Source organism: Pleurocapsa sp. FMAR1 (assembly GCF_963665995.1).
Classification (GTDB): Bacteria; Cyanobacteriota; Cyanobacteriia; order Cyanobacteriales; family Xenococcaceae; genus Waterburya.
Map to the genome: position 1 here is coordinate 5,361,516 of NZ_OY762512.1, position 57,671 is coordinate 5,419,186.

52 protein-coding genes and 4 pseudogenes (1 of these 56 only partly in view) are annotated in these 57,671 nt (G+C 39.9%); 25 read left to right on the forward strand and 31 right to left on the reverse strand.

The window, feature by feature from the left end:
- From SLP02_RS26000 to SLP02_RS26010, 3 genes are all read left to right on the forward strand, one after another.
- Positions 1–127: the final stretch of a sensor histidine kinase gene (locus SLP02_RS26000; protein ID WP_319423583.1), read on the forward strand. Its footprint begins 1,124 nt before the window's first position; only the last 127 of its 1,251 coding nucleotides appear in the window; its start codon lies off the left edge, out of view; the stop codon is at positions 125–127.
- Between the two features lie 93 nt (positions 128–220).
- Positions 221–988: a COG4705 family protein gene (locus SLP02_RS26005; RefSeq protein ID WP_319423584.1), complete on the forward strand. Its 768-nt coding sequence runs from the start codon at positions 221–223 to the stop codon at positions 986–988.
- Between the two features lie 145 nt (positions 989–1,133).
- The gene (locus SLP02_RS26010; RefSeq protein WP_319423585.1) at positions 1,134–1,814 is read left to right on the forward strand and encodes a class I SAM-dependent methyltransferase; all 681 of its coding nucleotides are present in this window, start codon (positions 1,134–1,136) and stop codon (positions 1,812–1,814) included.
- Positions 1,815–2,097: 283 nt separating this feature from the next.
- On the opposite strand, the gene SLP02_RS26015 is transcribed toward SLP02_RS26010, so the two are convergent.
- The 11 genes from SLP02_RS26015 to SLP02_RS26065 form a co-directional block, all read right to left on the reverse strand.
- Positions 2,098–2,322, reverse strand: coding sequence for a helix-turn-helix domain-containing protein (locus SLP02_RS26015; RefSeq protein ID WP_319423586.1), 225 nt, complete (start codon positions 2,320–2,322; stop codon positions 2,098–2,100).
- A gap of 210 nt (positions 2,323–2,532) precedes the next feature.
- Positions 2,533–2,811, reverse strand: a complete 279-nt coding sequence (locus SLP02_RS26020; protein WP_319423587.1) for a hypothetical protein — start codon at positions 2,809–2,811, stop codon at positions 2,533–2,535.
- Positions 2,812–2,969: 158 nt separating this feature from the next.
- The gene (locus tag SLP02_RS26025; protein WP_319423588.1) at positions 2,970–3,401 is read right to left on the reverse strand and encodes a hypothetical protein; all 432 of its coding nucleotides are present in this window, start codon (positions 3,399–3,401) and stop codon (positions 2,970–2,972) included.
- A 17-nt stretch (positions 3,402–3,418) separates the two neighbouring features.
- The gene (locus SLP02_RS26030; protein ID WP_319423589.1) at positions 3,419–4,060 is read right to left on the reverse strand and encodes a glycosyltransferase; all 642 of its coding nucleotides are present in this window, start codon (positions 4,058–4,060) and stop codon (positions 3,419–3,421) included.
- A 150-nt stretch (positions 4,061–4,210) separates the two neighbouring features.
- Positions 4,211–6,250 carry an ATP-binding protein gene (locus SLP02_RS26035; RefSeq protein WP_319423590.1) on the reverse strand — a complete coding sequence of 680 codons (2,040 nt, stop codon included), beginning with the start codon at positions 6,248–6,250 and terminating at the stop codon, positions 4,211–4,213.
- A 482-nt stretch (positions 6,251–6,732) separates the two neighbouring features.
- Positions 6,733–7,608 (reverse strand): hypothetical protein, encoded by an 876-nt coding sequence (locus SLP02_RS26040; protein WP_319423591.1) that lies wholly within the window; start codon positions 7,606–7,608, stop codon positions 6,733–6,735.
- A gap of 135 nt (positions 7,609–7,743) precedes the next feature.
- Positions 7,744–8,742 (reverse strand): Pvc16 family protein, encoded by a 999-nt coding sequence (locus tag SLP02_RS26045; protein WP_319423592.1) that lies wholly within the window; start codon positions 8,740–8,742, stop codon positions 7,744–7,746.
- Between the two features lie 150 nt (positions 8,743–8,892).
- Complete coding sequence (locus SLP02_RS26050) at positions 8,893–9,372, reverse strand: phage tail protein (RefSeq protein WP_319423593.1); 480 nt, start codon at positions 9,370–9,372, stop codon at positions 8,893–8,895.
- Positions 9,373–9,679: 307 nt separating this feature from the next.
- Positions 9,680–10,138 (reverse strand): phage tail protein, encoded by a 459-nt coding sequence (locus SLP02_RS26055; protein WP_319423594.1) that lies wholly within the window; start codon positions 10,136–10,138, stop codon positions 9,680–9,682.
- 44 nt (positions 10,139–10,182) lie between these two features.
- Entirely contained in the window at positions 10,183–11,919 is a 1,737-nt protein-coding gene (locus SLP02_RS26060; protein ID WP_319423595.1) for a phage tail sheath family protein, read from the reverse strand.
- A gap of 42 nt (positions 11,920–11,961) precedes the next feature.
- Positions 11,962–12,804 (reverse strand): Pvc16 family protein, encoded by an 843-nt coding sequence (locus SLP02_RS26065; RefSeq protein WP_319423596.1) that lies wholly within the window; start codon positions 12,802–12,804, stop codon positions 11,962–11,964.
- A 386-nt stretch (positions 12,805–13,190) separates the two neighbouring features.
- Between SLP02_RS26065 and SLP02_RS26965 the strand changes: the two are divergent.
- From SLP02_RS26965 to SLP02_RS26085, 4 genes and pseudogenes are all read left to right on the forward strand, one after another.
- Positions 13,191–13,514: pseudogene (locus SLP02_RS26965) on the forward strand (hypothetical protein); the annotation flags it as partial.
- 510 nt (positions 13,515–14,024) lie between these two features.
- A complete protein-coding gene (locus SLP02_RS26075; protein WP_319423597.1) occupies positions 14,025–14,879 on the forward strand; it encodes a phosphate/phosphite/phosphonate ABC transporter substrate-binding protein in 855 nt (284 codons plus the stop codon).
- Positions 14,880–14,983: 104 nt separating this feature from the next.
- Entirely contained in the window at positions 14,984–15,148 is a 165-nt protein-coding gene (locus tag SLP02_RS26080; RefSeq protein WP_319423598.1) for a hypothetical protein, read from the forward strand.
- 435 nt (positions 15,149–15,583) lie between these two features.
- Positions 15,584–15,784 (forward strand): hypothetical protein, encoded by a 201-nt coding sequence (locus tag SLP02_RS26085; RefSeq protein WP_319423599.1) that lies wholly within the window; start codon positions 15,584–15,586, stop codon positions 15,782–15,784.
- A 684-nt stretch (positions 15,785–16,468) separates the two neighbouring features.
- Here SLP02_RS26085 and SLP02_RS26090 read toward each other — a convergent pair.
- The 6 genes and pseudogenes from SLP02_RS26090 to SLP02_RS26115 form a co-directional block, all read right to left on the reverse strand.
- Positions 16,469–16,741: pseudogene (locus tag SLP02_RS26090) on the reverse strand (IS1 family transposase); the annotation flags it as partial.
- A 495-nt stretch (positions 16,742–17,236) separates the two neighbouring features.
- A pseudogene (locus tag SLP02_RS26095) lies at positions 17,237–17,380 on the reverse strand (IS1 family transposase); the annotation flags it as partial.
- A gap of 768 nt (positions 17,381–18,148) precedes the next feature.
- Positions 18,149–19,399, reverse strand: a complete 1,251-nt coding sequence (locus SLP02_RS26100) for a competence/damage-inducible protein A (protein WP_319423600.1) — start codon at positions 19,397–19,399, stop codon at positions 18,149–18,151.
- A 135-nt stretch (positions 19,400–19,534) separates the two neighbouring features.
- Positions 19,535–20,593 carry a glycosyltransferase family 4 protein gene (locus SLP02_RS26105; RefSeq protein WP_413467436.1) on the reverse strand — a complete coding sequence of 353 codons (1,059 nt, stop codon included), beginning with the start codon at positions 20,591–20,593 and terminating at the stop codon, positions 19,535–19,537.
- A gap of 114 nt (positions 20,594–20,707) precedes the next feature.
- Positions 20,708–21,997 carry a serine hydroxymethyltransferase gene (glyA, locus tag SLP02_RS26110; protein WP_319423602.1) on the reverse strand — a complete coding sequence of 430 codons (1,290 nt, stop codon included), beginning with the start codon at positions 21,995–21,997 and terminating at the stop codon, positions 20,708–20,710.
- 152 nt (positions 21,998–22,149) lie between these two features.
- Complete coding sequence (locus SLP02_RS26115; RefSeq protein WP_319423603.1) at positions 22,150–23,100, reverse strand: N-acetylmuramoyl-L-alanine amidase; 951 nt, start codon at positions 23,098–23,100, stop codon at positions 22,150–22,152.
- A gap of 358 nt (positions 23,101–23,458) precedes the next feature.
- On the opposite strand from SLP02_RS26115, the pseudogene SLP02_RS26970 reads away from it, so the two are divergent.
- Positions 23,459–23,647 (forward strand): annotated as a pseudogene (locus tag SLP02_RS26970) (hypothetical protein); the annotation flags it as partial.
- Here SLP02_RS26970 and SLP02_RS26125 read toward each other — a convergent pair.
- The 4 genes from SLP02_RS26125 to SLP02_RS26140 all read right to left on the reverse strand — a co-directional run bounded on the left by SLP02_RS26125 (position 23,619) and on the right by SLP02_RS26140 (position 28,650).
- Complete coding sequence (locus SLP02_RS26125) at positions 23,619–25,880, reverse strand: FUSC family protein (RefSeq protein ID WP_319423604.1); 2,262 nt, start codon at positions 25,878–25,880, stop codon at positions 23,619–23,621. The pseudogene SLP02_RS26970 and the gene SLP02_RS26125 sit on opposite strands and share 29 nt — an antisense overlap.
- A gap of 27 nt (positions 25,881–25,907) precedes the next feature.
- Positions 25,908–26,363, reverse strand: coding sequence for a DUF1499 domain-containing protein (locus SLP02_RS26130; RefSeq protein ID WP_319423605.1), 456 nt, complete (start codon positions 26,361–26,363; stop codon positions 25,908–25,910).
- Positions 26,364–26,741: 378 nt separating this feature from the next.
- Complete coding sequence (locus SLP02_RS26135) at positions 26,742–27,551, reverse strand: hypothetical protein (protein WP_319423606.1); 810 nt, start codon at positions 27,549–27,551, stop codon at positions 26,742–26,744.
- Positions 27,552–27,633: 82 nt separating this feature from the next.
- Complete coding sequence (locus tag SLP02_RS26140) at positions 27,634–28,650, reverse strand: alpha/beta fold hydrolase (protein ID WP_319423607.1); 1,017 nt, start codon at positions 28,648–28,650, stop codon at positions 27,634–27,636.
- A 69-nt stretch (positions 28,651–28,719) separates the two neighbouring features.
- Here SLP02_RS26140 and SLP02_RS26145 point away from each other — a divergent pair, with 69 nt between their 5' ends.
- The 3 genes from SLP02_RS26145 to SLP02_RS26155 all read left to right on the forward strand — a co-directional run bounded on the left by SLP02_RS26145 (position 28,720) and on the right by SLP02_RS26155 (position 30,088).
- Positions 28,720–28,980: a type II toxin-antitoxin system Phd/YefM family antitoxin gene (locus SLP02_RS26145; protein WP_319423608.1), complete on the forward strand. Its 261-nt coding sequence runs from the start codon at positions 28,720–28,722 to the stop codon at positions 28,978–28,980.
- Positions 28,964–29,215 carry a Txe/YoeB family addiction module toxin gene (locus tag SLP02_RS26150; protein ID WP_319423609.1) on the forward strand — a complete coding sequence of 84 codons (252 nt, stop codon included), beginning with the start codon at positions 28,964–28,966 and terminating at the stop codon, positions 29,213–29,215. The genes SLP02_RS26145 and SLP02_RS26150 overlap by 17 nt, the downstream gene beginning before the upstream one ends.
- A 129-nt stretch (positions 29,216–29,344) precedes the next feature.
- Positions 29,345–30,088: a hypothetical protein gene (locus tag SLP02_RS26155; RefSeq protein ID WP_319423610.1), complete on the forward strand. Its 744-nt coding sequence runs from the start codon at positions 29,345–29,347 to the stop codon at positions 30,086–30,088.
- Between the two features lie 254 nt (positions 30,089–30,342).
- Here the strand turns inward: SLP02_RS26155 and SLP02_RS26160 are convergent, their stop codons facing one another.
- Complete coding sequence (locus SLP02_RS26160) at positions 30,343–31,263, reverse strand: fatty acid desaturase family protein (protein WP_319423611.1); 921 nt, start codon at positions 31,261–31,263, stop codon at positions 30,343–30,345.
- 102 nt (positions 31,264–31,365) lie between these two features.
- On the opposite strand from SLP02_RS26160, the gene SLP02_RS26165 reads away from it, so the two are divergent.
- From SLP02_RS26165 to sigC, 3 genes are all read left to right on the forward strand, one after another.
- Entirely contained in the window at positions 31,366–32,118 is a 753-nt protein-coding gene (locus SLP02_RS26165; RefSeq protein ID WP_319423612.1) for a GntR family transcriptional regulator, read from the forward strand.
- A gap of 105 nt (positions 32,119–32,223) precedes the next feature.
- Positions 32,224–33,105, forward strand: coding sequence for a lipoyl synthase (gene lipA / locus SLP02_RS26170; protein WP_319423613.1), 882 nt, complete (start codon positions 32,224–32,226; stop codon positions 33,103–33,105).
- A 473-nt stretch (positions 33,106–33,578) separates the two neighbouring features.
- A complete protein-coding gene (gene sigC / locus SLP02_RS26175) occupies positions 33,579–34,832 on the forward strand; it encodes an RNA polymerase sigma factor SigC (RefSeq protein WP_319423614.1) in 1,254 nt (417 codons plus the stop codon).
- 80 nt (positions 34,833–34,912) lie between these two features.
- Here the strand turns inward: sigC and rbsK are convergent, their stop codons facing one another.
- Positions 34,913–35,842 (reverse strand): ribokinase, encoded by a 930-nt coding sequence (rbsK, locus tag SLP02_RS26180; RefSeq protein WP_319423615.1) that lies wholly within the window; start codon positions 35,840–35,842, stop codon positions 34,913–34,915.
- Positions 35,843–36,101: 259 nt separating this feature from the next.
- On the opposite strand from rbsK, the gene argC reads away from it, so the two are divergent.
- The 4 genes from argC (at position 36,102) to SLP02_RS26200 (ending at position 40,995) form a co-directional block, all read left to right on the forward strand.
- The gene (gene argC, locus SLP02_RS26185) at positions 36,102–37,160 is read left to right on the forward strand and encodes an N-acetyl-gamma-glutamyl-phosphate reductase (protein ID WP_319423616.1); all 1,059 of its coding nucleotides are present in this window, start codon (positions 36,102–36,104) and stop codon (positions 37,158–37,160) included.
- A gap of 697 nt (positions 37,161–37,857) precedes the next feature.
- Positions 37,858–39,234: an ABC transporter substrate-binding protein/permease gene (locus SLP02_RS26190; RefSeq protein ID WP_413467437.1), complete on the forward strand. Its 1,377-nt coding sequence runs from the start codon at positions 37,858–37,860 to the stop codon at positions 39,232–39,234.
- The gene (locus tag SLP02_RS26195; RefSeq protein WP_319423618.1) at positions 39,200–39,949 is read left to right on the forward strand and encodes an amino acid ABC transporter ATP-binding protein; all 750 of its coding nucleotides are present in this window, start codon (positions 39,200–39,202) and stop codon (positions 39,947–39,949) included. The genes SLP02_RS26190 and SLP02_RS26195 overlap by 35 nt, the downstream gene beginning before the upstream one ends.
- Before the next feature lie 203 nt (positions 39,950–40,152).
- Positions 40,153–40,995: an amino acid ABC transporter substrate-binding protein gene (locus tag SLP02_RS26200; RefSeq protein WP_319423619.1), complete on the forward strand. Its 843-nt coding sequence runs from the start codon at positions 40,153–40,155 to the stop codon at positions 40,993–40,995.
- A 79-nt stretch (positions 40,996–41,074) separates the two neighbouring features.
- On the opposite strand, the gene SLP02_RS26205 is transcribed toward SLP02_RS26200, so the two are convergent.
- Positions 41,075–42,793 carry a potassium channel family protein gene (locus tag SLP02_RS26205; RefSeq protein WP_319423620.1) on the reverse strand — a complete coding sequence of 573 codons (1,719 nt, stop codon included), beginning with the start codon at positions 42,791–42,793 and terminating at the stop codon, positions 41,075–41,077.
- Positions 42,794–43,058: 265 nt separating this feature from the next.
- Between SLP02_RS26205 and SLP02_RS26210 the strand changes: the two genes are divergently transcribed.
- Positions 43,059–43,505, forward strand: a complete 447-nt coding sequence (locus SLP02_RS26210) for a GNAT family N-acetyltransferase (protein WP_319423621.1) — start codon at positions 43,059–43,061, stop codon at positions 43,503–43,505.
- A gap of 48 nt (positions 43,506–43,553) precedes the next feature.
- Here the strand turns inward: SLP02_RS26210 and SLP02_RS26215 are convergent, their stop codons facing one another.
- A complete protein-coding gene (locus tag SLP02_RS26215; RefSeq protein WP_319423736.1) occupies positions 43,554–44,078 on the reverse strand; it encodes a type 1 glutamine amidotransferase domain-containing protein in 525 nt (174 codons plus the stop codon).
- A gap of 29 nt (positions 44,079–44,107) precedes the next feature.
- Between SLP02_RS26215 and SLP02_RS26220 the strand changes: the two genes are divergently transcribed.
- On the forward strand, positions 44,108–44,860 hold the full coding sequence (locus tag SLP02_RS26220) for a LysR family transcriptional regulator (RefSeq protein WP_319423622.1): 753 nt from the start codon (positions 44,108–44,110) through the stop codon (positions 44,858–44,860).
- Positions 44,861–44,922: 62 nt separating this feature from the next.
- On the opposite strand, the gene SLP02_RS26225 is transcribed toward SLP02_RS26220, so the two are convergent.
- Together SLP02_RS26225 and SLP02_RS26230 are read right to left on the reverse strand one after the other, a co-directional pair.
- Entirely contained in the window at positions 44,923–45,981 is a 1,059-nt protein-coding gene (locus SLP02_RS26225) for an AI-2E family transporter (protein ID WP_319423623.1), read from the reverse strand.
- Between the two features lie 761 nt (positions 45,982–46,742).
- Complete coding sequence (locus SLP02_RS26230) at positions 46,743–47,390, reverse strand: DUF1361 domain-containing protein (protein WP_319423624.1); 648 nt, start codon at positions 47,388–47,390, stop codon at positions 46,743–46,745.
- 176 nt (positions 47,391–47,566) lie between these two features.
- Here SLP02_RS26230 and SLP02_RS26235 point away from each other — a divergent pair, with 176 nt between their 5' ends.
- The 3 genes from SLP02_RS26235 (at position 47,567) to SLP02_RS26245 (ending at position 50,794) form a co-directional block, all read left to right on the forward strand.
- Positions 47,567–48,283, forward strand: a complete 717-nt coding sequence (locus SLP02_RS26235) for a response regulator transcription factor (protein ID WP_319423625.1) — start codon at positions 47,567–47,569, stop codon at positions 48,281–48,283.
- Between the two features lie 195 nt (positions 48,284–48,478).
- Positions 48,479–49,516, forward strand: a complete 1,038-nt coding sequence (locus SLP02_RS26240; protein WP_319423626.1) for a sensor histidine kinase — start codon at positions 48,479–48,481, stop codon at positions 49,514–49,516.
- A 42-nt stretch (positions 49,517–49,558) separates the two neighbouring features.
- Positions 49,559–50,794 carry an MFS transporter gene (locus SLP02_RS26245; RefSeq protein ID WP_319423627.1) on the forward strand — a complete coding sequence of 412 codons (1,236 nt, stop codon included), beginning with the start codon at positions 49,559–49,561 and terminating at the stop codon, positions 50,792–50,794.
- A gap of 48 nt (positions 50,795–50,842) precedes the next feature.
- On the opposite strand, the gene SLP02_RS26250 is transcribed toward SLP02_RS26245, so the two are convergent.
- Positions 50,843–51,220, reverse strand: a complete 378-nt coding sequence (locus SLP02_RS26250; protein WP_319423628.1) for a TSUP family transporter — start codon at positions 51,218–51,220, stop codon at positions 50,843–50,845.
- Positions 51,221–51,404: 184 nt separating this feature from the next.
- Here SLP02_RS26250 and SLP02_RS26255 point away from each other — a divergent pair, with 184 nt between their 5' ends.
- Together SLP02_RS26255 and SLP02_RS26260 are read left to right on the forward strand one after the other, a co-directional pair.
- Positions 51,405–53,060 carry a mechanosensitive ion channel family protein gene (locus tag SLP02_RS26255; RefSeq protein ID WP_319423629.1) on the forward strand — a complete coding sequence of 552 codons (1,656 nt, stop codon included), beginning with the start codon at positions 51,405–51,407 and terminating at the stop codon, positions 53,058–53,060.
- A gap of 7 nt (positions 53,061–53,067) precedes the next feature.
- A complete protein-coding gene (locus tag SLP02_RS26260) occupies positions 53,068–53,487 on the forward strand; it encodes an AAA family ATPase (protein ID WP_319423630.1) in 420 nt (139 codons plus the stop codon).
- A 36-nt stretch (positions 53,488–53,523) separates the two neighbouring features.
- Here SLP02_RS26260 and SLP02_RS26265 read toward each other — a convergent pair whose 3' ends face one another.
- The 3 genes from SLP02_RS26265 to ltrA form a co-directional block, all read right to left on the reverse strand.
- Positions 53,524–53,901 carry a hypothetical protein gene (locus SLP02_RS26265; protein ID WP_319423631.1) on the reverse strand — a complete coding sequence of 126 codons (378 nt, stop codon included), beginning with the start codon at positions 53,899–53,901 and terminating at the stop codon, positions 53,524–53,526.
- A 51-nt stretch (positions 53,902–53,952) separates the two neighbouring features.
- Positions 53,953–54,855 (reverse strand): orotidine-5'-phosphate decarboxylase, encoded by a 903-nt coding sequence (pyrF, locus tag SLP02_RS26270; RefSeq protein ID WP_319423632.1) that lies wholly within the window; start codon positions 54,853–54,855, stop codon positions 53,953–53,955.
- Positions 54,856–55,187: 332 nt separating this feature from the next.
- Positions 55,188–56,930 (reverse strand): group II intron reverse transcriptase/maturase, encoded by a 1,743-nt coding sequence (gene ltrA, locus SLP02_RS26275; RefSeq protein ID WP_319423633.1) that lies wholly within the window; start codon positions 56,928–56,930, stop codon positions 55,188–55,190.
- Positions 56,931–57,671 lie beyond the last annotated feature (741 nt).

The following is a 57,671-nucleotide window of genomic DNA, read 5'->3' on the forward strand; positions in this document are numbered from 1 at the left end:
TTCTGGCTTGGGATTAGCAATTACACAAGCTATTATTTATAGCCATAAAGGGACAATTACCGTTACCAGTCAAGTAGATATCGGCAGTTGTTTTACGGTAAGCCTACCTATGGCTTTTACTAACTAATAAGAACCAAAAAATAGTTGAAGTTAGCCATATTCTTGCAAAGTTCCTGACATTTAATTCTTAAAATAAGTTGTCCATTAGGAATTAAACATCATGAACAAAAAGATGTTGAATAGAGTTCCAGAGGTAACGCTTTATTTCTGGATTATCAAGATATGCGCCACTACCGTTGGCGAGACTGGAGCAGATTTTCTGGCATTTACGATGAATTTTGGTTTAGCAGCTACATCCTATCTGATGAGTGCCTTACTTGCAGTTGTGCTTTGGAATCAGTTTCGGCTTAAACAGTATGTACCCGTTAGTTACTGGGCTGTAGTAGTTTTAGTTAGCATCGTTGGTACATTAATTACCGATCGCCTTGTCGATGAAATGGGAGTGAGTTTAGTAACAATTACAGTTGTTTTTACTCTGGCTTTATTGGGGTTATTTGCATGGTGGTATGTCAGTGAAAGCACATTAGCGATGCACTCGATTAAAACAACCAAAAGAGAACTGTTTTACTGGGTGGCTATTTTACTAACCTTTGCCTTGGGTACAGCAGCAGGAGACTTGTTAGCAGAGGGATTGAAATTGGGGTATGCAGTGTCGGCACTTCTATTTGCCTCGGTAATTGCCATAATTGCGATCGCTTATTATCGTTTCAACATCAATGCAGTCTTAACCTTTTGGCTGGCTTATGTTTTGACTCGCCCGTTAGGCGCATCTATTGGCGATTTATTATCTCAATCAGTAAAAAATGGTGGACTGGGTTTCGGTACGGTGGGAACTACCATCGCTTTTACTACAACGATCGCCATCCTGATTGTTTATATGAGCATCAAGCAAAAAAGAAACGACGGGCAATTATCAAAGCTCCTATAATGAATGATCTAGATTGGCAATTACCCTTAGATAGAGCAATTAATGTATTACTGAGGATAATCTCATCTTAAGTTGCAGGTGAATCAATCAAACTTTGGTATATCGAATCAAATATAAAGTACAAAAAGTAGAAGAGATATAAACTATGAATTCGCCAAACATTGATACGACTACCAAACCAGGAATCGACGAGAAAGCATATCAGTATCTATTGTCTGTCTCATTACGAGAACCACAAGTGTTAGCCGAACTACGTCAGGAAACTGCAAAACTCCCCATGAGTATGATGCAGGTATCTTCCGTTCAGGGGCAGTTTTTGAGTTTGTTAGTACAGTTAATTGGAGCTAAAAAAACCTTAGAGGTTGGCGTATTTACGGGTTATAGTTCCCTAGCGACAGCTTTGGCATTACCAGAGGATGGTAAAATAATTGCTTGCGATGTTAATGAAAAGTTTACGCAAATAGCTCATCGCTATTGGCAGAAAGCTGGAGTCGCCGACAAAATTGATCTAAAGATTGCACCAGCCTTGGATACTCTAAATCGCTTAATTGCCCAGGGTGAGGCTGGTAGTTTTGATTTTGCCTTTATCGATGCGGATAAAATCAATTATCTCAATTATTATGAAAAGACATTAGAGTTGCTTCGCCCTGGAGGTCTAATCGCGATTGATAATGTATTGTGGTGGAAAGGAGATCTTGTCGAGCCAGAATTAGACGAGCAGGCTGTGGCGATCGCCGATTTTAATCGAAAACTACATCAAGATAAACGAGTCACAATTAGTATGTTACCAGTTGCTGATGGTCTGACTTTGGCAGTTAAGAATTAATTATTAATTAGACAAAATAAATAGCCTCTCATATTTTGGGAGACTATTTTTGTAATGTTGGTAGTTTACAATTTACCTAGTTTGAGTCACGCTAAGTTCATAATGGAGTACTTCTTTTTGCATTTGTACTTTTTTGTCTACAGTACGTTCAGTAAAAGTCTTGTTAAATTCTCTTTCTAGGCGATTGCTCATGCCTTTGTGGCTCTTCTAATTTTTTGGGCAAAGCTTTTTGGACCCAAACTGGAATCTTTCTTGGTTTGACTGAACTAGCAGTTTGCCTCTTCTAATTTTTTAGTCCTCCTTGACGATATTTAGCTAACCAATCTTGTAAAGTGACTCGATGTCTTCCTAAAAATTCTGCAGCTTGAGTAATAGTTTTAGCTTTTTGACTTTTAAGCAGATAAAGTAGTTGGATTCTTTCTTTTCCTGAGCCTGTTTTTTCTTTTCTTAATAGTTGCTTGAGTTCTGCTTCGGTTTCTAGAATATTTAAGTGATAGACTCCTGCCATAATTCTTCAAAAAATTCAACTAAAGAAATTATCCTCTATCTGTAGCCTTCTTTTCCAAAATTGGTATAACTTGTCTGCTTCTCTGCAAAACCTCGCATTCTAGTTAAATAAAGAGTTTTCCAATTTCTGTGTATGAACCTCAGCTTGGCTGCTGTTACTGGTTACTTTAGTGAGCCACTTATTAGTTAATCAATTTTTATTGGTGGAAGTTTAATCTATTCCTGGAATTCGAGTTACTCTTTTGTGGTTTTCATTTGCTCGTTCTTGTCCAGGTGCAGCTTGGTTCCATTGCCTGTATGCTTCCCTGCGAACGCGATCCCATTCGCGAGCTTCTTCACCTGCTGCACCTTCTAACTTCAAATCATCTTCCAAAAGTGTTGGATAGCGAGTATCAAGTCTTGATTCTCCTTGCTCATTTCGTCCAACTCCAAAGCCCCACCTCACTGTTCCTAAATCTTTACCTGTTTTCTTGTCCATGGCAATTGTCATAGCATCAAACTGATAACCTGGTTCAACGATCGCCTAGATGAAGTAAAACTCCTCGAACTAGAGCGTGACGTTGTTTTTTTTTGTCTGCTGGGTTCGCCGTACATTGTTTTACTTTTGGTGTTGTGTTGTAAAAACTGTACGAATAGCTCAAGTCAGTGCTATTTATCTCGTTCATCTCGTTCACTTACATCTGTTACCAAGTCTATATTCTTCATCAAATGGTCTTTCAATTTAGGATTCATATATTGCGTTGCCTGCGGAGCCCCTGTGGGCGTTGCTTTTGGTCCTGGTTCTAGTCCCAGCTGTTTTCGCATCATTCTTGTTGCCATATTAGGTCCAGTCTTAAAGGGAGCGTTTTGATCCAATTCCGATTTATTTATGTCGAGAGGATTATTTTCTTTTGGATCGTTGAGTTTAGAAATTTCGTCAATCATTAGATTGATTGTTTGGTTATTTGGTTCTACGGCAATTAAGTTGTTGTTAAACTCTCCATTTGTATATTTTTTGTCTGCTGTTTCTTGCAGTCGTTCCTTGAAAGGAGCTTTTGACTCAGGCGTATTACGCAGTACACTTTGACTATCTCGTACCATTGGACTAATCTCGTTCTTCAAAGTGGTAATCTCCCCGAACTTAGCATCTCCTTTCCCTCCTGGTCTGCATAATTAGGTAGAGATAAGTTGCCTGGTGCTATGTCTAAGTCAGCATAGATTCCGCCATGGTTTTTTAAGACGCTATACCTTGCCACGTCTGATGCCATCGTCCTAGCATTATGGTTCACCGCATAGTCATAAACATGTTTATTTTTTGGGTCTATTTCTTCCTCTACTGGTTTAACGTTAACATTCATTTTCTCTAGTTCTTTCAGCTTGTCTCGATGATTTTCCTGCCATTCATTGATGCTAGGACTATCGGTCCAGAGGGTCTTATTCCATCCAGCTGATTTTTCTCCCATATTTCCCCATTGCTGTAGGTGCGGCCATTCTTGATTCTCCCTTCCAGGTGACTCTCCTTTCCAGAAAAAATGCAGATTTTGAGGTATTGGAGAACCTCCCGCTGGGAGATCGCTTGTGTCTTCCTTGCCCAAAGTAGAGGACTGCATGGCTTGCAGATACTGCGGTGGCTGCTGGGACGGTCCTGCTTGCTGCGGTGGCTGCTGGGATGGTCCTGCTTGTTGCTGCTGCTGACTAGCCTGTCGCGGATGGCGTACTTTATTAATAAACTTTTTCCCTTTTTCTTTCGCTTTTTTCATTGTTAATGCTCCCTATGCTTTAAATATTGTTTAAACGGTTAAAATCTGGTTCAAAATCACCCTAAATTAAAAATTCATGGTTGTAGTAGTGGCAAAAGGCGCGTCTGTTTTAAGGCTAAAAAGTGCCTTTTGCTGGCGTTGAAACTTTGATTAAATCCAGCCAGCGACTTCTACACTCGTCAATGACTTGCCTAATTTCTCATACTCAGTTTGAGTAGCCGTTAAAATATGCTTCATTTGGACAGCTTCTCCAGCATCAGCCGCTACAAAGGCAGCATTAAGGGCAATAATGCGGATATTTCCCCCAGCAGTATTGAGCTGAGCAAGCTTTTCAAAAGCTAATCCTTGAGTGGGGGTATTCGAGGGAAAAATTCGTTGCCAAATTTTTTCTCGATGCGCCGCATCTGGGAAAGAAAATTGAGTCACAAAGCGCAACCGTCGCAGAAAGGCAGAATCCAAATTGCTCTGCAAGTTTGTGGTTAAAATGGCTAGTCCAGAATAAGATTCCATTCGCTGTAGCAAATAACTAACCTCAAGATTGGCGTAGCGATCTTTAGAATCCTTTACTTCACTCCGTTTACCAAAAATTGAATCTGCTTCGTCAAATAATAAAATAACGCCACCACTCTCTGCTCCATCAAAAATACGCTGGAGACTTTTTTCGGTTTCGCCAACATATTTGCCCACAACTGAGGACAATTCAATTTTATAGAGATCTAAGTTTAACTCATTGGCAAGCACTCCAGCAGCAAGTGTTTTTCCCGTTCCGCTAGGACCAGAAAATAAAGCTGTGATACCCAGTCCACGTCTATTCTTGGCTGCAAATCCCCAATTTTCATATACTTTAGCCTTTTGGCGAACGTGGGCTGAAATTTGCTTCAACGTATGCTCTTGTAGGGGCGGTAATACCAAATCTTCCCAAGTCAATTTAGATTCAATCCGCTCTGCAAGTTTATCTAAACCAGGTCGCGCTTGAACGCGACAATTCTCCCATAATGCCTGTTTGAAGGAAAAAGTAGATTGCGTTGTCAATTGTCCAATGGCTGCGGTACAGGCACTACGAATTGTAGAAGTGCTTAGGTAAAACTGAGATGTGAGTGTTTGCAAATCTTGAGACAACTGTTCTGAGTTTGGGATTAACCTGCTTTGTCCGTTGAGTTGGGTTTTGAGTTCGTCTACAGAGACTTGCCAGGTAATTAACTGTTCTTGGGGTTCTGGTTTGGGAATATCAAAGCGAATCATCTTACACTTTAACTCTTGGAGTGGAACGCGCGTTGTGATAATGATAAACCCTGAAAATTCCTCCATGAGTTGATTGAGCGCAGCACGTTGTTCTGGATCGAAAAGATCCGTATCATCGCAATTGAGCAGAAGCGCTTTATGCTCTAAAATACATTCTCTCTTCAATCGGCGAGTGAAAGCAGTTAAGTCGTTAGAGTTTAGAGGAATGCGATCGCAGTTCAGAAGACTGATGCGTCGCCTAAGTTGGTGACAAACGACTTGGGTAATATCTATCTTATCTTCTATTTCTGAACCGCACAGTTGAATTACGGGGGGAATATTTTGAGATGAGCTTGGATGCCATAACGGGGCTATTTTATCGGCTAAGCTCTGGTGAGAGGACATTAGTTGATTGGGACAACGTGAAGGTGGTTCAGTAAGTCCTACTAGTAATGGGTCTATCGTTGGGATACCTTGAAGGTAATGAAGGATTCTTTCATCTATAAACAATTGTTTATTCAGAAGGCTATTCCCCGAACCTAAATCGATGAGCTTCCAGTAACGAAGTACTCCACCAGGAGTTAATGCACTCCAATGAGTATTTGGTAAGGCTCTGAGAGCTAACCCAAATGTTGGATAGTAGTAGTTCTCATCATTATGAGCTTTAGTGCATAACCCTGGAAAACGCGAATCGAGTTCAATGGCAGCGCAAAAAACCAGTATATAAAACTCAAATTCTGAAAGTCTAAATCTTTGACAAATTTGCTCAAAAGCTGGAGGGAATGACATTTCAGAAGCTATATTCAGGAGTTTAGAGCGATCGCAATCGGTGTTTGAAGATCTTGCATCAGGGTCGTTTTTAGATTGATTGATAAAGTTTTGTAAAATATTGTGGACTAGATCGAAGGCGGCAAATGAATAATGTTGGTTGGCTTGGTACCAGACATTAAAATCTGTTGAACTATACATTAATAGGAGATCCTTGAAACTCAAAATTTACGTCTGAAAGTTTTTGTTTCCGTAGGCGGTCAATAAATAATAGTAAGATTTTAGAGGCTATTACCTCAATGCTTATAGATTAAGAGCTAAGCAAGTGAATGCAATTAGACTTTTGTCGAAGTTCCCAACAATTCTTGATTGTCTAAAGGCACAAATTCAGCCAGCGACTTTTACACTCGTCAATGACTTGCCTAATTTCTCACACTTGGTGCGATCGCGATGAAGATAATTATGTAACTACTTACAGCCTTGAAAAAACAGTTGTCTTAAGCTTTCAAATCTCCACACTTGAGCAGTTTTATAGCCGCGATCGCATACTGACTGTTAGGGCTAAGGACAATACTCTTGACTGTTCAATAACACTCGACGAACCGTGCTTTACGACGGTAAGCATCCTTTAGCAAACGCAAATAGCTTAACCAGCAGATCGTGATATACACTCAACCAATCACTTATTGAGTCGTCACTTTCCCAGATCTATCTATCGATACATATCTGCCTGTATGTTCCTCCTTTTTATTAGCACCGCTTAAAAGATCCTTGATGCCTTTTTGTCCTGTGAACATCGACTTCGCTGTATCGCTTGCAGAATCATGTCCATAGATTATCACCGCTGTATATTCTCCTTTTGCTATATTTTGAAGTACTGAGATTGCTCCACTCTCGTTTGCAACGGATTCTTCATGGCTACCTGCAACGTGAAACAAAGCCATATCCCCATACGTCTGACTTTGGCTATCAAAGTTAGAGAGAATAGCAATCGCGCTGCAATCTGTTAATCCCCATGTTTCCAATCCTTCACCAGCACTTGCTGGTACAGCCTTGCCCATAGCAACTTTTTTGTATTTTGAAGTCTCGACTTTCTCTAATACTTTCTGTGTCACTACTATTAGTAGAAAATCTCTTGTTAATGGTTGTTGTTGAGTTGGTCTAATACTTTCTGTGTCACTACTATTAGTAGAAAATCTACTTGTTAATGGTTGTTGTTGAGTTGGTCTAATACTTTCTGTGTCACTACTATTAGTAGAAAATCTACTTGTTAATGGTTGTTGTTGTTGAGTTGGTCTAATACTTTCTGTGTCACCTCCTTGAAATTGTCTATCCCAATCATCTATAAATGGTATATCTCCATTTAGATGATCCAGAGCTAATTGGCGATGTCTTTGGCGACTTTCTTGACTATCGTGACTATTTGTTTGGGACGGTTCTGCTTGCTGCGGTGGCGGTTGGGATGGTCTTGCTTGTTGCTGCTGCCGACTAGCTCTTTGTTCTCTTCGTTCTCTTCTTGCCTGTCGCGGATGGCGTATATCATCAATAAATCTTCGCATTGCTAATATTCCCTATGCTTTAAATAGTGTTTAAACGGTCAAAATCTATCAAAATAACCCTGAATTAAAAATTTATGGTTGTAGTGGTGGCAAAAGGCGCATCTGTTTTAAGGCTAATAAGTGCGATCGCACTTATTAGTCTTGAAGAGCTAGAGTAAGATTATCGTCTATGATTGAATGCAAAACGAAAGTTTGCTCATTCGACACTACCTCTAAATCTTCATCGTTTTTATACTTATACAGTTGTTGATGAACAACTTGAACCTTTTGAACCCCAGCCTGTAAATTTTGAGGCAGTTTAAACAAAATTCTGTTATGTTCAACAATTTGTGGTTCTAATAAATTCTCTTCTTCGTTTATTCGAAGCCGAGTCACATCTCCTTTAAGGTTTTTCCCATAGATAATAAGACTACTGCCCGCGACAATCTCGCCATTTGTCGATGGAGATGCGGTAACTTTATTAATACGCGGTTGATACAACATCTGTGAGTTGTAACTTGACTTAACTAAAGACTTCTGAGATTCATTCAATACCATCGAAACTTCGTAAGCAATTGAGGGTCGATAAGAACTTTGAAAGAGCGACCACAATCTTGACATCTGTTCTGTATTAAACAAGTTTGGTGCGATCCTTACTTGGTCTAATTCCTCGGTCAAAGCTTCAACAGAAGTCGATTCAATCGCTTGTGCCAAAAGACCAGAACGATTGATGGTTGCGACATGATTTAGTGCTGCTCGAATCCTAGCGTTAGATAAAACCGGAGTTTGATGCATGAGCTGCATGACATAACCCAACAGTATTTCCGTCTGAAAGTCTTTGTTTCCGTAAGCGGTCAATACGTAATGGAGATTGATGGCTAAGGGAGGAAGTGCATCTTCTTCTATACTAGTTTGATGACAGACAGGCTGGTTGCGATCGCTTTTGCCTAAGTCTGCATTACGGTTTTGTGCAACTTGGTAAAGAAACAGATTTAGCTGAGGTTGACCATCGACTCCAATAGAGATTTGGTCTGGGGGAAGTGTGGTTACTAGCACATTTCCCATACTAGACAGTGCTGCATTTTGAACTAAGCCGTCTTCTAACAAGTTTTTGAATACAGCCGTTATCGCTGCGATCGCTAATCCATTACTCATACATTTTTACCTAAAAAACTATTTGTATGGTTGGGCGGAATTTAATGCCAAGGTGAACCTCAACTTTTCGCTAAACAGGTTTTCAGAGGTTCTAAATGCTATTAAGATTTTCAAAGAATAATCCCAGATTATTCTTCAATTCAGCAATGGCTAAATTGATATTTGTTCAAACCCTTCATAAGCGATCTCGATCTCCTGAATTTCTACATCACTTGAATCCGTTTTCATCTCTCCAATCCGGTATTTAGTTGGCCAAGCTTCTGTAAACCGAAAGGCGGCTTTAGCCTCTCTCGCTTCATGAAAAGTGATTGATATATTTTTGCGCTGTTTGAACCAATTTCCCTGTTGCACCGACGAAAACCATAGCCAAAAACTTTTGGAAGTAGTCATACCTCTGCGTAAGGTTATATTTCCACCCACTGCGTTACCAGGAAGCTTAGTCAGGCGGGAGCGTCCCTTACTGGCCTTCCCCCAGCGCTCGTTAGTGACTTCTCTAAACTGGATAACCTCTTGGGTAAAGTCAAACCCATCACACCCCTGAAAAACTCCGTCCACAGAATCATTAGAGCCATCAAGTTGCAGGGTTATAGAGAAGCCAGCTGCCATTAATAAAGTTGATTTTTTAGGCATAGATCGATTGAAGTCTTTTTAAGATTACGGTTAGCTATTTCATCCCATTTTTGTTCGGTCGAACTATAGATGGGATTTGGCAACCCCCTATCTAGAGAGTGATATTTTTGGAGTAAGTCTCGAACCTACCACTCTTTAGATTCTCTGTTGTCAAGGTGAGTGGCTGTTGGGGGTGATAGATTTCTAATTGAGCGTTAGAGAGAAAAAGGTTGAGGTAGAATCTCGGTAATAGGGTACGTTTGACAGTATTACTCACCATATAATGGTGTCTACCTCTGGAGTATTTATTCTTCCATCTTCGCGAACATTACACCATCCGCTCAATTTCTGTAACGCACAGTTGAATTGTTTCACAAGCAAGCTCGGAATCGTTAGTTTCTGCATCAGATACCTTGTATTGCATAGGGAAAGTGCCTTTTAGTTGCCATTGAGCATGAACTGCTCCACCATCCCCTTGAAAAGTGAACATCAAATCCTCAGTTTTATATTGACCTAGCTGAGCATTAGGATTTAATTTTTTCCACCAATCCGCTAATTTTTTATCATTTCTAGGTATTGGGCAAACAAACGATGGTTCTCCAGGCGTTGTTGGGCCAGGTCTAGGTTCTAGTTTCTTCTTTCCTCCCGCCTGATTACCGACAGAATTAGAAGATACTTCAACATTCATTTCTAAACCACTAAAGCTTTGTACTATTACTTCTCCGCCTAAAGTGCCTCCACTAAGGCTAAAACCAGAGGCTAAAACAAATCTATCTGATTCTGGCATAACTTTCTCCTATTTTTTACTTAATATAAATGAGCTAAAACAAGTTATTGGTTGTTTTCATTTTCCAGAGCATTCCACTGACTAATGCGGAAGACCACAAATTCAGCTGGGCGTACAGGACATACACCAACATCGACATACAAACGACCCAAGGTCATCGTTTCAGGCGTATTGTTTTCAGCGTCGCATTTTACGTAAAATGCTTGGTCGGGAGTAGCACCAAATAAAGCTCCCTCGCGCCAGATGCGCTCCAAAAAGTTCATCACGCAATATCGCGCTTGCGCCCACAACTGTTCGTCATTTGGCTCAAAGACAGCCCACTGAGTTCCTGTTTCAATCGAGCGTTCGATATAGCTAATGAGCCTTCTGACACTGATATAGCGCCATTCAGTTTTGTCTGGTTCAACCAGAGTTCTGGCACCCCAAATCCGAATTCCTCGGTTAGGAAATTTACGAATGCAGTTGATCCCTAGCGGGTTAAGAAGTTCTTGCTCTCTAAAGTTAACATCATAGGCTAAACCAGTAATTCCCTTGGGTACTTCGTTTGCAGGAGCCTTGTGAACCCCCCGCGTTTCATCTGTTCGGCCCCATACGCCCATCATGTGACCAGAAGGAGGAACTAGAATCGATCGCCCTGCGTTTCCAGGATTGGGTACTCTAACCCACGGATAATAGAGAGCGCCAAACATGGAACGACGACCAAATTCATCTAACCAATTAACAACATCTTGAGGTTTAACGCGATCGGGTGGAGGATCTAACACTACCATTCGATTCGTTGGTCCTGGCATATCGCCACTTGTGGCACCTTCAGACATAGAGATCATGATTTCCATGACGCCATGAACTTGGTCAAGGCTCAAAATTCCAGCTTCATAAACTCGCATTAAATCTGGAAAAGAGATCATTGTAATCTCGTCAATTTCAAAGATTCCCATCACGCCAGTTCGATCGCCGCGATCGCCTTCAATTTCACGAGCGAATTTTCTAGGTGTAGAAATAGGCACTGGAGGCAGTAGCTCGTATTCGCCATTTAAGGGTCGTCTAGTTAAGGGCAGTCCAGGCTGAGCGATATCTGCAATCAAAATATACTCAGAGTCTTTCAGAGCTTCAACAACATATGTAGCAGCCTGGGTTTGAGGATTTTGATCCATACTTAGATGGTTGTATTCCTCAAGCACTTGGTCATCTCGGCACACTTTTAAAGAGAAAAACTCTGCTGGATTGTGGAGTACTTCTAAGTCATCTACTTTCTGAAAATCATTGTTTTCAAAACCATTCTCTTCAAAACCGTTTTCTTCATTGCTCTCACTAGCTGGAGGTAATGCACGAGGCTGTCCATTGAGAATTTCGACGGTAATAGATCCGTTGTCAAACTGTTCGGGTCGGATGGATAAATTTAAGCTGGGACGATTACCACGCCTTTGGATCTCTAAAAGCGGTGCTTGCCGATTTGCCTGATTTTGATTGATACCTGGTAGCTGCGTTCCGATACTGGTCACATAGCAACGTCCACCGCCGTTTAGGAAATATCCTCTTACTGCGAAAGGTAAATAGGCATCGAAATCCGTGAATCCATTTGAACTGCGTCGGGCAAAATAGTCAAGATACTGAGTCCAGCTTGTGACTAGCATTGGTTTGAAGATCTCGGCACCACCGCGTATATCTTCAGTAAAGCCAATAAAGCCTGCGACCGATGTACTAACGCCCTCAATCGGACGACTTCCGCGATCGACTTCTTCAACATAAACACCTGGGGCAAAGTAGTCTAACCTAGCCATGTTAATTGCTCCTTAACTTAGATAATTGGATGTGTAAATTTACTAGGAGGGCATAAGTAATATCTCTTTGGGAACATATGATTCTTCGCCTACAAAAACATCGCAACTCTTAGACTGATAGCCGAATCGTTTAAGATGTAAAGTGTAGTTTCCAAAAGTCAGGTTCTCAAAGAAGAAATACCCTTCTCTGTTGCTGATTGCTAGTTTTTCGGTTCCTTCAAGTACGATCTCAACTCGTCTTAATGGCTCTGAATTTAGAATGTTTTTAATAATCCCAGCAACAGCAACTCGCTGAACTTTAGCTTTGCTTCTGCTAATATCTGAAATTGAATTATCAACACCAAAGCTTCGTTCAGTGACCAAAGGTACGATTGTTTTTCTCCATACATTAAAGGGAACAGTTACTGTTAAATAAATAGCAGGTCGTATAGGAACAGAAAGAGAACTCCATAAACTTCCTACATCAATAGGCGGATCGTTAGTAACTGATAACGATAAGTTACCGTGACCGCGAAGGTCAGGAGTTAGAAACTCTTCCTGCAATAGGGGACTGCGCATTAACAGTAGTAAAGTTTCAGACAAAAGTTGATGCTCTCCTAATACAGTGCGATCGCGAGCTGTAATAACAATGGAGATATCAAACCAACTGGGTGATTTAGAAACTTGTGCAATTGGCCGTAAGTTATCAAAATGGCGTTCAACCTGCCTGCCATTACTTGGCATTTTTTTATTGATTCGAACATCATAGAGATAGAGATTAAGCGATCCGTCTCTATCTCTATTTTCTAAACTTGCAGGATGACTAAAGTCTATTTGCTCAGTGCTAGTGAGAACAGCTCCGTTAGCCAACATTTCAGCAAGGGTTTGAAGAATCGAATTCAACATAAGCAGATATCTAATTCATTTCGATATATTCAATTTAAGCAATTTTCTAGCTAATGCAATTAGACTTACGTATTAATTAAAATTAAAAAGTTATCGCTTAAATTTTTAGAGAGCGAAAGAAAAGCCCATATATACATATAGGCTTTTCTCTCAGGAACAATTGACTATATGGCGATCCCATAGCAACGGAACAAAAAATAAAGCTGCGCGTATAATTAACTTCGGGGGTTTGGGGGAAGATAAGTCCTACACTATAAACGAGGCGGATATATCTGAGCGTAGCTCAGTACCGCCAATGTCTTAACGTTGCTGAATAGAGAGTGGATTTGTTAAAAAGAAAGAGTTGAACAAACTCTTTTGATTAATCTGAAATGTCCTCGATGCCAGTCTGGCAAGGAATTAAAATTTGGGAGCGTCGAAAATATTTTACAGATGGGTACTGTATTTATGCTATTTATATTCCCGCAAAAAAACATCAAGTTTTGCCCAAAACTCAGTAAACCAGAGTATTAAGGCTCATAGTTAGCCGTATGTAGGTGAAAATACGAGATTTAGCGTCGGGGATGCTGATGTTTTGGCGACTCTTATCCAACCACGTTGTTGAGACATAAAGTTAAGCTCGGCTGCATCGCTCAACTTTATGTTACTTAAAATCAAGTTAAATGCTCAAGTATTCTATTAGATTATTAATGCATTATTTAAGATTTTGAAGAGTACCTATTCCTACTTAATCCACTGCTTATTGAGCAACGCCGAACTCTTGGGCGAGGATTACAAAGATTACATCATATCGCTTCTACTTGGAAATTGCTACATTCTTCTGACCATAATAGTGTAAACTTATAGGTAAAGGACAGAGCAGAAAATAGGTTATGATCAGCAGAGCAATATTGATCGATTACGGAAACTGTCGTTTTGGGCGATCGCTTTAAATGTTTTGAATCTGTAATTCTACATCCATTACCCTGTCTACCTCACAACTAACAGCAACTTTTTTTATTATAGTTTGATTCTCAAAAGGTGACACAATAGGGGTAATTTGAGGGTTGTCTCTTCTTTCCCACTCTTATCTTGCCTTTTTGCAACACTACTCCGATTACTGACGAGGAAAAGGAATTACTTAATCGCCTCACTAAAAAGCCAATATAATGTGCGATAATTGAAAAAAAAGTAAAGTAAATCGAAACAACTCGAACTAAAACACTTGTCTTCTCAAATCGATGCCTTTACATCTCTCACGTCGCTCGTTCTTTCTTCAATCTATAATTTTATCTTTGGCGGTTGGTGCCTGCAAATCGGCACAAAAAAACACCGTTCCTTTGGTTATTGGTGTCATTGATTATGACCAAGACGAACAACTTATCAACCGCTATACAAGTTTTAATCGCTACTTAAGTTCGATATTAAAAGCACATATTGAAATCGAGCCAACTTTCAATGAGCGCAAAGCGTTGGATCGCATTCAGAGCCAAGCTTGGTCTTTGGTCTTTGCACCTCCTGGAGTAGCAGCAATAGCCATTGCCGATTTTCAGTACCTTCCTCTTTTTCCCATGCAGGAGGACGTAACTAATCTCCGCTCTATTTTTGTCGTTCGTAATGATAGCTCAATTCGGGAATTGAGGCAATTGGAGGAAAAAACTATTGCCTTGGGTCAAGTTGGCTCGATTACGGGGTATTATTTCCCAATTTATAATCTTTACGGTTTAACCCTTGCCGAAGTCTTACTCGCACCAACACCCAAAACCATTCTTGAATGGGTTGCTCGAAAAAAGGTAACTGCGGGGGCACTTTCTACCAAAGAATTCAATCTTTACAGCTCACAATTTAGCCAGACAAAGTTTAGAGTCTTTTATACTGACTCTCACACAGTTCCTCCCAGTTCCATTTTGCTCGCACCGACTGTAGATCGGACTTACCAAGATCGAATCATCGAAGTTATGAGGAATGCACCTCCCGATGTGGTTCAGAAAGCAAGCTATGTTCCAAACGCGCCAGTACCGAATTATGAATACACAATATCAGTGGTTCAGCGAGTTAGAGCGATTGCCTCGGATTTAAATATCGCGCACAAATAAGTTACTAAAGGTACAGCCGACATACGGATACCGTTAGCAAAAGTAATTAACTAGTAACTAAACGTAATGCAAAAAAAATGTAGAATACGATCATTCCTCGCACCATGGGTAGTGTTGTAATTTTGTGGTTAAAAGGGCGATATCTTAAAAGAAGAAATCAACTAAAACCATTTGGAATTACTAAATTTTATACAGATGGATTAAAAACTTATGAACGCCATATTGCAGAAGAAGCAGAAGCTCATAATACGAAATACAAAAAAGAATGATAAAAATATAAGCAGAGAGAAAGTAAGATTAGCAAAAGATGAGCCGAGTACTGAAGATAAAAATCTCAGAAACAGTTAACGAGTTGAAAAATCTCCTAAACTCAACTGAGAACCAAAAGCTAAAAGAAAGAATCCAGACTTTGTACTGGCTTAAAAGTGAGCTGAGCAAGTACAAAGCGAAAATGCGTTCGCGAAGCTAATAGGAAAACACAGAACAACGGTATCAAAATGGTTAAGAAGCACATGCGGCTAAAGCCTTTGTCGGACGTGAGGGATTAATGCTTTACTAGTAAAGGGAAAAAGTAGTGGTAGAAGCAGAAAAATAGATTCCGAGGTTGAAGAAAGCTAGAAACAGGAATTGGAAGATGAACAGGGATTCTCTAGTTACAAAGAAATTCAAAGCTGTCCGCGCTTCGGATAGTGCATGATGTAGAAATGAGCTACATAGGAGTACATCAGTTAGTACGCTATCGATTAAATGCTAAATTAAAAGTTCCCCGCCCAGTTCACATCCAACAAAAAGAAGCAGCAGTCGAAGGCTTTCAAAAAACTAGGACAACGTCTACAGCAGATTCTAAATCAGAATTGAGACAAAGTGGAACGATATCAACGAGTTCGATACTAGTGTCAGGATAAGACTCGAATCGGATTAATTACACTTTGGGCAAAAAAACTGACCGCTAAAGGAATCCAGCCAGTTGGTATAGAGTAATGGTGCTTTGATTACCTTTGGTTGTATGGTCTAGTTGAACCACGTAGAGACAGCTGCTTGGTGCGCGTATATGCGGAAGTGCGCCTTTGTCTTGCTAAGTCAGCATTCCCTTGCGTCTTACGCCAACGCGGTGAAACAGTTACGTTGCGGAGGTTCCCTCCGTTGCGAGACACCCTCGACAGTACGTGCGTACAAGTCCTTCGTCTGCGGAGGGAAAGCCAAGGCGCGTTTTGAGTGGGAAGCTTCTCACTCAAAAGCCGCCGTTCCTGCAAGGCTTTCTCGCAAAAGCGTTGCGGGGGTTTCCCCCGTTGCGACCAAGGACGCTTCGTCCGCAGGTGAGTCCGTTGCGGGGGTTCCCCGCGTCTTCTGGAACTGTCGAGGGCGAGGTACCTGCGGGGGGTACCCCTTGGTTGTCGAGGGCGAGTAAACTGAGTCAAGACCCCGCGTCGCCGACAGGCGCAAGGGAATGCTAACGGGTGTTGAACCATGCGCGGGGGTCTGACTTCTGTCGGCGACGCGGTGAGTCCAGTTCTGCGGACGGGTCAGTTGCGGAAGTGCGCCTTACTCTCTGCAGGGAACTGGCAAACCCTTTAGGGGGTCGCATCCGCTTTTCCTACGGCTTTATGACGTTTTGAAGGAATTACTTGCTCATATGCTGACCAAAAATCAGTGTAACTAACTGTACACTGTCGATATACAGGAGTTAATGAGAGCCAAAGTTTTCTGGCACTAACTCGAATGCGATCGCCAACATAAACTCCCACTATTTCCTTGGTTTCTAAATCTAAAAATAACCAAACCCATTGTTGATTACCTTTATTGCTTACAAACGACCACATTTTCTTACATTGAATAGTCAATTTCTCTGTCTTGGTGCGCGTTCGCGATTCGTCTTAAAAAGACGCGGTGAGACAGTTGCGTTGCGGAGGTTTCCTCCGTTGCGTGACACCCTCGACAGTACGTGCGTACAAGTCCTTCGTCTGCGGAGGGAAAGCCAAGGCGCGTTTTGAGTGGGAAGCTTCTCACCCAAAAGCCGCCGTTCCTGCAAGGCTGTCTCGCAAAACCGTTGCGGGGGTTCCCCCCGTTGCGACCAAGGACGCTTCGTCCGCAGGTGAGTCCGTTGCGCGGGTTCCCCGCGTCTTCTGGAACTGTCGAGGGCGAGGTACCTGCGGGGGGTACCCCTTGGTTGTCGAGGGCGAGCAAACTGAGTCAAGACCCCGCGTCGCCGACAGGCGCAAGGGAATGCTAACGGGTGTTGAACCATGCGCGGGGGTCGCACCGCTTTTTTTTAGCTCGAATCTTTACTTGTTTAAGAACTGACTCGTATTTTTTAGGCGCGTTTTGAGTAAGAATCTTCTTACTCAAAAGCCGCCGCGATTGATATAGTTTTGTAGCCAAGGTTCAGAGATTTCCAATGCGCCAGCAATTCCTGCTAATGAAATCTTTTCTAAGAGCAGTCGATCTATTAGCTGCTTAATATCTTCTGAAATTTTTCTTTATCTAGGCTTTTCAACAAATTGATCAGAAAATTGGGATACAAGCCCCGTCGTAGAACGACGGCTTTGTATGGTATTATAAGTGTGGTTAAAATTTTCACTCCTTGTTTGCAGTCGATATACCAACATTGAGTTGTGAAACCGAGCCTGAACCAGTAATAGGAAAATAGTTGATGGGCAATGAATAAGTCATCCTAAAGACATCTAAAAAATAATATTTTCGGTATCCTTAAGTTGCGAGAGGACATTCCGAGACTCTAAACGAATGTGGGAGTAGGCATAAGACCTGGTTTCAGGCAATCTATGTTGAACCTTAACCCCATTCAGCGACCTTCTTTTTAGGTGGGCGTGGTGAGGAATCTCTGCACTTTGAAGGCCCAGAGGATGTCAAGACCACAATCATTGCATTTGTAATTTTGCGAGACACTCCGTTGGAAAAGCTGCCGTGTGTGAATATTCATACAAAAAACGCGCCATCGGTTTCACCGACTTAAAGGAAGTGTCGAGGGTGTTGATTATGACGAATTTTACCGTTTTTGACGATCACATGATAAACAAAAGTTGGACACGATAAAGTTAATTCTGACATATACAAAATTCCAGTAAAGAATTACTCTCCTATTTTCCTTTATGGGATTACCAACGTTAGTTAAGATGGCATCCTTGGTAAACTTCATCTCTTCAATCGACCGTTCTCCCGCCTCATCATCACCCGCGCCGCAAGCATCGGTGACAACCTGGCTTAGTCTAACGCCTTGTTGCTCGATCTGCTTAATTTTAGCGTTTAATCTTTTAATTTTTTATCATAGTTCTACGCAATAAATCGAGGGCAGAACAAGAACTCAAATAACGAGTTAGTTCGCGTCCTCTTTGATGACCAAACTTATACTCTTGAATAATAGTCTTATTTTCTGGAGTGGCAAGACCGATATAAACTAAACCCACGGGTTTGTTGGTTGTATCGCCTCCAGGTCCAGCTATACCAGTGATACTAATTCCCCAATCGGTATGTAGCTGTTGCTTGACTCCTAAAGCCATTTGCTCGGCAACAGTTTCACTCACTGCCCCGTACTTAGCTAAATCCTGAGAATTAACGTTTAACAAACCTTCTTTGATCTGGTTAGCATAGGCAATTATTCCTCCCCAAAAATAGCTGGAGCTACCAGGAATATCCGTCAGCATAGATCCTAAGCCTCCTCCTGTACAAGATTCGGCAACGCTTAAAGTCTGCTGGGCAGCTTGCAATAGTTTCCCGACTACAGAAGCTAAAGTTTCTTCATTACTACCAAAATAATTGAGTCCCGCAATATTTTTTATTTCTGTGGCTAAAGGCTCAATTAAGGCTAAAGCTTCTGCTTGAGAAGCAGCTTTAGCTGCAACCCGTAGGCGAACTTCTCCCTTACCAGCATAAGGAGCAACTGTAGGGTTATTAGATTCAAACAGATGGTTTACCTGTTCTGCTAGAGCAGACTCGCCAATACCGCGAAACCGCATCATTTCGCTGTAGATGATGTCTTTGCCCCAACCTTGACTTTTCAGAAAGGGAACGGCGGTTTCGTGCCACATTCGGTGCATTTCTGAAGGAACTCCAGGAAAAGTCATAATGGTAATGCCATCTTTGGGCTGCCAGATAATACCTGGGGCTGTTCCTGTAGGGTTAGGCAAAGTTTTGGCACCTTGAGGTACCATCGCCTGTTTGCGGTTGCTGGGGGTCATCTCTCGCCCCAGCAAAGCAAATTTGCTGCTAATGTCTTGAATTATTGCCCGATCTTCGACGAGATGAGTATTAAAAAAACTAGCAATTGTCTCTGTTGTCAAGTCATCTGGCGTTGGTCCTAAACCACCAGTAAAAATTAAAATAGATGAGCGATCGCAGGTAATATCTAATACTTGGTGAATCCGAGCTACGTTATCACCAACCACTGTTTGATAGTAATGGGGAATACCTAAACTGGCTAGCTCCTGAGCTAAATACTGACAGTTGGTATTCAGGATATCGCCTAAAAGTAATTCTGTACCAATACAAATAATTTCCGCGCTCATTGATTTTATTTATTAAAAAACTAGGCTATATGCTTGTAACTAAAAAAGCAGATGTAAGGTGGGCAAAAGCATTTTTTAAGTGTGTTCTTAAATTGCAATTAAATATTTGCCCACCCTAGATTTAATATTTATCTATTATTTATGGCTGTGGCGCGATCGCCAAACTTGCCGAACTTGCCAAACCTGCCAAATTAATAACATTGTTGCACCAATAGCATAGCCCCAGCCACTAGGGATATTAGAAAAACCTAAAGCCAAACTACCAACCCAAAAAGTCAGTGTATAAATTAACAATACAGTTTGACGTTGGGAAATGCCTGATTTGAGCAACCAGTGATGGAAATGGCTTTTATCGGCAACAAAAGGAGACTTCCCTTTGCTGATTCGCGAAAGAATTACCGCCGACGCATCTAAAATAGGCACTGCCAAAATTAGATAAGGTAAAACAACAGCGGTGATAAAAGTGGTCTTAACCAGACCAATTATACCCACTGCTGCCAGGGTAAAGCCCATAAAATATGCTCCCCCATCCCCCATAAAAATTTGAGCAGGATTGAAGTTATAGCGCAAAAAACCCAAAGCCCCTCCCGCCAAAGCAGCAGCAATCAAGGCAGCAGCAGGCTGATTCATAAATAGGGTTACTACCAGCATCACAAAGGCAGCAATCCCAGAAACTCCTGCTGCTAGACCGTCAACGCCATCAATCCAGTTGATCGCATTAGCCATGCCTACTAACCAAATTACGGTAATGGGCAGACTAAGCCAGTAAATCTTGATTAAAGAGTATACGGGAAAAGACAGAAATTCGATGCGAACTCCCAGATACCAACAGCCAGTTGCCACAGCAATTTGCATCAAGAGCCGCGAAATAGGAGTGAGATTGAATAGGTCATCGGCAAAACCAATCCCAAAGAAAAGAATGCTACCAATAATAACGACCTTAATTTCATTTAACTTGTGGGGAGCTAAGGCAGAAAATCCGCCTAAAAGCCCAACAATTAGTAAGGCAGTCATTGTTCCAGCAAAAATTGAAACCCCTCCAACACGTACAACGGGGTCTTTATGAATTTTTCTAGCGTTTGGTCGATCTACTATACCCAACTTCAAACCCAAGGTTTTAACGTCGGGTATAGTCCATAACACAAAAGTTACAGAAATCAGAAAAGCAATCAGATGATATAGTTCCATAGGCATCTGATAGGAGTTCTCGAACACCTAATAATAAAAGCACAAAGTAGATCAACCGTCAAATATTACTCGATTTTATGTAGACCGAGTAATCTTTAACAAGATAACGCTTCCGTTTTCTTAACCTTTAATTTTGGTAGGTACAGGAATCTCCAAATAAGGATAAAGAGGAAAGCGATCGCATAATGCTGCTACTCGATTTAGACAATCACTTTGAGTAGCCTCGTCTTCGGGGCTAAGTAATTTGTCTGCGACAATATTAGCAATCTCTTGGAATTCTGTCTCCCCCATTCCTCTTGTTGTCATAGCAGGAGAACCTAAACGTAGCCCACTAGTTACAAAAGGAGACTCAGGATCGAAGGGAACAGTGTTTTTGTTGGCAGTGATATTAATTTGACTAACTAAAGCATCTGCTTTTTTGCCTGTCATGCCGATACTACGTAGGTCAAGTAAAAGTAAATGATTGTCTGTACCGTCAGACACTAGCTTGATGTTTCTGGCTCTAAAAGCTTCTCCCATTGCTTGCGCATTGGCAATTACCTGGGCGGAATACTCTTTAAATTCTGGCTTGAGTGCCTCGCCAAACGCCACTGCTTTAGCAGCAATTGCGTGTTCAAGGGGACCACCTTGAGTACCAGGGAATACTGATTTATTTAATTTTTTACCTAGTTCAGGATCGCGAGTCAAAATCAGACCGCCTCTAGGTCCTCGAAGAGTTTTATGGGTGGTAGTGGTAACTACGTCACAATGGGGAACAGGATTGGGGTGATGACCTGTAGCCACTAAACCAGCAATATGAGCAATATCAGCTAGTAAGTATGCGCCAATTTCGTCAGCGATCGCTCTAAATTTAGCAAAATCTATAGTACGAGAATAGGCAGAATAACCACAAATAATCAGTTTAGGACGTTCAGCCAGAGCTAATTCTCTTATTTGCTCAAAATCTAGCTGTTCTGTGTCTTTATTTACGCCATACTGAACGACGTTAAACCATTTTCCTGAAAAGTTGACAGGCGAGCCATGGGTTAGATGTCCACCGTGGGACAAGTCCATACCCATGATAGTGTCTCCAGGCTCTAGTAAAGTCAGAAACACGGCAAAATTCGCCTGTGCGCCAGAGTGGGGTTGAACGTTTGCCATAGCTGCACCAAAAAGCTGCTTGGCACGGTCTATGGCTAACTGTTCGGCACGGTCGATAAATTCACAACCGCCATAGTAGCGTTTACCTGGTAAGCCTTCGGCATACTTATTAGTTAAGACCGAACCCTGGGCTGCCAAAACTGCGGGAGAGGTGAAGTTTTCGCTGGCAATTAGCTCCAGGTGCGATCGCTGACGCTTTAATTCTAAATCGATAATTTCCGCAATATCTGGGTCGGTTTGAGCCAGAAAATCTAAATTTGTTTTAGTCACTATTTTAATTCTGTATTTGTTCTGATAAGTTTTAATCTATGCTAGCCAATTTATTGTTTTCCTAACAGCATCCTCTCTAGGATAGCTAAACGATGAGCGATCGCTTACTACCAAAGCTGGTCGCTTTTTGGTTTCATTACTTTACTATGGTATCAATTAATTTGGGTAGATACCTTGCTTTCATTTGGTTGACGATAAGTATGTAAAATCTGAAAAAATTCATCAAAATCAAAGCTTCTAGGATCGAATCTCTGACCAGATCGATCTACATTTTTATGGGTAGTAATGCGGTTATCGGGAATGTTGCTCAGGGATAACAGCCAAGCCAAAGCCTTATATTGAGCATCTGTATAACCACTATGGCTAGGCTGATTTTTGCGTCCATCTGGTGGTGTTTCCAAAGATATATGATAGGCAAAATTATTTACTGATGGCGGTAAATCAATATTAGTCTTAACTGTTTCAATTCCTTGACTACTCTCAAATACCGAGTTTCCTGCCCCAAAAGCCCGTTTATCAGATGGGACAAGATAAATAATCATACCATCGAGGGTAATTAAAGCATGGTAACTAACTTGCTGACTAATATCATTATGAGGTGTTCTAAAAGTATTAATAGCACTCATAGCCGAACCAACGGTTTCATGCAGCACAGCGAGCGCTGAATTATGCAGAGGATGATCATAAACGTCAGCGCTAAAGCGATCGCCGTAGTTGCTAGAATCGGCAATGGCGATTGTATATTCAGGTTTATATTCTTCAAAAGCTTTAGTAGTCTTGAACGTAGCTGGGACTAAAGACACATTGGGGTTTGCTTTGGGGGGAGGCTGAACCTTCTTGGCTGGGGAAATTGGCTTGGCTATTTCTGGGGCTTGAAGAGGATGTTGGTTTTCTGGGGCTATGTTTTTGGGGGCTATGTTTATATTCTGGCTCAGACATTGACTTGAGCCTTGGTGAGCGTATTTGGCATCACAAAAAGCATTAGCAATTCTATCTTGGTGTTGTAACCATTGATTTAATCCCACTATAAAAAGAGCGATCGCAGTTGAAATAACAATTATTGGCTTATGACGCAGATAAAAGAAAAATGAGTTTGCTTTCATAGATTGTAAGACGATGATTATTGCTAGTGTTCCCTTAAAGCAGCAAATAAGAAAAGTCCTGGCTAAAATTGAGCAGAACTTTTTCTAAAGCCGAAATCATTTTTGGCAGTTAATTTTGCGGCTATTCTGAGCGATCGTGCTGATTAAGTCAATAAATTAGTCCAAAACAGCCAATCCCATAATCTGTTTCTAAATAAGATAAAAAGCTTTTGAATATACCCCTCAAGTTTTGGCTGTCTTAGTCCTTGGGTGTGCTGCGATAAAATTTGATGAGATAGCTTATTTCCCTGATAAATCTTGAGGGCGATCGCTCCTATTTTTTTTTAGTAGACCTCTTGCATGAATAAAGAGAAAAGTCGAACACGTTATTCGGTGTCTGAAGATTTTTCGGATTCTGGCACAGCCAGATCGTAATCGTCGTCGTCGATTCGGATTACGTTTTAATTTGATTGCTGGTTTGTATAATTATAGGCTGAATTTAGCGATCGCGCCCTTTATGCAGGGGGTCTATTTGATTATTAAATTCTATCAATGGTGCAATGCATAATCGTCACGGCTCTAACAATTTGGTTTAGCTCAGTAGCGACTGGCGTATGTGTTCGGACTGCTTGCAAAGTAGTTGTTGCCGTGAGATGTGTGGCAATTTCTGAAATTCGTGCGGTGTGTAGCTGCTTGATGCGATCGCTAATAGCCAAAAGATATTCATCTAAGGGTGGTAGGGGCAGAAGCTTTTGTCCTCCATTGAGCGTATCGGCTAGATTATCTAATACCTGCTCGATTGCTTCGGTAAGCTGTTCGACCTCGGCAAGCCGATCGACACCGTTAACTTTTCTGCTATGTTCGGTTAAAGTAGTCACTGAGATAAACAAGCTACGAATATAGAGCATCAGGGTTATCACAGGTTCAATCTCTCCTCGAACATGACGAGGTTCACTAAATAATCTTTGGGCAGCAGCTTCGGCATTAGCATTTTCTAAGGCTGCCTGATGACGCAACCGAGGGAGCGAACTTTCAGAAGTCCGATCTTCTCTGTGTAAGTATTCATCGATTGCAACTTGAAAATAAGCTAGATTAGCTCGAATGGTTTGTTCTAACTGAGCGGGAAGCCGTTGTCGTTCCCAGCTAGGAAAAAGTAGATAGCTGCCCAAAAGTGCTAATAATCCTCCAATTAGGCTATCAGCAATTCTGGCAATTCCCAGTTGCCAGTTGCCGACTCCAAAAGTGTTTAGTAGCAGGATAATTATAGGTGTCAGCAGCGTAATAAAAAGGCTGTAGCTAAGAGAACGTAAAGATACAGCGGTAAACATCAGTAGCAAAATTGTTAGGGCAATCTCTAGAGGATTGTGGATCGCCAACGCTAAACTAATGCCGATCATACCGCCGACAACAGTGCCTAAAACTCTTTGTACTGTCCTTTGAAACGTTCCTCCAAAGTTAGGCTTTAGGGCAATCATGGCTGTCAGGGTAATCCAATAGCCTTTAGGTATGGGTGATACATTGGCAATTAACTGGGCAATGGTTACCACTACTGCTAGGCGCAAAGCATGACGTAGAGTAACCGAGCGAAAAGTGAAGTTGCTTTTAATTGTATCTAACCAAGAGATAGGTTCTGGTGTTGAGAAGAATCTCTTTGACCTGCCGTAGCTTAAGGTCAAATCTGTGGCAATTTTGGCATCAGCCTGAATTTGCTGGGCTAATTCGACTAGGCTTGTTACTATTTTGCGCAGATTGACTAAACTTGCATATTCATCAGCTTGAATTTCAATCGTTTGCTCGTAAACCCGATTGCGTAATCTTTGCCATTGATACTCTAAGGCTTTTATGCTTCGTTGCAAATCTTCTAAAGGTATAAAGTTTCGGTTTTTCTTGAGGGCAGTCGAAAATCTTTGTAAACTGATGGCAACTTGCTCTATTACCTGCTCTGTTTCTGGCTGTAAATGATTGAATAAGGGATTTTGTAAGGCGATCGCCTTGAGTTCTACTACAGCAACTAAAGAATTGATAGTTTGGTTAGCGCCTTCAATTGATGCTAGTAGTTGATTTCCTCTAGGGCTTTCTGCTTTTTCCCTAGTCCAAATCGATGTCCAAATACTACGGGCAGAAGCTAAGTTTTGAGTTACTGCATCTTGGGCTTGCCAGAATTGTTCAATCCAGTCTTCTTGCTTTGGTGAACGGGATGTTTTTTCACCTACCAAATGAGCCAGCTTGCTTAAAGTCAGGTAGCAATCGGCGACAGCCTGCACCACAGGTGTGTGTGGACGCACTATCCATAAAGCTGAAGATAATGCCATTGCCCACAGTCCACCAGTAAAGCAAAACAAGCATTGTTCGAGTACCGCAGTTAGATTGGGAAATGAAGAGAATCTAGCCAAGGCAATAACAAACATTATCGAAGTAGCAAAGCTAGCGCTTGTCATTGCCGATCCAAACAGACTAGCTAAAGCAAGCAAAAAAATAACCACGAATGTGGTTATGATAGCTAGCCAAAAGCTACCGCTCACCAAATTGGCGATTAGCAAGGCAAGGGTGATACCGACTGTTGCAATCCCTCTTGCTGTAACTTGATGCCGATAAGCTCCGCTTACAGGGACTATCTCAACCAAGAAAGCGGCGATTGTTGGGATGGCACTGATCTTTGGCTGACCTAGAAAAAAACCGACTGCAAGCGGACCACTCAATACTAAAAGCATCCAAGCTCCACGAATGAAATCGGGCTTGCCTAGACTGATTTGAAACTGCTGCTGCAACCAGTTAAGAAGATATTGATTTTGATAAGGCATAGCTAGGCAGAAATTTCCATAGTCATATTAAACGCCTAGATCTTGCATTGCTAAGCGAATTTGCTCGATACGTCGGCGGTTAACTCCTAAATCTGATTCTCCTACCCGTGAAGCAGATCTTACTTGAATTATATTTTCGTCTTCAGGAAAATAAAATTCGGCATCATCGACAAATTTAAAAATACGGCTGGTAGATTCAGCATAAATATAGTTATCTGTATCTTCAATAACTTCAGTGCGGGGTACAACTGACAAGACTTTTAATAAAGTTTCTTTAGCCGTAGCGCGATCGCTTTTATAAGTAATAGGCTCAACTGCGTGTTTTTCATCCCCATCTTGACTAACAACACAATTAGGCGAACTAGGACAAGCAGCTAAATGACCATTATCTAAGCCAATAGCTGCAACAGCCGAGGCAGTAAATATTAGACTGCTAGATAGGGTAATAATAATACCAATGATAATTGAGATAAAACGAGACACAATCAATTTACTCTTTAAAGAATTACTCTTTCACTATAGATTGATTCTTAATTTTTATTAGTAGGATTTACACAAAAGAAATAATTTGATTAGGTGAAGGAAAACAGGTTACTGTCAAATTATGGCTAGTAAAATGACCCATATAGACTAGACTTCTTGATCGAGAGGTAAAAGGGTAAGGGTTAAAGCCGTGCGACCCTGCTGCTGAAACAGCAGCCAAGGAACGCGCACCAAGACAGGGCAAAATAATTAATCTTTTATTCATGCAAGAGGTCTAGTATAAAAATTACCGTTAATACTCTTCTTAAGTAAAATTAAATTCAAAATCCCAAACAATAAAAAACGGCGTTCTCAATTTCATTATTGATTTCCAATGATTTAGAATGGTGATTCGTACCAATGACCTTGCAGTAAATCATAGTGATCGTCTGGCTCGTCATTATAGCGAGGAAGAGTACGAAGATAATCATCTGGAGGAAGAAAATATAAAAGTTTGATATTCATTGCTTTTAGTCGTTTAGCATTTTGATAGACCATATAATATAGATCGTCTCCATCCCATCGATCTTGGTAGGAATTTATTAATTCCGCCAATTTAATAGTAATTAATTCTCCGCTACATTCGTCTCTATAAAAATATCCACCATTAGGTTTTTCTTTAGCTATTTCCATTGTTTTAAAAAATGATTCTGGCACGTCGATCAAAGAAAATTGAGGAAACCTATTGAAATTGAATTTAAAATCACCTTTTGAATTGACTTCCATCAATAAATTATCAGCATCATGTATTACTCTATAATAAAAGGCATTGCATTTTAACTTTATTGATATATCTGAGAGTCTTGGACGAATGCTATTAGCTCGTAAAAACAACCATTCATTAGGGTAAGTCCGAACTACTGCCCAACCATTTCTTCCAGAAGCTAAAGCTACTATTAACAAAGGTGGTCGAGCGCTCCAATAACGTCTATCCAGCTTTTCAATGTTGATTGCTAAGTATGGAAGTCTAGGCAGTAAATAATAACCTCTTTCTTGTGTTAATAGATTGGTAATTGTTTGTGCGATGTGTAATGAGTTATCAGAATTAATATATGAGGTAAAACTTGTATATGTGGGGTATTTTTGAGGATATCCATAGTGCATTAGATTATAAGCAGCAAAATAATAATAAATATATACAGCAAACAATAATTGCTTTTCTAGGTCAATACTTTATACAAATATAATTATTGAACTTTCTAAAGATTATTAGATCGAATTATTAAATTGTCTATTTCTCAAGCAAAAATTCCCGTACAGCTTTTTTAATAAACATTTCATCTTCAGGATTCTGATAGGGATTTCCCGCCCGATGTCCCCAAATAGAAGGAATTGGCAGATATTTAGCATTAGGAATTAAATCAGCTTCCGCTTTACAGTCTTCAGGAGTAAAGTATAAATCTGTTGCACCGGGCATGACTAAAGTTTTAGCCGTAATAGCCTTTAGTGCCTGTTGATAATCTCCTTGATAAGTTGGATTATTACTAACATCGCAATGCAACCAAGTATCAATCATTGCTAATAAATCGTGAGGATCGCGTTGACGATAATTGGCTTCCCAACCTCTGACTAAATAATCTTCTAGAGACTCATAACCAAACTGATAATAAAGTCCCTGGCGATAGTAAGCTTGAGATGCTGCCCAACTTGCGTAGATGCGGGAAAAAGCTTTGAACCCGCGATCTGGGATATCTTCAAATAAAGTACCATTCCAAGCAGGATCTGCGGTTAGTGCCGTGCGTAAACTTTGCAAAAAAATCTTGTTGTGATCTGTTGTCCGTGCTGTAGCGCATAAAGCAGCAATTCGTTCGACGTATTCAGGATATAGCGCACCCCAATGATAAGCCTGTTGCGCCCCCATCGACCAACCATAGACTAAAGCTAGTTTCTCAATTCCCAAACTGTCTAGTAGCTGTTTTTGAGCGCGAACATTATCAAGATGAGTAAACCAAAATCCTAATTCTGCTAAACCACAGGCTTGATCGTTGCTAGGAGAACTAGATAAGCCATTGCCAAACATATTAGCAATGATAATAAAATACTGACTTGGATCGAGAATACTGTCAGAACTAATTAACCATTCGATATCTTTATGGTTTGCCCCATAAGATGTGGGATATAGAATAACGTTAGTGCGATCGCTATTTAATTCCCCATAAGTTTTGTATACTATTGTTGCTTCGGATAGTACTTTTTCGCATTGCAGGGAAAAATCTGCGATCGCGAAATAATTTGTATTTTGATTCATGTTGCTTTGAGGCGGTGAGTAATTTTAAATTTAAAGACGTACAATAATTAGTACGAGTAGAAATTGATTATGGATATTCATAGTGCGAGTCAGGCTAGAGCAAATCTATTTAAGTTATTAGAACAAGTTAATCGAGAAAGCAAACCTTGTATTATTACCTCTCGTAAAGGTGATGGAATATTAATCTCTAAAGATGATTGGGAAAGCATACAAGAAACATTATATTTGCAATCTATACCAGGAATGGTCGAGTCCATAAAGCAAGCTGAAAATGATGAATGGGCATCAGAAGCAGAATTTATGGATAAGTTAAATGGCTTGGACGATTAAGTTTTCTCGTAAGGCTTTAAAAGATGGTAAAAAATTACGAGCTGCCAATTTAGCTACTAATGTTAATCAATTAATTGAAGTTCTTAAGCAAAATCCGTATCTACCACCATGCAAAAAACTTTCTGGTGATTTGCATGGTTATTATTCTCGACGTATTAACATTCAGCATCGTCTAGTTTATTCGATAGATGAAGAAAATAAAATAGTAAAAGTGGTTTCTGTTTGGTCGCATTAGGTCGAATAAAATAATATGCGATCGCTATTTAATGCCCTATAGGTTTTATATATTATTATTGCTTCTGTTAATATTGTTCTGCATTACCAAGAAAAATCTTTGATGACAAATTTATATGGTTCATTTCTTATGCTTAACTCATCTATATTTTTAACTATTTTGTCCTCAGCTATTTTAGCTGGAGTTAATCCAGCCCAGGCTCAAACACAGATTAACATTGACTATGAAACTCCTGCTTTTGAAGACAGAGAACTTACTATGGGTGCAGTTAAAGTTTTAGTCAATTATAAACCTTTTAATTTAGAGCAAGGAGATTCTTTTGAGGATAAAAACCTCTATTATCGTATTTTTTATAATGACGTAGAAAAGAGGGAGCAAAAAGCTTTTACTTTTAATAACAGTAATATTTTATTAAAAGATTTGGATGGAAACAATATTCATGAAGTAATTATTTCTACTAACAGTGGAGGAGCGCATTGCTGCACTAGTTTTAGGATTTATACTTGGCAAAAACATCAGTTTTTTGAGATAAAAACAGGCGATTTAAATTCTGGGGGTGGAGAATTCAAAGATTTAAACGGAGATGAAAAAATTGAATTTTTAACGGCAGATAACGCTTTTCTCTATACGTTTAGTAGTTATGCAGGTTCTTTTCCTCCATCTCTAATTTTAAGTTTCAATAACGGTGAATTTAAAAATGTTACCCGTCAATATTCTCAAGAACTCAAATCAACTGCTTGGCAAATGTATCAAGCATTTCTAGAATCTAAAAAAGAAGGTTATCAAGTAAATGGCATTTTAGCTGGATATGTAGCCGAAAAAATCCTGTTAGGAGAATATGAAGAAGGTTGGAAATTTATGCTAGCTAATTAAGATCGCACTTCTGACTGGGGATTAGAAATTTATCAAGGAGAAGAAGAAGTAGGCAAATATCCTGATTTCCCTACAGCTTTAAGAGCTTTTCTAATAAAAGAAGGTTATTTGAATAAAAAATAATAGACCTTGAATGGATTAGAAAACTTTAAAACAGTCTTTTAAATAATAATTAAATAGCGATCGCTTTTCCATTTATCGATCTAGATAATTACTCGATCGCTATTTATTTGTTCATTTATATACTAAGCCGATTAAAAAGAGGTCATGATGTCCCGATGCACTTTTGCATAACCATTCTCGACTACTTCAAAATGATCTTTTAACTGTTGATGCGCTTGGGGTAAAGCATGAAAGGGAATCGAAGGATAAAGGTGGTGTTCAGCATGGAAGGGAATGTTCCACGCCATCAAGGGAAGCCAAGTTAAAGTAGTGCGAGTGTTAGTTAAAGGATTTGCATCATTAGTGCATCCTGTATGTTCGGCTAACAAGATAGAGCGTACAATTGGTTGTCCTACAGCTAAGGGAAATAACCAAAGGGTAAAAAACCAAGGTTGATGGAATATTATCGAGATAGCGATCGCAATTCCATAAACCGCTAGTTGTAAACGTGTAGATCTGATCACCTCATCTCGCGCATCTTCAGCGATGTAGAAATAATCTTCTAGCTGACCTGTGGCTAGTTTATAATGGCTTTTAAACTTTCCAACCCACCAGTTAAAACCACTTAGTTCGATTAAATACTCTTTAAAGTTACTAGGTTTGGGATCGTCTAATTCGGGGTCTTTTCCATTAACTTGAGCATAGCGATGATGCCATTTATGATAGCGACGATAAAAATCACTGTTATAAAAAGATAAGAGTCCCGCTATCCAAGCAACACTATCGTTGAGGCGATTGTTAGCGAAAGCTGTGCGATGAGAACTTTCATGTAAAGGTGCAAACATGACAGCAAAAGTAAAGCCGTAGATAATTAAAGCTGGTACTTTAATTAACAAATTATCTGCCGTTGTCCACAAATACCCACTACCAAACATCACGCAGATATGTCCTGCAAATTGAATTAATCCTCGCCAATTAGAACGAGTATTTAAGGTCTTTAATTCTGAAGGGTCTAAGATTTGTTTTGGCTTACGGGCGGGTGATACTGATTTGATTGTGGCTTGACTGTTCATGTTTTAACTCGGTCGCTCACTTATTATAACAAGTTTTAGATTAACACAAATATAGCAACTTGTTATAATAATTTGGTAACTAATGTGACCAAATAAATAAGTTTGTCAAGATCGCCAAAGCAGATACCACTTCATTTAAATATTTCCGAACAAATACACCAGCAGATTATCGATGGTAGTTATTTACCAGGGAATAAATTACCTAGTGAAAGAAAGTTAATCGAAGAATGGGAAGTCAGCCGAATTACAATTAGAAGAGCGATCGCTAATTTAGTTCAACAAGGTTTAGTGACCACTTATCAAGGAAAAGGAGTATTTGTTAATGAGCAACGCAAAGTAGCTTATACTCTCTCTAATCCGCTAACGTTTCTGCAAAATGACCTAACAGACAAAGGAATTGAACTATCCTTGCAAAACATAACCTTTGAGCTTGTTACCACCTCAACAAAAGTTCAAAAAATACTGCAATTACCTCGAAACAATCCCACTGCTTACCTCCAAAAAAAACTGCTGCTAACGGATAAAGTGCCTGGAGGCGTTGATATTACCTACATTTTGCCAGAAATAGGTCACAAGTTCGCCACAGAGTTAAAACAAAACATGACCTTTCCGATTTTAGAACGCCATGATTATCCCATCGAGCGTGTTGCTGCAATTATCGAATGTACCAATGCTAATCTCGAACTGAGTGAATATTTAGATGTACCTTTAGGTCATCCTTTGCTAGTTTATCGCCACACTGCTTATACAACCCAGAATCGCCCGATAGTTCATGGAGAAACAATTTCTAGAGGCGATCGCTTTTGCTATGCAGTTAATCAACTCAACCTCACCAAGGGTTTGAATCGTAAGTGACTGCAAGATTCTTAAGCTATATCAGTAGAAATCTATTACAAGCACCAAGAGACAAGATAAAATAAACAACAATAGTCATTAGTTAATAAGCTGGAGCAATAAGGAGTGACGTTAAAACCAGATTGGTTAAGAGTTAAAGCCCCACAGTTGGAACGAGTAGGCAGCGTTAAAGAGATTTTGCGCGATTTGTCGCTAAATACTGTTTGTGAAGAGGCATCTTGCCCTAATATTGGGGAATGTTTTGCCGTTGGCACAGCGACCTTTCTGATTATGGGTCCTGCCTGTACCCGTGCCTGTCCTTATTGCGATATTGATTTTGAGAAAAAACCCCAGGCTTTAGATCCAAATGAGCCAGTCCAGCTAGCAGAGGCAGTACGTCGCCTTAAGCTAAATCATGTGGTGATCACTTCCGTAAACCGCGATGATTTACCAGATGAGGGTGCATCCCAATTTGTCCGCTGTATCGAAGAGGTACGTAAAGTTTCTCCTCAAACCACAATTGAGCTACTCATACCCGATTTATGTGGCAACTGGGAAGCTTTAGAAACTATCATTGCTGCTCAACCCGATGTCTTAAATCACAATACCGAAACTATTCCCCGCCTATATAAAAGAGTACGTCCTCAAGGAGAATATTTGCGATCGCTCGAACTCTTAACCCAAACTCGTAAAATTGCTCCCTGGGTATACACCAAGTCTGGCATCATGGTTGGCCTGGGGGAAACCGACGCAGAAGTTAGAGAGGTAATTCAGGGCTTGCGAGATGTGGACTGCGATATTTTAACTATTGGGCAGTATCTCCAGCCTTCTCAGAATCATTTGGGGGTTAAAGATTTTGTTACCCCTGAGCAGTTTAAAGCCTGGCAAGAGTTTGGAGAATCAATTGGTTTTCTACAGGTTGTTTCTAGCCCTCTAACCCGTAGCTCTTATCATGCAGAACAGGTTAGGGCTTTGATGCAGCTTTATCCTCGACAGAAGCCTAACTGACTTGCTTCAAAGCCTAATACATTTCCCGTGTAATTACTTACTCAATCATAACTTTACTCCACTTAGATAACCGTTAATCAAAGACGGTTCTTTTTTTGCGTATTTTTGGCTAATTTTGCTCAGAAAATACTGTATTCCATAAATAACAAGGGTCGCAAGTTTAATTAAGCAGCCTTAATTGAGGAATAGCTTAACTTTTTTTGTAAAGAAATATAAACCTTGTTTTCTTTAGGGAACTTTTAATGACGCAAATTCTTCCACTCACCAGAAAGCAATATTTGTCGGCTTTTCCTGAATCACTGTAATTTTAATAACCATCAGCCAACCGCGTTATTACTGAGAATAGACCCGAAAACTGATAAATAACGAAAAGAATTTCAATTATGTTGCTTTTTGTTATGAATTGGGCAATCTATTCACAGAGGAGGAGTCACATCCAAAACCTTCACTGGAGTCGTCATTAAGAAATCGCCATGCTTGCTAGTTCTTCACACCTTAAAACCGAAAAAGATAATCCTGCCACTAATCCTGACATCGATCTAGATTTGGAACTCAAAGATAGTTCTAATAAGTTGCCCGATGAACTTGTAGAACTTGATTTAGAAAGTTCAGATCCAGAACATATTGCTCGAAGAGGCACTCGTACTACTACTGATTTAGTCCGACTATACCTACAAGAAATTGGTAGAGTTCCTTTATTAGAAAGAGATGAAGAGGTTTCAGAGGCGCAAAAAGTTCAGCGTCATATTAATATCTTAGAGCAACGCGCTCAAGCTGCTGAAGCAGAGAATACCATTCTGCAAGAATTTGTTCAACTGGTTGATGTATACGATCGCCTTGTAACTCAACTTAGTCATCGTCCCTCCCTAAAACGATGGTCTATAGCTTTGGGTATGGAAATCTCTTTATTAAAAGAAAAAATAGCCGTAGGCAAACAAGCCTGGGCAGAAGTTGTGGGCTGCGATACTAAAGAGCTAGATAGAATTCAAAAAAATGGCATCCGCGCCAAGGAACACATGATCAAGGCGAATTTGCGCCTTGTGGTTTCTGTTGCCAAAAAATATCAAAATCGTGGTTTAGAACTGCTTGATTTAATCCAAGAAGGAACTTTGGGTTTAGAAAGAGCCGTAGAAAAGTTTGACCCCACCAAAGGTTATCGCTTTAGTACCTATGCTTACTGGTGGATTCGTCAGGGCATCACCAGAGCGATCGCCACTCAAAGCCGAACTATCCGCCTTCCCGTTCATATTACTGAAAAGCTGAATAAAATTAAAAAAGCCCAGCGCAAAATTTCTCAAGAAATGGGACGCACGCCCAAAATTGAGGATATTGCCCAAGAGCTAGATATGACAGCAGCGCAAATTCGCGAAGTTTTATTGCGCGTACCTCGTTCTGTATCCTTGGAAATCAAGGTAGGAAAAGAAAAAGATACAGAATTAGGTGATTTGTTAGAAACCGAAAGTGCTTCTCCTGAAGAAACTTTAATGCGGGAGTCTTTACAGAAGGATTTACACTATCTTCTTTCTGAATTAACTACTCGCGAAAGAGAAGTTATCCAGATGCGCTTTGGTTTTGGCGGTGAGAAACCTTTTTCTCTAGCGGAAATTGGTCGTTGTTTGGAACTATCTCGCGAACGAGTACGCCAAATAGAAGCTAAAGCCCTGCAAAAGCTACGTCAACCCCGAAGAAGAAATTTAATTAGGGATTATTTAGAGTCTCTAAGCTAAATAATCTTGTTTGTTAAAAGCTTTTAAAGGAGAAAGATTGAGTTCTTTCTTTTTTTTTGAGAGTATGCTGGCATAATTTTTTATTCCAACAATATTTGTTGATTAAGTAATTGCCCGAAAGTATCTTTGCTTGGCAGAGAAGATTGCGCACCGTTTCTAGTAACGGCTAAAGCACCTCCTACTGTTCCCCACTGCACTGCATCTTTCAAAGACTTGCCCAAAGCCAAAGCAGCAGCTAACGCGCCATTAAAAGCGTCTCCTGCTGCCACTGTATCTACTACAGATACGGGGATAGACTTAATCCAAAAACTCTCTGACTCGTTGCTGTATAAACAGCCTTGGCTACCTAAAGTTATAATGACGTTTTTTACTCCCATTTGATGCAGGAAAGATGCTGCTTGTTTGGCGGTAGTTACTCCATCTACAGTAAAACCAACTAACTGACTTGCCTCTACCTCATTAGGAGTAATAATATCGATCAGGCTATACAGTTCTTCTGGTAATTCATATCTTATGGGAGCAGGATCGAGAATTAGGCAGCAATCGTTAGCTTTTGCCTCCCTGGCCGCTATTAAAACTGTAGCAAGGGGAATTGCTAGCTCTAAAAGCACTATTTTTGCTTGAGGAAGTAAAAGTTTGAATTGCTCTAACTCCTTTTCTCTAACTAGGTTATTTGCTCCCCCGGCACAGGCAATGGTGTTCGCTCCCGTAGAATCGACTACGATTGAGGCAATTCCAGAATAGGTATGGGGATTGATCGTAATACCGCTGGTGTCTACTCCTTCGGCTTGCAAACCTGAAATGAGGGTTTGACCAAAGCTATCTTCACCGACTTGACCAACAAGGCTTACAGGTATGCCTAATTTAGCTATAGCTACTGCTTGATTAGCCCCTTTACCTCCCGCAACGGCAAAAAAGCGATCGCCTATAACTGTCTCTCCCTTCACGGGTAAACGAGGAACTTCTATAACTAGATCTAAATTGATACTGCCAAAGACAACTACGGTCATTCTATTTAATATTTTGAATCTTTCACTGATTATTGATTATAGAGCTTCCCTTACTTACTCATATTCTAAACATATTTTGAGTCGTTGTTTATGTGGTTTTACCAGATGTCATAGCTAACTCAAGATCTTAATTATTAGAAAAAACACAGTCGCTCAGATATAATTTCTCTGGTTTGCGTTTAAAATTCCTGATAGTGCTTAAACTATAGATCATTAATAAAAAGCAGCTTAAATCAAGATTCACTAGAGGCGCATCATTATGAGTAATTCAGCTAAAAAACCCGTCGGCATTATCGGCGCTTCTGGATATGGGGGGGTTCAATTAGTTAGGCTTCTCTTAGAACATCCTGAAGCAGAAATTGTTTATTTAGGCGGTGATAGCAGCGCAGGTAAACAGTATGGCTCTATTTATCCTCATCTGGCTCATTGTGTAGACCTTAATGTCGAAAAAATCGATCTAGATCTAGTTGCTTCTCGCTGCGAAGCTGTGTTTTTAGGTTTGCCAAACGGTTTAGCCTGCGATATTGCTCCAGTTTTAATCGAGAAAGGATGCAAAGTATTAGATCTTTCTGCGGACTATCGCTTTAGTAATTTAGACACTTATACAGATTGGTATAAAAAAGTACGCAATGACCAAGCGATCGCTAGCAAGGCCGTTTATGGTTTACCTGAGTTACATCGTGAACAAATAAAACAAGCTGCTTTAATCGGCTGTCCTGGCTGCTATCCTACCGCTAGTTTGTTGGCTCTAGCACCATTACTCAAAAATGGCTTAGTTGACCCGTCAACCGCTATTATAGATGCCAAATCGGGTACGTCTGGAGGAGGTCGTCAGGCAAAAACCAGTATGCTATTGGCAGAAGTAGATAATTCTTTGGCAGCCTATGGAGTTGCTAATCACCGTCATACCCCTGAAATTGAGCAGATTTGTAGCTCCTTAGCTCATCAAGAGATTACGGTACAGTTTACTCCTCATTTGATTCCTATGGTTCGGGGAATACTCTCAACGGTTTATGCAACCTTGAGAGATCCTGGTCTAGTTAGAGAAGATTTGTTGACTATTTATTCTGCTTTCTATCGCTCATCAAGCTTTGTCAAAATTCTACCTAGTGGTGTTTATCCTCAAACTAAGTGGGCGTGTGGAACTAATTTGGCATATATAGGCATTCAGGTAGACTCCCGTACAGGAAGAGTGATAGTGATATCTGCTATTGATAATCTGATTAAAGGTCAAGCAGGTCAAGCAGTGCAGTGCCTTAATCTGATGATGGGTTGGGACGAAGCCCTAGGTTTGCCCAAGCTGTGTTTTTACCCTTGATATTTCTGGCGTTGCTGATTTGTAATGTTTTAAGTAAGTCAATTGGCAACAAACCCATTTTGCGTATTTTTAATATTTGGGTTTCGAGGCGTAAAATATAAAGTTAGTGTTGATACAATTTTGGCAAGTAGACTATTGATATAATCCCGTTACCAAAAGTAGCTAGCGTCAATATTTTTAATTCGTCACTAGTTACTTAAAGAATAAAAAAGCGATGGGATACTCTAGCGAGTTCAACAGTAAATGTGGGGGAGTTTTTCTGTTTCAAGGGGGCAACACAGCCAACGGATCTTGCAGGAAAGAACTTGTACTAAAGTATAAGAAACTGTTTGTAAAGTAAATGTTAAGGATGGAGAAGTGGTGAAGATGGAGAGGTAGAGAGGATGGAGAAGTAATGAGGATAAAGTAGAAACTTCACTGCCCCAAATACCTCATTACCTCAAACACTACACTACCCAACAGCAGAAGAATTTTATTTTCTTTTTGCAAACAGTCACTAAGCCTCGTGTTGTCTACAACTGTGCGCATCAAGAAAGCGATCGCGCTTTAGCCCCCTAATAAAAACTTGAGTAACGCTGTGGTGAAAATACTGCTGAGGAAAAAAAGTAGAGTAATACTAGCAACTGCATCATTAATAATAGTGCTAGCGATCGCCTTCATTCAAGGAGCAACAAGGATTGCAGCGCAGTCGGGGAAAATGCCGACACAGATGCAGATGGTTACTTCGGCAGACTATCCTCCCTATGAGTTTAGAGATACCGCCTCTGGTAATAAAATTATCGGCTTTGACGTAGATATTGCCAACTACATTGCTAAGGAATTAGGGTTTGAGTTAAAGATAAGCGATACCGACTTTAACGGGATTATTCCTGCTTTGCAATCGGGTCGGGCTGATTTTGCCATGGCTGGCATGACCCCAACCGCAGAGCGCAAAAAAAACGTAGACTTTTCAGGAATTTACTACGAAGCTAAAAACACAATTGTTGCAAAAAAGGGAAGCAACTTAATTAAACCCCAAGATTTGGCAGGTAAGACTGTTGGCGTGCAGCTTGGTTCGACTCAAGAAGAAGCGGCTAAAACCCTAACCAAAGAAGTAAAGGGGATGCCAACTAAGTCTCTTAACAAAACCAGTGAAATCATTCAAGAGGTAAAAGCAGGTCGAGTTGATGCCGCAATTATTGAAGATACCATCGCCAAAGGCTTTGTTGCTGCTAACCCCGATTTAGAATTTAAGACAATTCCCAATACCGAAGAGGCTGGTTCGGCGATCGCCTTTCCTAAAGATTTTCCCTTTGTTAATGATTTTAACCGCGTTCTCGAAGAGATGAAGGAAAGCGGGAAACTAGAAGGTTTAGTTAATAAGTGGTTTGGCGACGGCAAGGAAACGGCGACACCAGCAGGAGAAGCAAATAATAGTGCCTTATCGTTTGCCCGAATCGCACCGAGTATTCCCTTTATCTTAAGAGGTCTGGGAACAACACTGTTATTTACGGCTCTTTCGGCTCTATTTGGCTTTATCTGGGGAACAATTCTTTCTCTATTCAAAATTTCTAATATTAAGCCTCTAACTTGGTTAGCTAACGCCTATACGTCTGTGTTTCGCGGTACGCCACTGCTGTTGCAAATTGCGCTCGTTTACTACGCCACCCCACAGCTAACTGGCTATGATATTCCTGCTCTGGTAGCAGGGGTGATTACATTTACCCTTAATTCAGGGGCTTATATTTCTGAGACAATTCGCGGTGGTATTTTGGCTGTAGATAAAGGACAAAGAGAAGCCGCGTTATCGTTGGGAATTCCCTATAAACCAATGATGCTGGATATTATTCTGCCCCAGGCAGTCAAAAACATATTACCCGCGCTGGTCAACGAAAGTATTGCTTTACTTAAAGACTCGGCTTTAGTATCTACTATTGGTGTTGCCGATCTATTGCGTCGCGCTCAGATTGTCGGAGCAGAAAAGTATATATATTTTGAACCGCTACTATTTGCTGGTGCGGTTTACTACGTGATGGTTATGTTCTTAACTTGGGGAGGCTATGCACTCGAACAAAGATTACAAAGAAGCAGTTAGAGTCGAAGATTTATCTAAATCCTTTGGCAAACTGCAAGTTCTTAAAGGGATATCCACTAGGGTTGGCAAAGGAGAAGTGGTGGCGATCATCGGTCCGTCTGGTTCGGGGAAATCAACCTTCTTGCGCTGCCTAAATTTACTAGAAACTCCGACATCTGGGAAGGTTTATATTGAGGGAGCAGATATTACTAACCCTAAAACCGACATACTAAAGTTGCGACAAAAGGTGGGCATGGTATTTCAACATTTCAACCTTTTTCCCCACATGACGGTGTTAGAGAATGTAACTTACGCACCAATTAAAGTTAAAAATGTCACTACAGCTAAGGCGCGTGGCAAGGCAATGGAATTGCTGACACAGGTTGGGCTTCCAGAGAAGGCAGACACTTATCCAGTCAGGCTATCAGGGGGACAAAAACAGCGAGTAGCGATCGCCCGTGCCTTGGCGATGGAACCAGAAGTAATGTTATTTGACGAACCTACTTCCGCCCTCGATCCAGAAACGGTTAAAGAAGTGCTTGAGGCAATGCAGAATTTAGCCAAAACTGGAATCACAATGGCAGTTGTCACCCACGAAATGGGCTTTGCGCGGGAAGTAGCCAATCGCATTTTATTTCTCGACCAGGGGCGACTGGCGGAAGATTCACCACCCAGCAAGTTTTTTACTAATCCAGAATGCGATCGCGCTCGTCAGTTTCTCGAAAAAATGCTTTAACTTTTGGCTTCAATTACCAGATTTGATTTAAATTTAGACGTTGCCGAAAAATGATGATATATATTTCAATTATGAAATATGAAATGTCCAAAGCGTGGTTAGATAAAAAGAATAAGGTTTGGCTTTAGACAGTAGTTAACTATTAGAAACCAGGAATTCTTCTTTGAACTTTAGGCGATCGCAGCAACTCTAGTTTTCATAACATGAATCTAAATCTCGTATCTTTTCTCAGCATCAGCATATTTTTCTTGACGATGGCTACATCGGCTACATCTGAGCCTGTTCTTAACAAAATTCAACGGACAGGGGTATTAAACGTTGCCATTAGAGAAGATGCACCGCCTTTTGGCTATTTAGATGCCAATAACAATCAACAAGGATATTGTCTTGATTTTTTTGCTCTTTTAAAACAACAGCTAACCGAAAAATTAGAGCGCAATACTTTGAGTACTAAATTATTTAAGTCCACCCCCGCAAACCGCTTTACTCTGGTAAGTAATACAGTCGATTTAGAATGTGGTCCTAATACTATTCGCTCTGACATACCAAAAAATATTAGTTTTTCTACCGGCTTTTTTGTTACGGGAACACAATTTCTGATTAAGCGAGAAAATAAAAATCGCCTCGATCTTAAAACTGATTTAGACGGTGCAAAACTAGGAGTAATTAGTAATACGACAACGGCAGATTTTATTGCTAAAAAATATCCAGGTGCTACTATTCAAAAGTACGCTGGCTTAACTGCAAGAACTAGAGGAATACAGGCAGTTGAGCAAAACAAGATCGACGCGATGATTAGCGACGGTATTTTGCTGCGTGCTGTGGCACAACAGCAGGAACTATCTTCAAAGCAATATCCCCTCGTACCAAAAATTCCCTTAACCTGCGATCGCTATGGCATGATTATTAAAGGGAATGATCCTCAATGGCGAGATTTTGTTGATTCTGTAATCAATAGTCCTGAAGCAGCAAGTTTATCTAATGCCTGGTTTGGTCAACTGTATAACTACACTTTAAATGTCAAAGATTTTTGTCAGCAAAGTTAATAGTCTTACTTTACTTTTTTATCTCAAATTGCTTTAAGCTTCCCAATTATTTAATTTAATTGCGTTGATTAATGGATAATTAATAATTGAAACTATCCTCTAAGCGATCGAGCATTAAATCATCAGAACTAGGATTACGCCATAGCTGATTTAAGCCACTAGCGGGCATTGTTAAATATAAAATGTCTTGAGGCTGCAAGGATGTTTCTAATAATTGCCAATTATGTAAGGTTTTATTTTTTCTTTCTAAGTATAAAGGCACAAAATCTCCTTTAACTGCTGCAGTTTCCACATTCTGACCGAAGAATGGATGTCTTGGCGTAATCATGGTTGCCAAAGCTACCCAGAGCAAATCTTGAGTCATACCATTACCTAAAATTCTGCCTCCTAAAGCTGCTGCTGCAAAGGAATAGGTTGCAAGCTCTACAGGAGACAAAACATGGTCAAATTCAAATACTTCCTGCATTGATTGAGCAAACTGAGGATCGCCACTACGCACTACGGTTTTGATGTATGGTGACAATGCTTTGGCAGTAAGACTTATTTCTAGGTTGGTTGTGTCATGACTAGTAATAGCAATCAAACTAGTAGCGCGTTTGATGTTAACTGCCTTGAGAGTCGAGGGTGTACTAGCATCTTCAATAATTACGGGAATGCGTTTAGAACGAGCAGAACGTAAAAAACGGTTATTGGGGTCGGATTCGATTACTACGACTTCGTGTCCTTGAGCATGGAGTTGACTAGCAACTTTGATTCCTAATCCGCCTAAACCACAAACGATATGGTGATTTTGTCGAGGAATTCTGGCTGCATCTAATGTTTGCCGAAAACGACTACCCAAAACAAAATCATTGATCAAGGCGTAACAGATACCAATCACTCCCGCACCAACAATCATCATGATTGCCGTAAAAACCTTGATGTAATCAGAACCTCCTTCAGCAACTTCTTCTTTTCCTCCTGCGCCAGTAATCATACCTACAGAGAAATAAAGGGCATCAGGGATGGAAATCTGTTGATTAACGCTGACGTAGATTAAAGTGGCAATAAAAATTACAGTTAGTAGAGCAAGACTAACTAAAGTTACAGGACGAGCATAATGCTGATAACGAGGAAGATTTAAAATTGCTTTTAAGATTTTTTTCTGCCAAGATCGACGTTTGGTAACAACATTAGGTTTTGTGCCGACGATTAAGCGATCGCCCAATTGTAGGCGACTACCCTGTTTGACTGCCGAAACTAGATCTGTTTCTCCTTTAACGGGTAGGTAGTAAATCAGCATACGGTTAGGATTATCCCAGAGTTCATTTAGTTTTATACCTAACCAGGGATGATCGCGATCGATAATTTCTTCTTGTATGGGCCAAGTACGATTAAATAACTGTAGTTGACCAATAGCTTTATTACCTAGGGCTGCAAAAGTGAATAGTGGGGCAGAAAGAGCAGCCACGCTCATTGTAAAGTGATCGGGTAAGGTCAAATCCAGGCGATCGCCTAAAGTATGATTTAAGAGACGATTGATAATTCTAATCTGGGGATTTAAAACTTTCGCCTGAGTCAAAATAGCTAGGTTTAAAGCATCATCATCATTAACTAAAACTAAAGTCGTGGCGTGTCTAATTCCTGCTTGAATTAGGGTGGTGTTGTTGCGTGGGTCGCCAACAATAATTTGTTTACTGGGAAATCTATCTACTGGACGTTCACTAACTGCTACGACTTCTGCACCTTGTTGTTTTAACAAACTGTATATTTTAGAACCAGTACGCCCTAAGCCACAAACAATAATCTTGGGTTGCATAAGCTTTTTCGTAGAGCATGGGAATATATTTGCTCTTACTAACTATAGTTAATTGTCTTTAACTATGAACGTGCTTGCTGTATACCTGCACACTTTCTTAAGGGATGATAAATAACAGATAAAGCATAAAAATTTTGGGAAAATTAAATCTTGCATAGCAAAATGCTTTAGTAGATCTAGTAAAGCGGGCAAATCTTAGTTTTGCTTTTGTTTCTTTTGGCAAGCGATCGCTCTTAATTAAATCAAATATATTTAGACTCAGCAGATGAGCGTAAACAATCAGTGTGACAATTCTAGACCGTATATAATTCGTCAAGCTAGAGCAGATGATATCGAGATATTAGATAAAATTCACGCTGAAAATATGCAAAATTATGTTGAAAAAGTTTATCTCTGGAATCCTAAACTTTTTCGAGCTTGTTTCATTCGACAAGATTACCAAGTAATTGAAAAGAAAAGACAAATCTTAGGCTTTATCAAGATCGTTACTTCAAAAACAGATATTTATTTAGCAGAGATTCAGATTGATAGGCAATATCAAAAACAAGGAATAGGAACGAATCTAATTCAATCAATCATTAAGCAAGCACAATTACAAGACAAAGAATTGTGGTTAAAAATCGTTAAAGGTAATCCTGCGGAAAATTTATATGCAAGATTAGGATTTACTGTATTTGCAGAATCTTCAACCCATAAGAAGATGAGAAAATAGCGATCGCTTTGAGTCAGAAATTAGCTTATGTTGCGAGCACTGACATTTTTATTTCTGTATTGGAACTTTAGCTTGTAGAGTTTCTAAAAGCTTATTTGCTACTAGTTCAGAAGAGGCTGGATTTTGACCAGTAATTAAATTACCGCTTTTTATAGCAAAGGGTTCAAAATTATCAGCACTCTGGAAATTTCCCCCTAATTCTCTTAGCTTAGTTTCCAGCATGAAGGGTACAGCGTCAGAAAGTCCTACTGCATCTTCTTCGGCATTGGTAAAAGAATTAATTTGTAGCCCGTTAACTAAAGGACTACCATCAGGTTTTGTTGCCCCAACTAAACCCGCAACACCATGACACACCGCAGCGACTACTTTATCTTGGGCATAAGCTTGGGAGATAATATTCGCTAAAGGTTTACTCTTTGGCAAGTCCCACATCGTACCGTGTCCCCCTGGTAAAAAGACAGCATCGTATTGATTAAAATCGATGTCTTCGATCGCCTGAGTATTATCAGTTGCAGCTACAGCAGATTTGTCTTGTAAGAAGCGATCAACTGCACTTAACCCAGCCAGCAGCATCAGCACATATTAAATCTTTAGAGGCGTTAATGGAGAAGAAACTATTTATCCGCCATGCTAGAGGAATAAAGCCTACTGCGATCGCCAATGATTTAGCCAGATCTATTGCCCCTCATTTAGAACAGATCGAAACTAAGTTTAATGCGGTGCGATCGCGTATTGCGACCGTTGCAGGTATAATCCATATAGCAACCCCAGCCGAATTTTTAGATGCCAAAGTATTACCCGCGATCGCATCTTTGCTTGCGCACGATCTTAAAGTCAGGATTCATTTAGGTGGAAAAGAACGCATTTATCAACTGTTAGATGATGGCACAGTAGATCTAGCAATTACCGCATTTCAACCTCAAAGTAAAGCTTTAGATTATGCTGAAATTGAGCAGGAGACTTTAATTTTAGTTGCTGCTACTGATTGGGAAAGACAGCATTTAATTCAACCATTCGATCCACAGCAGTTATTGAGTTTACCTTTGATCGCCTACGATGAGGATTTACCATTAATTCGTCAATATTTTGCCGAGGTGTTTCAAATTCAACTAAATATTCAGGCGACGGTGACTGTTGCCGATTTAAGAATAGTGCGATCGCTTGTCTCTTTTGGTCAAGGTTATACTGTCTTGCCTAAATATTTGTGTGAACAAAAGCTACAGACTGGCAATCTTTGTCTTTTACATCAGAAAGAATTTTATCCTCGTAACAATCTTTATCTAGTTTGGAATAAAGGCAACTTGAGACATCCTAGAGTGGTATACACACGAGATCATTTGTTAGAAATTCTCTAATTAATGATTACCGTTTAAAAACTGTTCGCGTTCTTAACTGTTGATTTATATCAAAGATATTATTATAATTCTGAAGACTCAACTAAAGCAGATTCTGAAAGACTTGGCTTGGCAGTAAATTCAGCAAACAGAGTTGTAATTACTACCGCAGCAGGAATAGCAAAGATCAAGCCGATAATTCCTAGCAGTTCGCTCATGACTAAAACGGCAATAATAACGGTAATTGGATGTAAGTTAACCTGTTGTCCAACCACAATAGGTTGAAAAATATGCGTGTCGATCTGGTTGAGAAGTAAAAATAGAACCAACACGAATATAAGCTTTAGCGGTGAGATAGTCAAAGCTACTAAGGCAGGTAAAAAACCGCCGACAAAACTGCCAAGAATGGGAATTACCTCAAATAAAGCGGCAATTATGGCAAAAGGAAAAGATAAAGGAATACCCAGCAGCCAAAGTCCGATGCCTACTCCCACACCCAGAAACAGCATTGCTAGAAAAGTACCGCTCATCCAACCTTGAAGTCGCAATCTCATAGTTTCGAGAATATGTCTTAGTTGTTGATGATGACGACGAGGAGTCAAGCGTAATAAGCCTTCAGTAAAGAAGCCAGAGTCATAGGTGATATAAAGAGCCAAAATAACGATCGCAAAAGCTTCTACAGTAACTCCAAAAGCTGTTTCTAATAGAACAGGAAACGATTTTAAAAGTCCATAGAGAAAATTATTTAGTTTGGCAATCTCCTGGGAGATATCAGGAATAAAACTATATCTAGCATGAAGATCCTGAGACTCTTTGGTTAAACTGCTTAAATATTCTGGTAGCTTAGAGCTAAATTTCTGAAACTCATTTAAAATATCGGGCAGGATAACAATAGGCAAGAGTATAGTTAAGCCTAGAATAGCAATAACTAAAACTAAAACCGCTAACCAACGCAGCTTAATCAGTTTTTCTAGCTGATGCAACAGTGTTTGCAAAATCAGCGAAAGTAAAATGGCGATCGCAATTAACTCTAAAACCGATCGTAGTTGATACAAAATCAAAAGAGACAGAACCAGTAAGACTGCCAACGGCGCACCTTGAGTTAGCTTATCTACCAGTGAAGGCGGTCTTTTTTGATTCATAAACCTATTTTTGGCTGTAGATATCCGTTGATAATAACAAAGATCGGGCAATCACTTTCAAATCCTTTCATTGTTTTGCTATTCTACTGACACATCAACGACACATCAACTTTTTATTGTATTTAAATCCGAAACAAAATAAGCCGCTCGTCAGTATAGACAGCATCAGCATAGTTTTTTATTTAACTTAAGACAAATTTATAAATCAGCATAGTTTTTAAATTTTATAAATTCAACTTTTATTTAAACCAATCAATAATGTGAGTCACAAGCTATGTTATTACCTTTCTTTTTCTTAATCTTTTTACCTTTACCTATTTTATTGGCTTTATTAATCATCACCTTTCTGTTTCCTGATAGTGACCAAGATTTGCGATAAACGGCTGCGCCGTAGTCCCTGCGAGAAAGGTGTAATCACCGCATCTATTACCACGCTTGCTAGTTACTAGTGCAGGGCATTCGCTTGGCGCGTTTTGGGTGGGAAGATTCCTACCCAAAAGCCGCCAACCAGATCGTCCCCCAAAGGGAGACTTCGCTGCCTTGCAGCGTGCATCAAATAGAGTCTTAAACTCTACACGGACGGCTGAAATGTCGAAGGAACACTTGCGGCTAAAGCCTTCGTCCGACATCGCTTCCTCCTGATTGTAGACACCTCAAGGTAGTGAGATCTTAGACCTAATTGTTTTTAGTAGTCAGATTGAACTAAAAACTAACGACTATAAACTTAAAACTTTTTGATAATAAATTTACTTAATTTTCTTTTATCTTGGCTTATTTTGAGAATCTATAATATATAAAAACTGCTTTATTCTTAATAAAGTTCCTAAAGTAACTTGTTTAGTTAACCAATAGAGAATAGTCAAAACAATAAAGGTGATCGCTATGACTAACAAAGGCTTTTTGGTAGTCAAATCATCTACTGTTGAAGCCAGCAAAATGTGTGGTTTAGTTAATAAATCCCAGCTATTAAAACGGAGAAACCTACCCATGAAAATGCCGACCGCACTCAAAGCATGAGTTATTAATTCGCTGCTGAAAATAAATCTACCAGCACCCTGTTTTTTTAGATAAAAACCTTGATTAATTAGAGAAACTACATAAGCTTCCCAACCAAGGGCGATCGCTAATAAATGTAAAGGAATAAAAATTAAAGTGGTAATCCAAATAGAATAGCCTGCTCGGATTGCGGCAATTAAATGAATAATATCAGTTAACAAATATGAGGCATTTGGTAAGAAACAAATAAAAGCAACAAAACCAATCCACCAAAGTAAAGATCGCTTTTTAGTACGCCTAAGAAATAACCAGAAGCTGAGAAATAAAGGAATAAACGCTAAAAATAAATTCCAGACAATCCAACCACTATATTCATTAAATGTTTCCAAAGCATTAGTTAGTATTGATTCCATTATCTAGGGTGTTTGAGCAAAAGTTGATGTATTTTTCTATACAAATTAATATCTAAAATTTAGCATAGTAGTATGGCGCAAATGTGTCGGCGGTGTAATCCCTTGACAAAACAATTATTTTGATACAATAATCCTGCTTGTCGTAGTATTCGATCATAAAGCAAGAGCGATCGCCAATGACTCATAAAGTATTAATTGTCGAAGATGAGGTAGAAATTGCTCGTTTAATTACTATCAATCTAGAAAAAGAGGGATTTGATTGCTTCCACTGTCGCGATGGTATAGCAGCCTTAGAAGCATTTAAACAGCAGCAACCAGACGTAATTGTTCTAGATTTGATGATGCCAGGCTTGAATGGATTGGAAGTATGTACCCGTATTCGCCGTCAAACCGTTGGCAAAGATCCTTTTATCCTTATGTTAACGGCAAAGGGAGAAGAAATAGATCGGGTAGTAGGCTTATCTACAGGGGCGGACGATTATCTAGTTAAACCCTTTAGTGCGCCAGAGTTAATAGCGAGGATTCGTGCCTTACTCAGACGCAGCCTCCGAAAAATCGATACAGAAGATCTGCAACACTGCACCCAACATTTTATAGTTAATGAAACCCAACGCACCGCATTTAAAATTGATGACGGTAAAGAGCAACAGCTAAATTTAACCACAATTGAATTTGATTTACTCAATACTTTTGCCAGTCAACCTAACCGCGTTTGGAATCGCACTCAGCTAATTGATCGTCTGTGGGGAGATGACTTTTATGGAGACGATCGCGTTGTCGATACTCATGTAGCACGATTACGGAAGAAAATTGAGCCAGATACGGCTCATCCTCAATTTGTTAAGACAGTATTGGGAGTGGGGTACAAATTTGAAGACGAAAAAGCTAAATAGTCTTGCACAAATTATTCTTAACTATCTTTGTAAAAGGTAAGAGTGAATTATAGCTGTTCTAGTAATTAATATTTAAAATACATATTCATACAAGAAGTTTATTTTGTCTGAAAATAAAAACGAATTTAAAATAGTTAATTCTCTGAAGCGCCAACCCTTATCTTTAGCGACGCGTTTTTTTCTCATCTAATAGTAATGATTGTGGCAGTAAGTTTTCTGGTGATTGTCGGCAAAACTGCCTCGCCAATTTTGTTTGCACGACACATAGAAAAAATTGAGAATGAGGGATTCGATTTTCAAGACTCTCGTGCTGATGTTATTGAAGGCTTTAACAGTGCTTGGCACAGTAGTACTCTATGGTCAGTAATCATCGGTGCGACAACGGCGGGAGGGTTAAGTATTTGGGTTACTCGCCGTATCACCAAACCGATGCTGAGAATTGAACGAGTAACGCAGCAGTTTGCTAGAGGTAAGCTAAGTGAAAGATTGCCTCCTAGCGATATACCAGAGCTAAATCGACTCAGTGCTAGCTTTAACAATATGGCTAGCAGCATAGAGGGAATAGAACAACGTCGTCGAGAATTGGTCAGCGATCTCACTCACGAATTGCGAACTCCACTAACTATAATTTATGGCTATTTAGAAGGAATTACCGCCAGTAATATTGAAGCCACTCCAGAAGTTTACGAGCGACTAATGAAGGAAACTAGACGGTTGCAGCGATTGGTTAATGATTTACAGGAACTATCTAAAGCCGAGGCAGGATATTTGTCTATTCATTTGGCACCTGTTAAGCTGTATCCCTTGTTATCTACCTTAGTGAAAAAATTTGAGGCTCAGTTATTGGATGAATTAACGATTCATTTAAAATATCCAACTAATCTACCCTTAGTTTTAGCGGATTTAGACCGTTTGGAACAGGTTTTAATCAATTTACTAGGTAATGCCGTATCCTATACAGAAAAAGGCACAATTACACTGCGGGTTTGGCAAAGGTCAAACCGAGTATGGATAGCTGTAAGTGATACAGGACAAGGAATTGCCTCTGAAGATTTACCCCATGTATTTGAGCGTTTTTGGCGTTCTGGTCTAGCAAGCGATCGCAATAGCCGAGGTAGCGGTATTGGTTTGGCTATTTCTCGTCGCTTAGTAGAACTACAGGGTGGTCAAATAGAAGTTGAGAGCCAATTGGGTCAAGGAAGTACTTTTCGATTTTCTCTTGCCGTTGCTTAATTGATAATCTAACAACCGCATAGTAACACTGCCGAGCAATTAATGAAATTCTCTCAGCTTAAATCAAAATTACGCGCTCTTAATTCTAAAAATTATCGCCTTTTCTTTTTCGGACAGGGAACGTCTTTAATTGGAACTTGGATGAATAATGTGGCTGCTATTTGGGAAGTCTACCATCTGACTAATTCTCCACTGCTGTTAGGGGTATTCGGCTTTCTCAGTCAAAGCCCTCTGATATTAGCACCGTTAGCTGGTTCTTTTATAGAACGCCAGAATAACCGCCAGGTTTTATTAATTACCCAGACGATTTCAATGGTGCAGTCTTTTGCCTTAGCGGTTTTGGCTTTGACTCAGTCTCTTAATCTTGGCTATCTGATTATTCTCAGCTTTATCCAAGGTATGGCTAACGCTCTAGATGTGCCGACTCGTCAGGCTTTTTTACCAGAAATGATAGACGACAAGGCAGATTTAGATAATGCGATCGCTCTTAATGCTTCGTTTTCAGGTTTTGCGCGCTTGATTGGTCCGGCGATCGCGGGTGTATTAATATCTAAGTTTGGTACAGGAAGCTGTTTTTTAGTTGACGGAATTAGCTATTTTGCTATCTTGGCTTCTCTAATGGCGATGAAGATTTTGCATCAGCCGTCTGATTCCACCACAGCTAAATTTAATCGACAAGAATTAGCATCAGGTTTTCGCTATGTTTTTAACTCAAAACCAATTCGCTCTATTTTATTCTTGCTGGCTTTAGTTAATTTTATGGGTACGCCTTTAATTGCTTTAGTTCCCATCTTTTCCAAAGAAATTCTCGGTGGTGATTCTAGTACTTTTGGTTCTATGATGACGGTTTCAGCAGTTGGAGCATTAACTGGTGCTATTTATTTGAGCCTGCGTTCTGGTTTGGTTGGTTTGGAAAGGCTGTTTGGCATCTCAGCAGCAATGTTAGGAGTGGTACTGGTTATCTTTTCCCAATCAAAGGTAATGTGGTTATCGTTTGTTGCGGTTGGTTTTATTGGCTTGTTTTTAATTATTGAGAATGCTGCCAGTAATACGATGATTTTGAGCATGACCGACGAAGACAAACGAGGTAGAGTTATGGGAATATATACCATTGCCTCCGATACGATTATGCTGCCCTGCGGTAATCTGTTTGCAGGTGTTTTAGCCTATTTAATCGGTGCGCCCTCAACAATGCTAGTTGAAGGAATATTTTGTGCCATTGGTGCTGTAGTCTTTTGGCAGTATTTACCGATAATCAGGCGATCGCTTCCTCGGTAGTCAAAGAATCTAAAAATATAAATTGTCAATCTAATTGAAATAGCCTTTCTACAATCGACTACTACCACTAGGATTGCTAAAAATCATTTTTAAAGCAATTAGTAGCAATAAAATACCAAAGATTTTTTCTAAAATGTTGCTAGGTAAATTAATTGCCAATTTTGCTCCCAACAAGCCTCCTAAAACAAAACCAAGACAAATCAAAGCTGCCACTTTGAAATTTACATATCCTTGTTGATAGTAAGTCCACGCTGCCAAAATTCCAATTGGCGGAACCAACAGCCCCAAAGTTGTTCCTTGTGCCTCTTGCTGGGAAAATCCAAATAAAAAAATTAAAGAAGGAACGATAATCACGCCACCGCCAATGCCAATCAGCCCGCTCAAAGCTCCAGCGAAAGCCCCTAAAAGTATATAAAGCAAACTCATTCCTAGTATTTTGTTTATATCGATACTCTACGTTAGATCCTAAACTAGTTTTATAGAGTAATACTAAATCCGATGTCTTTAAACCTACTTTTAAATTAGTTTTGGCAGGGGATAGAGGATAGGGTGTAGGAAAAAGATCAGCTTTTTGGGTTTTATAAATTATTCTGCCTATCTACTTATATTCATGTTGTTCTCACTAGCTCGCCTCAAATTTTTGCTGACGATCGCATTGGCTGTGGGATTAATCTGTATTACTTTGCCAACAATAGCTCAAACCTCTAATTCTCCGACTAATACGCCATCGACACCGAAATCAAGTGGAGTCAATTTATTTTCTTCCCTGTCTAGCTTATCTAACTCTACGGCAACGCCAACTACAGAATGGATTTGGTTAGATGGTCGTAAAGTATTTCAAGTCACTGCTTTAGATAGCAACCTACCAGAAAGAATCCGAATAATCAAGCGTAATCTAAAACAAATTAGTAATGCTTATTTTCAAAGTAGAAGTGACGATCTACAGGCAACAGTAACAAATATTGACGGTTTACCAACCATTAATATAAATGGTCGATATCTTTTAACTGTAACTGACCTAGATGCCAAGCTGCGAAACGTAAGCAGTTTTACCTGGGCTCAACAGTTAAGCCAAATTCTGCGACAGGCTTTAATAAAAGCTAAACAAGAGCGACAACCAAAATTTTTGATTCGTCAAGGGAAGATCGCTGGTGGAATTTTTGGACTTGTGGCGATCGCTAATCTGATATTATTAAAATTACGTCGGCGCATTCAGTTAACTAGAACCAAGACCCAAGCTGCTGTCGGCACTGAAAATATTGCCTCCAAGCTACAGATTAAAAGCAGCCTACAGGCTATTGAGAATAGATTATTATTAGACGTTCAAATTTTGCTTTGGCTGGGCGGAATATTAGCATCTTTATATTTATTTCCCTACACTAGAGCTTTACAGGTATGGCTGCTTAATGGCTTAGGAATTCCTTTTAAAATTGGACTGGTTGTATTAGGAATATATACTGCTATTCGCTTAAGTCATGTTTTTATCGATCGCTTTGTTTCTTCAATCAACACTAATCCTTTTATTTCGCCTATAGCAACTGAGCGATCGCAACTGAGGGTTTCCACTATTTTTAGTGCAATTAAGTGGGTCGCAATTATTTGCTGGTTGGTAGTTGGGGCGATTGTTGGTTTAATTCTTTTTGGCATTGATCTTGCTCCTTTGTTAGCTGGAGCAGGGCTATTAGGAGTAGCACTTTCTCTGGCTTCTCAAAATTTGATTAAAGACACTATCAACGGATTTTTAATCGTTCTTGAAGACCAATATGGCATCGGCGACATTATCGACACTGGAACTTGGTCAGGTACTGTAGAAGAGCTTAACTTACGAATTACCCAACTACGAAACTCAGAAGGGAAATTAATTACTATTCCTAATAGTCAAATGGGAGCGGTAGCTAACCTGACTAAAAGTTGGTCGCGGGTCGATCTTAACATTCCCGTTGCCTATGAGACCGACACTTTGGCAGCGATTAAGATTATTGAAGCAACTGCTATTGAAATGAGTCGAGATCCTCAATGGCAATGGCAAATAGTCGAGACACCTCAAGTGATGGGTATTGATGACTTTAGCGATCGCGGATTGATGGTGAAAATATGGATTAAAACCCGACCTCTCAAACAGTTTGATGTAGCCAGAGAATATCGACTGCGCCTAAAATTAGCTTTTGATAAGGCAGGAATATTAATTCCCGTACCGCAGCAAAATATTTCAGTTCATCCTAACTCAGTCTCCAACTCTAGTTTTTTCAAGGCTGACCATTCTTAATCTAAATTTGACAAGATTAAAAATAGGTAAATTACTAGAAAAGGCGAAATTACTTAACAATCAGGTAATTTTAGTAGGAGATACCAAGCAGTTATCAGCAGCAGAAGCTGGCGCACTTTTTAAACTACTACTAGAAGCTGGTTTATCCACTGCTATTATCGACCAGAATCTGAGACAGCGATCGCTCATTCTCAAACAGGTAGTAGATAAGATCGCCCAAAGCAATCTAGATTCTAATAGTATTAATACCGCCTGTCAAAAACTCAACGAACCAGGAAAAATTAAGCAAATTGTCAGTGATGAGGCACGTATAGAGGCGATCGCAGCAGATTATCGATCTCGTCCGCTTGAAGTTCGTCATCAAACCTTGATTGTAGCTGGTACGAATGCCGACAAACAGGCGATCGTCTGTTTGCTTTTTGAATGAGAATTACCTAGTTGTTTCATAAAAGCGATCGCTAAATTAAGATCTTCTAAAAAAGTATGATGTTCGACAAAGATTGTTTCTTTTAGCTCTAGTATCGGTTAAAGGCACAATTCGACTGGCACGTTTGGCAAACACTTTCAATCCTGTTTTCTTACCTTGGCGCACGATTAAATTCACCCTAAGCTGATGTAGTTCGACAGTACGAGTTACCTCCAGGCTCATAATGCCAACTAAAACGCGCTCGCGAAGAATAGATAATCGCTGTTTGTTGGTTTTTGTCTGACTTAATTGGAATTCAATCTCACCTAACAACAGTTCTAGTTCATCTAGTTCTAAATAGGAAATATTACTGGCTGGATCGACTCCTTCGTTAGGAGCTTGGATACCAGCAGCAGGATTATTAGTTATGAACAATACTATTTAAATTAATAATTTAGTATTCCCCAGACACCAAAAATATTGTTGTTACTTTAAAATTTCGTTCACCTGACCAACCAAATTGATCGCAGCTTGTCTAATAGTTTTTTGATTTGAATCTGCAGCATCGTATTGATGAGGATACATAATTGCCCTAGAACTACTAACTACTGCACCCAAACCGTCGGCATTAAAACAGGCTTTGATGCCCTCTTTTCCTCCTCCCTGTGCGCCTACACCTGGAACAAGAAATAAACTATTAGGTAATTGTTTACGTAGACGAATAGCTGCTTCAGGATAGGTTGCGCCGACGACTGCACCAATACCGCTATAGCCAGATTCGCCGATACTTTTATCTGAAGCAGGTTTAATTAAATCGGCAATAATTTCATAAAGATATCTGCCATCTATTTGCTGTTCTTGAATTATCGCAGCACCAGGGTTAGAAGTTTTTACACAGACAAATATACCTTTCCCCCATTTTGTTGCTTCTTCAAAAAATGGTTCGAGACAGTCTTCACCCAAATAAGGAACAATGGTAATGGCATCAGCTTCTAAAGGGTGTGCTGGTTTACTTGGTAAATAGCTTTGGGCGTAAGCTGTGGCTGTAGAGGCTATATCTCCCCGTTTTACATCTAACACTACCAATAAATCGCGATCGCGCGCTGCTGTGATAGTCTTTTCCAATGCCACAATTCCCGCTGAACCATACAACTCATAGTAGGCACTTTGAGGTTTTATGGCAGGAACAAGATCGGCAACGGCATCTAACACCATTAGATTATATTGATAAATCGCTTCGGCACAATCAACTAAACTACTTTCTTGAGTAATACCCTGTTTTTGTAACCAGCTTTCAGGTATTCTCTCCAAAGCAGGATCTAATCCAACGATGCAGGGAGTTCTTTTTGCTTGAATTTGCTCAATAAGCTGGTCAATAAACAATTTCATTGAATGATTAATTATTCTAAAGAGCTAAGTTATTTTAATTGTTAGAAAATAAGGGTATTGGGCTTTCGATCTCTAGTATCTTATACACAACTACGCCTGTCTACATACTTATATACAAGAGAAAATATGGCTATCTGAAAAATGACTACTGTTAATCAAGACTCTTGCAAAAAATATAAAGTATTGTTGGTTAAATCTAACTTAAAGCTTTTTGACCTTTATTAGCTATGGGTTATTTTACAAATTATGTTGAAACAAAAATCTAATTCAAATAATTTTATAATAAAAAGAGCGATCGCGTCGCTCGGCAACGCAACATATCAATCTCATCATTAATTTGTTTTTTCGTTGTGACATTTTCCACCGTGGAGTAGTTGGTAGTTACTAAACTCATTCTTGCCACCTAAAGCGGTAGCTAAAATATGGTCTTTTTCTAACAGATCTCCGTTATGGAAGTAGAGTCCGCACCAGCTACATTTTCCTTTTTGTTTTTTAAGCAATAAGGCTTTTGTGTTGGGTAACTCTGGATTTCTACCCATTCTGGTACTCCAGTACACTAGGTCGCCGTCATAAGGGCTTTTATCACCTTTAACTTTTATATAGCTAGTTGAACTGCTTTCAAATTTGCCATGAAAAAGTAGTCGAAGGGAATTCGCGTTTCCTTTTTTGGTTGTGAATGCCCAGTTTCTGCCACCAAATTGGTGAAAGTATTTATTATGAGCGGTGTTCAGATTTTTACATCGAAACCTACCCCATGCTCTCAGTTTTTGATAGACCAAATGGTCTTGCCTTGAGAATTCGCCTGTTGTTTTTGCATCACTAAAGCTGTAGTAATTGCACCATCCCCTGATGATGGGATTCAAATCGTTTATTAAATCGATTTGAGAAGCGTGTTTATGCTTCTTAATGGTCTTTTTAATGTTTTCTTGATGCTTAATAAGGGATTGTTTAGAAGGGGTTATGAGTGTGTTAAAACCAATGATTTGATTTGCCCCATTTTTTGCAGATTTATGTCTGCCCGATGGGTATTGTCGGATGTAATATCCGAGAAAATCAAACCCTACTTTTCCGTCTTCGCTGTACTCTGGAATAAGAGTATGGGCAATTCTGGTTTTGGATGGTTTTAATTCTAAGCCTATGTCTTTTAACCAATAAGAAATTAATTCTCGACACTTTTGGATTACTTCAAGGCTCTTGTGTATGACCACAAAATCATCGGCGTATCTTACGAATGCCAGAGTTTGAATCTTACGATTTTTACTTAATGTACGATGAGGATATTTATCTTCCCTCATATTAAGTGTTTCGGCGTATTCTTCTAACATTCTTTGGATGCCGTGGAGGGCGACATTCGCTAAAAGCGGGCTAACCACTCCGCCTTGTGGCGTTCCATCAGTGACAGCAGTAAATACTCTTTTGTCAATTACTCCAGATTTAAGCCAGGCTTTTATTTGTTGCCGAACTTTTCCTCTGTAGTTTAGTTTGTCTAAGAGAGCATTATGGTTAATACAATCAAAACATTTTGCAATGTCAGCATCTAGAACGTACTTAGCTCTCTTCTGAATCGCATCTTTTATGTGTCTGATTGCGTCGTGACATGACCTTCCTGGTCGAAATCCATAGGATGAAGATTCAAATTGAGCCTCCCATTCTGGTTCGAGAGCAGCTTTCACTACTCCTTGTAGGGCGCGGTCGTACATTGTGGGAATTCCTAATGGACGCTTTTCATCTTTTCCAGGCTTAGGTATCCAAACTCTACGAGTAGGCTTACTTTTGCCTGTAAGTTTAAGTTGTCCTATGAGTTTCACACGGACTTCTGGAGATAGGTTTTTAATCCCATCCACACCTGCCGTTTTCTTGCCTCGATTTTCTGTCGTTACCCGTCGTACCGCGAGAGCCTTATTCGACCAAGACCTCAATAGTGTTTTTTGGAGTTTTCGGACTTGTTTAATATCTCCACAACGAGAAGCAGCGTAAATGCGCGTTTGTAACTTGTAGACGTATCTATCAACTTTTCGCCAATCGATATTGTCCCATCCCACAGTCTTCAGTTTTACGGAATCTGTATTAGGCATATTTATTACTACTTGTACCTTTACACTTGACACATTTGCGAGTCACGTCTGCTTATCCTGGGCATTACCCCATCCTTTTTCTGGCATTACTCGTTGTATCGAGTTAGGCATTTGCTTCTTGACCCATCTTTTCCCGTCTCACCATACGGTTTGATACCTACCAGTTGTTCTGGGGGTGAGGCGAGGTTACTTCGTTCCTACATACCATTGGTTTGAGTTCTTTAGGATTCATCTTTCCGCCTATTGAACTGGTTGTGCGCTGCTAAGGTAGCCCAAATTAGCAGACTTAAGTTCTATTTGTTATTTCAAACGCAGGGTGTGGCATTATCCACTAGCTTATATCCCCTGCTTGAGCGTTAAGACGGTTCGGTAGATGATTCGTTTGTCTATCCCACGATTTCCTTTTCCTTGAGATAATCTTAGTCTAGGGTCGGGTATGGAACTCTTGCTTGCGGTGAGGCGTTTTCAGCAATTATCGCTCTTTTCCGCTTTTACTCCCGCAGATTACATCTGGGTTATCAATTCAGATGTAAGGGAAACTTCTCTCTCTCGTCACCGAGGGGGACGCTGTATGCTTTTCGTCCCGCACAAGGACGCAATGACTTGGTTTTTGCTATTACTAGTTGTTCACCTCACATTGATGGTGTGTAAGTTATCGTTTCTAAAGGATTAAAAAGTGCGAACTCTACCCAAAATGGGTTACTTTAAAAACGTCTTCTGTCCCCCTAGTTGTCTAGGTTT

Coding starts and splice junctions, on each gene's coding strand:
- SLP02_RS26225 (WP_319423623.1), bottom strand. CDS start 45,981: ATGAATCAAAAAAGACCGCCTTCACTGGTAGATAAGCTAACTCAAGGT.
- SLP02_RS26015 (WP_319423586.1), bottom strand. CDS start 2,322: ATGGCAGGAGTCTATCACTTAAATATTCTAGAAACCGAAGCAGAACTC.
- sigC (WP_319423614.1), top strand. CDS start 33,579: ATGCTTGCTAGTTCTTCACACCTTAAAACCGAAAAAGATAATCCTGCC.
- SLP02_RS26085 (WP_319423599.1), top strand. CDS start 15,584: ATGAGCTACATAGGAGTACATCAGTTAGTACGCTATCGATTAAATGCT.
- SLP02_RS26040 (WP_319423591.1), bottom strand. CDS start 7,608: ATGCGAAGATTTATTGATGATATACGCCATCCGCGACAGGCAAGAAGA.
- SLP02_RS26115 (WP_319423603.1), bottom strand. CDS start 23,100: ATGAAAGCAAACTCATTTTTCTTTTATCTGCGTCATAAGCCAATAATT.
- SLP02_RS26105 (WP_413467436.1), bottom strand. CDS start 20,593: ATGCCTATGGAACTATATCATCTGATTGCTTTTCTGATTTCTGTAACT.
- SLP02_RS26080 (WP_319423598.1), top strand. CDS start 14,984: ATGGGTAGTGTTGTAATTTTGTGGTTAAAAGGGCGATATCTTAAAAGA.
- SLP02_RS26155 (WP_319423610.1), top strand. CDS start 29,345: ATGCTTAACTCATCTATATTTTTAACTATTTTGTCCTCAGCTATTTTA.
- SLP02_RS26125 (WP_319423604.1), bottom strand. CDS start 25,880: ATGCCTTATCAAAATCAATATCTTCTTAACTGGTTGCAGCAGCAGTTT.
- SLP02_RS26075 (WP_319423597.1), top strand. CDS start 14,025: ATGCCTTTACATCTCTCACGTCGCTCGTTCTTTCTTCAATCTATAATT.
- SLP02_RS26160 (WP_319423611.1), bottom strand. CDS start 31,263: ATGAACAGTCAAGCCACAATCAAATCAGTATCACCCGCCCGTAAGCCA.
- SLP02_RS26190 (WP_413467437.1), top strand. CDS start 37,858: ATGCCGACACAGATGCAGATGGTTACTTCGGCAGACTATCCTCCCTAT.
- rbsK (WP_319423615.1), bottom strand. CDS start 35,842: ATGACCGTAGTTGTCTTTGGCAGTATCAATTTAGATCTAGTTATAGAA.
- SLP02_RS26035 (WP_319423590.1), bottom strand. CDS start 6,250: ATGTATAGTTCAACAGATTTTAATGTCTGGTACCAAGCCAACCAACAT.
- ltrA (WP_319423633.1), bottom strand. CDS start 56,930: ATGCCTAATACAGATTCCGTAAAACTGAAGACTGTGGGATGGGACAAT.
- SLP02_RS26020 (WP_319423587.1), bottom strand. CDS start 2,811: ATGACAATTGCCATGGACAAGAAAACAGGTAAAGATTTAGGAACAGTG.
- SLP02_RS26145 (WP_319423608.1), top strand. CDS start 28,720: ATGGATATTCATAGTGCGAGTCAGGCTAGAGCAAATCTATTTAAGTTA.
- SLP02_RS26245 (WP_319423627.1), top strand. CDS start 49,559: ATGAAATTCTCTCAGCTTAAATCAAAATTACGCGCTCTTAATTCTAAA.
- SLP02_RS26045 (WP_319423592.1), bottom strand. CDS start 8,742: ATGAGTAATGGATTAGCGATCGCAGCGATAACGGCTGTATTCAAAAAC.
- SLP02_RS26215 (WP_319423736.1), bottom strand. CDS start 44,078: ATGCTGCTGGCTGGGTTAAGTGCAGTTGATCGCTTCTTACAAGACAAA.
- SLP02_RS26060 (WP_319423595.1), bottom strand. CDS start 11,919: ATGGCTAGGTTAGACTACTTTGCCCCAGGTGTTTATGTTGAAGAAGTC.
- SLP02_RS26055 (WP_319423594.1), bottom strand. CDS start 10,138: ATGCCAGAATCAGATAGATTTGTTTTAGCCTCTGGTTTTAGCCTTAGT.
- SLP02_RS26030 (WP_319423589.1), bottom strand. CDS start 4,060: ATGAAAAAAGCGAAAGAAAAAGGGAAAAAGTTTATTAATAAAGTACGC.
- SLP02_RS26250 (WP_319423628.1), bottom strand. CDS start 51,220: ATGAGTTTGCTTTATATACTTTTAGGGGCTTTCGCTGGAGCTTTGAGC.
- SLP02_RS26220 (WP_319423622.1), top strand. CDS start 44,108: ATGGAGAAGAAACTATTTATCCGCCATGCTAGAGGAATAAAGCCTACT.
- SLP02_RS26025 (WP_319423588.1), bottom strand. CDS start 3,401: ATGGTACGAGATAGTCAAAGTGTACTGCGTAATACGCCTGAGTCAAAA.
- SLP02_RS26150 (WP_319423609.1), top strand. CDS start 28,964: ATGGCTTGGACGATTAAGTTTTCTCGTAAGGCTTTAAAAGATGGTAAA.
- SLP02_RS26255 (WP_319423629.1), top strand. CDS start 51,405: ATGTTGTTCTCACTAGCTCGCCTCAAATTTTTGCTGACGATCGCATTG.
- pyrF (WP_319423632.1), bottom strand. CDS start 54,855: ATGAAATTGTTTATTGACCAGCTTATTGAGCAAATTCAAGCAAAAAGA.
- SLP02_RS26205 (WP_319423620.1), bottom strand. CDS start 42,793: ATGCAACCCAAGATTATTGTTTGTGGCTTAGGGCGTACTGGTTCTAAA.
- SLP02_RS26010 (WP_319423585.1), top strand. CDS start 1,134: ATGAATTCGCCAAACATTGATACGACTACCAAACCAGGAATCGACGAG.
- SLP02_RS26140 (WP_319423607.1), bottom strand. CDS start 28,650: ATGAATCAAAATACAAATTATTTCGCGATCGCAGATTTTTCCCTGCAA.
- SLP02_RS26005 (WP_319423584.1), top strand. CDS start 221: ATGAACAAAAAGATGTTGAATAGAGTTCCAGAGGTAACGCTTTATTTC.
- SLP02_RS26235 (WP_319423625.1), top strand. CDS start 47,567: ATGACTCATAAAGTATTAATTGTCGAAGATGAGGTAGAAATTGCTCGT.
- SLP02_RS26210 (WP_319423621.1), top strand. CDS start 43,059: ATGAGCGTAAACAATCAGTGTGACAATTCTAGACCGTATATAATTCGT.
- SLP02_RS26100 (WP_319423600.1), bottom strand. CDS start 19,399: ATGAGCGCGGAAATTATTTGTATTGGTACAGAATTACTTTTAGGCGAT.
- SLP02_RS26065 (WP_319423596.1), bottom strand. CDS start 12,804: ATGTTGAATTCGATTCTTCAAACCCTTGCTGAAATGTTGGCTAACGGA.
- SLP02_RS26230 (WP_319423624.1), bottom strand. CDS start 47,390: ATGGAATCAATACTAACTAATGCTTTGGAAACATTTAATGAATATAGT.
- SLP02_RS26240 (WP_319423626.1), top strand. CDS start 48,479: ATGATTGTGGCAGTAAGTTTTCTGGTGATTGTCGGCAAAACTGCCTCG.
- argC (WP_319423616.1), top strand. CDS start 36,102: ATGAGTAATTCAGCTAAAAAACCCGTCGGCATTATCGGCGCTTCTGGA.
- SLP02_RS26050 (WP_319423593.1), bottom strand. CDS start 9,372: ATGCCTAAAAAATCAACTTTATTAATGGCAGCTGGCTTCTCTATAACC.
- SLP02_RS26200 (WP_319423619.1), top strand. CDS start 40,153: ATGAATCTAAATCTCGTATCTTTTCTCAGCATCAGCATATTTTTCTTG.
- SLP02_RS26195 (WP_319423618.1), top strand. CDS start 39,200: ATGCACTCGAACAAAGATTACAAAGAAGCAGTTAGAGTCGAAGATTTA.